Source organism: Vibrio sp. QJM3NY_39, from assembly GCF_057785895.1.
Genome location: NZ_CM173506.1, coordinates 1,384,117 through 1,441,787 on the forward strand (window position 1 = coordinate 1,384,117; position 57,671 = coordinate 1,441,787).

Below are 57,671 nucleotides of genomic sequence, written 5' to 3' on the forward strand. Positions count from 1 at the left end.
ACGGTATTTGCCCCTTGAGCTGCAGTGAAACTCTGGCTCCAATGGGTGCCATTATCTGTTGAATACTCAACGATTGCGCCAGCTTCTTGGCCGCTAATTGTTAATGCACCGTCGTTAGTGATCAAGTCGGCAGTGCTGCTTCCTGTGTCATGGGTTAAAGACAGGGTTAAAGGGGCGGCGCTCAAGTCAGCTGTGGGAGCTATTTGGCTGGTGAGTGTGGATTGATTGCCCTCTGAATCAATAATACTCGCGCTGAGGGTTGAGCCCGGCGAAACCTCAACATTAACTTGTCTTGCAACAACATCAGTGTTGCTAATCAAATGGGGCACGCCATTGATAATTAATGTATCTGCTGCATAGACATCATCGGGCAGATGAATACTGGCAGTTATGGTATTGGCAGCACCTGCAGCAACTTCAGCTGCATTATAGATATTGTCGCTGCCGGTACTTTCAAAGCTAATGGTTGGCGCTTTGGCGTGTGTATCCACAGAAAAATTATCATATTCGCCAGCATAGCCGGAAGGAGTTTGGTTACCTGACTTATCTGTTGCTTGAATATAAGCGGTGTAAGTGCGATCTGGTAAATTAGTTGCATCAACCGTGTACCCACCTTTGCCATCCAGTGTGGCGTGTAAGGTCTCAACGATAGTACTTCCACTTTTGATCACTATATCAACGCTTGTGGTATCTAAAGAAACGGTGCCACTGAATGTCGGCTGATGGGTTGTTTCTGTTTTTAAATTGACCTTCGAAATGGTTGGCGCGGTGTAATCAACTTCAATCGGTAATGTAGCGCTGTTTTGGTTACCAGCAACATCTGTGGTGGATACGGTAAGAGTATGCTTACCCTCCGCAATATCTGAGGTGGTTAGTTGATAAATTCCATTGCTATTGGTTGTTCCTGTCGCAACCACTTTGCCCGTTTCATCGGTAATGGAAATAATAGAGTTTGCTTCAGCACTACCAGTAATAATTGGAGTATGAATATTAGTGAGATCATCAGTAGAGGACGAGCCAGAGTCAGTTGATGATTTCAAATCAATAGAAGGCGCTGCGATCTGGTCATCAAGAGTGAATGTTAATGATGTCGAAGCTGAAACATTACCTGCGGCGTCAGTTTGTCTAACGCTAACGGTATTTGAACCTTGTTGTGGCGTAAAGCTTGATACCCATGTTTGTCCGTTGTCAGCTGAATACTCAACGGTTGCCCCTGCTTCTTGCCCAGTGATTGTTAGCGCACCATCACTGGTAATTAAATCAGAAGTGTTGCTTCCTGTGTCATGAGTTAATCCGATAGTCAGTGGGGCAATAGTAGTATCAACATGTACAGAAAGTAGTGACGATGTTGCAGGTAGGGCTGATGAAGGTGCCAGCGCTTTGGCCGATAGATTGTGATCGCCATTGGATAAGCTACTTACCGCAATACTATACTGGCCAGACGAATCAGATACTGCGTGGCCAATGGGTGTTGAACCATCGTAAACAGTTACTTTTGAATATGGAATATCAGTGTGCCCCGTAATCGTTGGGGTAGTGTTGTTGGTTAGATTGTCTGTGTTTGATTTTCCGCTATCACTTGAAGCCGCCAAATCTAGGGTAACCGCATTACTTGGTGGCGTGTTACTACCCGATGGAAGACTAGGTTGTGTCTTAGTAATCGAAGGATTTTGCGGCACTGTTGTGGTGATACTAGGTTGTTGCCCAGAAATAACGGTCACGCTCCCATTGGTATCAAAAGTGAGGAATCTTGATGACTCACCACCATGATTGTCTGCAACTTTAACTTCAAATACATCAGCACCATGGTAAGTGTGTGTGGCTGAGTTGTAAGTCATCCCTGCAACCGAAGAGTTCGGAGTATAAACATATGCGCCCGAGGTAGGGTCAACCAAAAGGTCGCCAAATTGCCCGGTAGAGCTTACTGCTGAGAAAGAATGCGTGTCTTTTACATCTATATCCGTTTCAGTCAGCGTACCTGTTGTTGGGGTCGTTTGTGTCACGGACAGTTGAGGGTCATCATTGGTGCCGATGACGGTGATAACAATTTGGTGTTTATCCCCTCCGCGAGAAACCACTTCATATGTAACTTGATGTTTTTCGCCTTCAGCAAGTCTATTTAAATTGTTGTTCGGAACCGAGTAAGTCCAGTCGCCGGCTCGGCCAATACTTAAATCACCGCCAAATGGGTCGCTCACCGCATGTACATTTCGGTTGGCAACAAATTCACTTTCCCCGGCGTCAGGGTCGGAAACAAGTAACACTCCCGATACTGCCACCGTATGTTGCGCATCACCTTGAACGTGGACATCTTCTTTTACTGATCCGGTATCGTCTACTGAAAATACAGCGGCATCCTTGACTGCTGCCAATGTGGTACTTGCACTTCCGTGTGCTAAACCGCCATGCCCGTCGATAACGTCATAAGAAAAATGTACCTGTCCGTTATAGTTGGGGGCGGGATGAAAGTTAAATGTCCCATCCTTTTTATCAACAATGACACCGTGATCAGCGACTAAATTGGTTATGTTTAAGTGCCCAATGTCGTTGTGATCGATGTCTGTAACGTTGGAAAGAAGATCGGACTTACTCAGTTGAATATCGGTATCTTCTGTTCCTGGGGTTAATTTGACTTGCGCGGAAACTACTGGTGCATCGTTGGTCCCCTGAACGGTCACGGTGATCAATTGACTGGCGGTACCATCTAGGGAATGGACGGTGTGGGTCTCGGTAAATGATTCACCGGCACCTAGCTTTTGTACGGTATCGATGGCGTTATCGATGGTGTAGTTCCAACTTCCAGAAGCACTTATTTTGAATTCACCATGGTGTGCGGTATTGATGGTTTCAGCTTGCAAGTATGCATCGCCGTGGTCCGGGTCGATTACTTTTAACATCCCTCCAGCGTATAAATGTGTCGAACTGGCATTCACAAAATGCTCTTCAGTGACCTGCTGCGTAGCGGGCAGAATATGTGGCATCGAAACGTCAATTCGTGCGTTATTATCTTCGCCATGGATGGTTACGGTGATGACTTTTGTTTGTCCATCACTGGTTTGTACTTGATATTGATCTGTGAGGCTTTCACCGGCTTTGAGTGATGCAACTTTGTCATTGGCATGGTGATTACGTGCCATATCAAGATCATATTCGTAATGGCCATCGGGCCAAATGGTTAAGTTCCCATAGCCTTGAGTTCCGCTATTTCCGGAGAAAGAAAACTGAGTATGATCAGTGCTATCGGGGTCCAGTAAATTGAGCGTTCCCGCGACTTTACTGCCCAATTGATAATAGGTATGCAGCGCTTGGCTTTCTGTCATATCAATGGTTGAAGATTGAAGTTGTGCTTTATCATCACTACCAACTACGGTGATAGTTGCGACCGCGGGTGCTTGCCCACCATGATTATCCTCCACCATGTATTGAATCGTGATGTCTGATTTCTCTCCTGAGCTCAAATGTTGAAATGCGGAACTATGGCTATCAATAATCAGCGAGTGCCCATCTGGCGCGATGCTAACACCAACAGGTAATGGGCCCATGTGTCCTTCAAACGTGACTTTAATATGACTGATAGTTAATGGGTCACCGTCTATATCCGTGGCTGTACCAAGCAAGTTTACCGAATGATGTGAATCTGTATCTTCCGTTACGCTGTCAGTGATAGGGGTGACAGCGGGGTTATCATTGACTGCGGCTAAGTTGGTGGTGGCACCCGTATGAGTCACACCACCATGACCATCCTTCACGTCATAAGTGAAATGCACTTGCCCGTTATAGTTTTTTTCAGGCGTAAAGCTGAAACTGCCATCGGCATTAACAGCCACTGATCCATGGTCTGGATGGAGGTTTTCAATAGTCAGTAAGCCAGCATCATTATGATCGACGTCAACGGTATTGGTGAGTAACTGCGCCACTGTAATCGTCTGGCGGGTGTCTTCAGTACCTGCATTTAGTTGTACTTCGGATGAACAATACGGGCGATCATTACTACCATGGATGGTAATAACAATATCGTGGGGAGTGTTATCTTTGGAGTGAACTGTGATGGTATCAGTTAACACTTCACCTTCACCAAGTTGGTCAATGGCACTCCCTCTCGTTGTTGGTCTTCCACCTATGTGACTGACACTGCCGGCGTCGGCGACGTAATGCCAACTGCCATCCGTATCTAGAATTAAATCGCCGTACGTACCATGATAATTATACGCATTGGTATGGGGAGCAAAGCCTTGTTCGCCCGTGTCAGGATCAACCACCGTTAATTGACCGTCGGCGTATAAAACACTGTTTCCTAGTGTGGCTATTCCAGGGTGAGCAAAGTCGGGTGACATATTATCACCGGCGGTTTTCTCCGTAACGGAACCGGTATCCACACCACTAATAATGGCGGCATCACCAGTACCAGTAATAGTAATGGTTAGGTTTTCTGTTGAGCTGCTGTTGTGCTCATCAGTGATTGTGACTGGAATCGTAAGGGTTTGAGTTTGTTTATCTGCTAGATGTTGGTAGGTACTATTCGAAGGATCAAAGCTGTAGCTACCGTCTTTATTTAGGGTCAATCCATCTACAGGATTTGCTACTGAATAAGTTAACTGGGCACCATTATCGATATCTGTGCCGACCATCTGACCTTGGAGTAATTGCCCATCTTCGGTAACCGAGTGCGATTGCGCAGCAATAGTTGGTTTATCGTTGGTACCATTAATCGTGACCTTGATGGTCGAGGATGTGCCATCAATAGACGAGACAGTGAAGGTTTCTTCGACTTTATCGCCGACATTCAATTGATTAAACGCGCTGTTGGCGGTGAAGCTCCAGTGACCATTGGCGTCAATAGTTAAGTCGCCATTGGTGCCAGTAATGGAGTCTGGCGTAAACGTATTATCGGGGTTATCAACATCGGTACTGGTCAATGTTCCTGATGTTGTTACTGCTTGGTCGGTTTCATCGATGGCAACGGTCGCACTGCTTACCGTCGCCTTATCATTGGTGCCATTAATCGTAATTTTGATGGTGGATGTTGTGCCATCGACCGAATTGACGGTGAACGTCTCTTCGACTTTATCGCCAACGTTTAATTGATTGAATGCGCTGTTGGCGGTGAATGTCCATTGACCATGGGTGTCAATAGTCAGGTCGCCGTTAGATCCAGAAATGGAGTCTGGCGTAAACGTGTTGTCTGGGTTGTCTACATCGGTACTTGTGAGGGTTCCAGAAGTTATTATAGCGCTGTTCGTTTCATCCACACTTACAGTTGCGGTACTGACTGTCGCTGCATCGTTAGTACCGTTAATCGTCACTTTTATGGTTGACGGTGTGCCATCAACAGACGACACAGTAAAGGTTTCTTCGACTTTGTCACCGACATTCAATTGGTTAAACGCGCTGTTGGCGGTGAACGTCCAATGACCATTAGAATCAATGTTTAGGTTGCCGTTGGCACCAATAATTGAATCCGGTGTGAACGCATTATCTGGATTATCCACGTCAGTACTGGTCAATGTTCCTGATGTCGTTACTGCTTTGTCGGTTTCATCGATGGCAACGGCCGCACTGCTGACAGTAGCGGCGTCGTTAGTGCCGTTAATCGTCACCTTGATGGTGGACGCTGTGCCATCAACAGACGACACCGTGAAGGTTTCTTCGACTTTATCGCCGACGTTCAATTGATTAAATGCGCTGTTGGCAGTGAATACCCAGTGGCCTGTGGCATCAATGGTGAGGTCGCCGTTAGATCCAGTAATCGAGTCGGGTGTAAACGTATTGTCTGGGTTATCGACGTCGGTACTGGTTAGTGTACCTGACGTGGTCGCCGCTTTGTCGGTTTCATCAATAGCGACGCTAGCGCTGCTAACAGTAGCTTTATCGTTGGTTCCGTTGATCGTAACTTTGATTGTTGATGGGGTACCATCGATGGAAGAGACAGTGAACGTCTCTTCGACTTTATCGCCAACGTTTAATTGATTGAACGCGCTGTTGGCGGTGAAGATCCAATGACCATGGGTGTCGATGTTTAGGTTGCCGTTCGTGCCAATGATGGAATCTGGCGTGAACGTATTGTCTGGGTTATCAACATCGGTACTGGTCAATGTTCCTGATGTTGTTACTGCTTTGTCGGTTTCATCGATAGCAACAGTTGCGCTACGGACGGTGGCTTTATCATTGGTGCCATTAATCGTTACTTTGATGGTCGAGGGTGTGCCATCAACCGAAGTTACCGTGAAGGTCTCTTCGACTTTATCGCCGACGTTCAATTGATTAAACGCACTGTTCGCAGTGAACGTCCAATGACCATTAGCATCAATAGTCAGGTCACCGTTGGTGCCAGTAATCGAATCCGGTGTGAATGCATTATCTGGATTATCGACGTCGGTACTGGTTAATGTTCCTGATGTTGTTACTGCTTTGTCAGTCTCATCCACACTGACTGTTGCGGTACTGACCGTCGCTTTATCGTTGGTGCCATTAATTGTCACCTTGATGGTCGAAGGTGTGCCATCAACAGACGACACCGTGAAGGTTTCTTCGACTTTGTCACCGACGTTTAACTGATTAAACGCACTGTTGGCGGTGAAGATCCAATGACCATGGGCGTCGATGTTTAGGTTGCCGTTCGTGCCAATGATGGAATCTGGCGTGAACGTATTGTCTGGGTTATCAACATCGGTACTGGTCAATGTTCCTGATGTTGTTACTGCTTTGTCGGTTTCGTCGATAGTTACGGTTGCGCTGCTAACAGTGGCTTTATCATTGGTACCATTGATCGTGATTTTAATGGTCGATGGTGTGCCATCGATAGAATTTACGGTGAACGTTTCTTCGACTTTATCGCCAACGTTCAGTTGATTAAATGTGCTGTTGGCGGTGAACGTCCAATGACCATTGGCATCAATGTTTAGGTTGCCGTTGGCACCAATAATTGAATTCGGTGTGAACGCATTATCTGGGTTATCTACGTCGGTGCTGATCAACGTACCTGATGTGGTTACCGCTTTGTCAGTCTCATCGATAGCGACGGTCGCACTGCTAACCGTGGCTTTATCATTGGTGCCATTAATTGTCACTTTGATCGTTGACGGTGTGCCATCAATAGACGATACCGTAAAGGTTTCTTCAACTTTGTCACCGACGTTCAACTGATTAAATGCGCTGTTAGCAGTAAACGTCCATTGACCATGGGTGTCGATGTTTAGGTTACCGTTAGTGCCTGAAATGGAATCCGGTGTGAACGTATTGTCTGGGTTGTCTACATCGGTACTGGTTAGCGTACCTGAGGTAGTCACCGCTTTGTCGGTTTCATCCACAGCAACAGTGGCAGTGCTAACCGCGGCAGCATCATTGGTGCCATTGATCGTAACTTTGATGGTTGAGAGGGTGCCATCAACAGACGATACAGTGAAGGTTTCTTCAACCTTATCGCCGACGTTCAATTGATTAAACGCGCTGTTGGCTGTAAAGGCCCAATGACCATTGGCATCAATAGTCAGGTCACCGTTGGTGCCTGAAATAGAATCCGGCGTAAACGTATTGTCTGGGTTGTCTACATCGGTATTGGTCAATGTTCCTGATGTCGTTACTGCTTTGTCAGTCTCATCGATGGCGACGGTCGCACTGCTGACAGTAGCGGCGTCGTTAGTGCCGTTAATCGTTACCTTGATGGTGGACGGTGTGCCATCAACGGAAGTGACGGTAAAGGTTTCTTCGACTTTGTCGCCGACGTTTAATTGGTTAAACGCACTGTTCGCGGTGAACGCCCAATGACCATTGGCATCAATAGTCAGGTCACCGTTGGTGCCTGAAATAGAATCCGGCGTAAACGTATTATCTGGATTATCCACGTCAGTACTGGTCAACGTTCCTGATGTCGTTACCGCTTTATCAGTTTCATCCACACTGACCGTTGCGGTACTGACCGTCGCTTTATCATTAGTGCCATTAATCGTGACCTTGATCGTCGAAGGGGTGCCATCAACAGACGACACCGTGAAGGTTTCTTCTACTTTGTCGCCGACGTTTAACTGATTAAACGCGCTGTTGGCGGTGAACACCCAGTGACCACTGGCATCAATAGTTAGGTCGCCGTTAGATCCAGTAATCGAGTCTGGCGTAAACGTGTTGTCTGGGTTGTCTACATCGGTACTAGTCAACGTTCCTGATGTCGTTACTGCTTTGTCGGTCTCATTGATGGCAACGGTCGCACTGCTGACAGTGGCGGCGTCGTTAGTGCCGTTAATCGTGACTTTAATGGTCGAGGGTGTGCCATCAACCGAAGTTACCGTGAAGGTCTCTTCGACTTTATCGCCGACGTTCAATTGATTAAACGCACTGTTCGCAGTGAATGTCCAATGACCATTAGCATCAATAGTCAGGTCGCCGTTAGACCCAACAATGGAGTCTGGCGTAAACGCATTATTTGGGTTATCAACATCGGTACTGGTCAATGTTCCTGATGTTGTTACCGCTGTATCGGTTTCATCAACTACGACTGTTGCGCTACTGACGGTGGCTTTATCATTGGTGCCATTAATCGTCACTTTGATAGTCGAGGGTGTGCCATCAACCGAAGTTACCGTGAAGGTTTCTTCGATCTTATCGCCAACGTTTAGTTGATTAAACGCGCTGTTGGCGGTGAAATTCCAGTCACCCGTGGCATCAATGGTCAGGTCGCCGTTAGTGCCTGAAATAGAATCTGGCACTAACGTATTGTCTGGGTTATCCACGTCGGTACTGATTAGGGTGCCTGAGGTGATTACTGCTTTGTCAGTCTCATCCACACTTACCGTTGCGGTACTGACGGTGGCTTTATCATTGGTGCCATTAATTGTCACTTTGATCGTTGACGGTGTGCCATCAATAGACGACACCGTGAAGGTTTCTTCTACTTTATCGCCGACGTTTAGTTGATTAAACGCGCTGTTGGCAGTGAATGTCCATTGACCATGGGCGTCGATGTTTAGGTTGCCGTTCGTGCCAATGATGGAATCCGGTGAGAACGTATTGTCTGGGTTATCGACGTCGGTACTGGTTAGCGTACCTGAGGTAGTCACCGCTTTGTCGGTTTCATCGATAGCTACGGTCGCACTGCTGACAGTAGCGGCGTCGTTAGTGCCGTTAATCGTCACCTTGACGGTGGACTGCGTGCCATCAACAGATGACACCGTGAAGGTTTCTTCAACTCTGTCGCCGACGTTTAATTGATTAAATGCGCTGTTGGCGGTGAATGTCCAATGGCCATTGGCATCAATGGTGAGATCACCATTAGATCCAACAATGGAGTCTGGTGTAAATGTGTTATCTGGATTATCAACATCGGTACTAGTCAATGTTCCTGAAGTAGTTACCGCTTTGTCGGTTTCATTGATAGCAACGGTCGCACTGCTGACAGTCGCTTTGTCATTAGTGCCATTTACTGTGATAGTCACTTGATGCGGCGTGCCGTCAGCGGAATGAACGGTGATGGTGTCGGTAGCGGTTGCTCCTTTGCCCAATGATTGAACGTTAGGATTTGTATTATCAAGATCGTACGTCCAAGAACCAGTATCGGTCAGATGAAGCGTACCAAACGAGCCTACGATATCGGTATTAGAGAAATGCGCTTCGCCAGTATCCACATCCGTTACCGCAAGTGTGCCCGAGGTCTGAAGTTGGGACTCTTCGGTTACCACACCGGTACTGGTTCCGCTTATCACGGCTTTATCATTGGTGCCGTTAACGGTAATTGCAATTTGATGAGGAGTGCCGTCGGCGGAGTGGATGGTTATGATGTCTGTTGTCGTAGAGCCTTGACCAAGAGCCTGAACTTGTGGATTTTTATTATCTAGGTCGTAGGTCCAATCGCCATTGTCTTTAAGGTGTAAAGTACCCAGTGTCCCCTTGAGGTCGGAATTAGAAAAATGCGCCTCTTTTGAGTCGATATCGGTGATGTTGAGTTGGCCCGAAACCGTTAGGTCTTTATCTTCAGTAACTTGGCTTGAGCCATTACTTTTCCCGATAGCGAAAAACGAACTTGGTGAATTTGCTGTACTACTCGTGATTACCGCATGGTCGTTGGTGCCATTAATCGTAACCGTAACTTGATGTGCTGTGCCATCGGCAGAGTGAACAGTGACGATGTCTGTCGCTGTTGATCCTTGGCCAAGTCCTTGAACTACAGGGTTATTGTTATCTAAATTGTATGTCCATGCACCGTCTTTGGTGATGCTTAGCGTACCGAAATTACTAGTCACTTGTGAGGCTTGAAAGTGGTCCTCTCCAAGATCAGAGTCCGTCACCGAAAGCTGTCCTTGGATTTGTGTCGTTAAATCTTCAGTTACCGTGCCAGCATCTACACCTGTGATAACGGCGTTGTCGTCGTTGCCGCCAATTGTCATATCGATTGCTTGAGGCGTGCCATCTTTGGTGTGAATAGTGAAGCTTTCGTGCAATGAAGTGGCTGCGGTTAACGCTTGAACATTCGAAAGAGAGTTGTCAACTTGATACTGCCAGTGTCCATCAGCATCGATAGTTAATGAACCATATTTTCCTGAGATAACTTCCGGCGTAACCGAACTTTCATTTTGGTCAGGGTCTATGACATCGATTTTGCCGTTCGCATGTAACAAACCTTGTGAATCAATATTGTGATCTTCTGTTACGACACCTGTTAGGTCTCCAGAAATATTTGGCGTGTCTTGCTTACCTGTTACCGGTATCTGAACAATGATGCTCGAGCCATTAGATAGATGTAACGCAAAATGGTCAGTACCTGGTTGGTGCTGATTTAACAGGATGTATTGAGGAGAATTTGGATTCAATATGAATGTGTATTGACCATTTGCATCAACATGAAGCTCTCCGTACGTACCTTTTATGACTTCTGGCATGAAGGTGACGGGTAAAGCGGGCGTCGTAGGCGCATTCGAATGAGTCGGCTGAGCGTTACTTCCTGAGGAGATAGTCGGCATCGATACCGAAGGAATGTAATGGACTTGCGGGTGAGAAAGCGTCGACAAATGATGAGAAGGAACCAAGTGAGAGCTCGAACCATGGGGGGCATGACTTGCACTTAAGCTCGAGTTTACATCGCTGTCACTTGTCTGAGCTTCTTGATGAGCAACCGCAGATGAGTCCGCCTTGCTATGGTCATCGGTGACATCTTTTTCGGTCACGTTATTTGCGGTTACTTGATCTGCAGCGTCGCTGGAATTGTCTATACTTTCGGCAGCAGCGTGTTTAGCCAATGATGGCAAAATCATCATGAGTGACTGAAAAAGTGGGATATTCACTTTTAGATGTGAATGCAGTCTGCGCTTCTTTCTTTGTGTTGGTTTCTTTTGTTCTAGCTCGTTACTTTTTTTATTTTTGATTTCTGTATTTTTCTTGTCTGTTTCGACGTTTTTTTTGTTAGCCATTTTTATCATCCGTGAATCGTGGTTGCACTATTTTAAGTAAAATACATAGATAGAGGTTTCGCTAGCTAATTGGATAATTTTTAAAGAAAAAACTGCAAAGTCGAAGAATTATCTCACTTTGATGAAAGAGAGGATGAATACTTTTTCAACGGTCAGATAAATATCGGCACAATGGCATTGACCTTACCCTAAGGGTAACGTTTATAGTTGCGGTGTAAATTCAAAGGTAAACTATGACAAACACATTCCGAAAAACTTGGATTATTGTTTTCAGCATCATTGCGATGTTGATGTCTAGCTATGCCTCAAGCTCCTCAGCCTTGATGACTGAAGTAATGATGATGGAAATGGGGTCGAGCAAATCGGCTTGTTACCACAGCGGTACTTCGGTTAATGATTCAATGGCAGGGTGTCATGTGATGAGTGAAAAAGTACACGCTGAAGACTCTAACATGAGTGCCCATGCTTTGATGGCTAAATGCGATATGTCTTCAATGAGCGAAGACGGCAGTTCGATGATGGGTAACCATTGTTCGAGTGCCGATTGCTGTGCCTCAATGTGTTCTGCAAGTCCCTATCCAATTCAGGCTGTTCAAGCCGTTGATCAACTTTCCTTTTCATTAGCTCGTTTTCAATCGGTCACGATTGGCCAGAAAGTCGCACGCGCTCAATCTTTGTTACGCCCGCCCACTGCATAAATCTATATCTAAAAATACAGCTCTATCAGATAGATAAATCTGATAAGCCATTCTTTTTTTATGCGCTAATTAGCGCTAGATATGGACATTCATTGTGAATATGAAACCAACAACCTCTGTGTTTGTTATGAACACGAGCTTAGTGGTTGCTGCTGCCTTGCCTATGGCCTTGTTTTCAAGTGCTACGCTCGCGGCTACCACTGCGTCAGCTTCAAATGCTCAAGATATTTCAGCACATGACCAAGCAAGCTCGACGCTGCAACTCAATACACTGATTGAGATTGCTTTAAGCGAAGATGGAAATCGCAAACAGTACTTTGCTCAGTCTCAAGCGATGCGAGAAACGGGCATTGCCAACGCGACCTTAATGGACCCGAAATTAAAAGTTGGATTTGGCGGTTTGCCTGTCGATAGTTTTCAATTCGATGAAGACCCGATGACTAATATATCGGTAGGGTTGATGCAGCAATTTGAGCGTGGCGACACGCTTAACCTCCAACAGAAAAAGGCAGGCCAACAGGCTGATGCTTTAGCTTTGCAGGTGCAAGCAAGAGAATTGACGGTTGCGAATAGCATGACGCAGCTTTGGCTTGAATTGGGTTACCAGAAAATCGCAGAAGGTGTTATGCGTGAAAACCGACGCCTTTTGGTTGAGCTAGAAAACTATGTGCAAACCAACTACTCGATTGGTAAAAGCGAAGCGCAAGATCTGCTTAATGCTCAGCTTCAAGTCAGCAAGCTTGATGAAAAGTTGCAAGCCAATCAGCAAGTTCAACGCCGTCTGATCTCTCAACTGTCTGAGTGGCTCGGTTCTGATTGGTTAGGGAACCAAGCGATTGACTCTCAGGCTCTTGATCCTCAGGGGAGGCTTCATGCGACCAATTACATTGATTGGTCGTTATTAGAGAGCAAGCTGGCGACTAACCGTGATTCAACCAAGCACTATCAACTGTTGACGGATCATCCGCTCGTTAAGATCACAGATGCGACTATCTCATCTAATCAAACTCAAGTAGAGCTAGCTGAGCAAGCGTATACGCCTCAGTTTGGCGTGGAAGTGATGTATGCCCATCGACAAGCGAACAACATGGCTGGCGAACCTGCCTCTGATCTTGTCAGTGCTTATCTTACTGTCGATATCCCTTTGTTTACGGGTAACCGACAGGATAAGAACTTGTCGGCGGCTCAGTACCAAGTTGGTGCAGCTAAATCCCAAAAAGACACCTTACTTTCCCAAATGAACGCGCAAGTGAATGCATTATTGGTTGATAAGGCGAACCTCACCCAGCGTTTAGAACGCTACCAAAGCACTTTGCTTCCTCAAACTGCCGCTCGAATTAGTGCGGTGGAAAGAGGCTATCAAAACAACACCGCACAATTTAACGATGTTATTGCAGCAACGGCGGATGAACTAGCACTCCAGCTTGAACAACAACGCCTAATCACTGATCTCAACATCGTAAATAGCAAACTGGCCTCACTGGTCCGTGGTTTTGACTACCAAGTTAAGCAACCGCAACTCAATCCCACCGTAACTCAAAACAACAGCCAATCAGTAAAGGAATAGACAATGAATACAGTAAAAGTAGCGACTATCGCTTTGTTGGTCGGTGGTGCATTGGGTTTTGGTGTGAATCACTTTGTTGTTGGGTCAGCACATAACATGTCAGTGATGGCAGGTACTGAAGGAGCTGAATCTAAAGCGAACGAAAGTAATGAGCCTCTGTACTGGGTGGCTCCGATGGACCCCAATTATCAGCGTGATAAGCCGGGTCAGTCGCCTATGGGGATGGATTTAATTCCTGTTTATGCGGGAGCAGACAAGGCGGGAACTGTGTATATCGACCCGTCGGTAGAAAATAATCTTGGTGTCAAAACAGCAAAAGTTAACTTTGAAGCGTTGTCTCCTCGTATTGAAACCGTGGGTTACGTGGCGTTCGATGAAAGTACATTGTGGCAAACCAACGTAAGAGCAGCAGGCTGGGTTGAGAAGCTTTATATCAATGCTGTCGGTGAGAAGGTGAATAAGGGCGATGTGTTGTTCACTCTTTACTCTCCAGAGCTGGTTAAGGCACAAGAAGAGTTACTTAGTGCTTATAAAACGGGTCGCAAAGGGTTGGTCAAGGGATCCACTGAACGCTTGATCACCTTGGGTGTCGATAAAGCTCAGATTCGTTCGATCACTCGCCGAGGTAAAGCCTCGCAAACCATAAAAATTAAAGCACCTGCAGATGGCGTTATCGCTAGCCTCAATATTCGTGAGGGTGGTTATCTTTCGCCTGCGCAAGCGGTAATCAGCGCAGGCCCTCTAGACGAGGTGTGGGTTGATGCTGAAGTGTTTGAGCGCCAAGCTCACTGGATCTCATCGGGCAGTAATGCAGAGATGACACTTGATGCGATCCCGGGCAAAGAGTGGCAGGGCAACGTTGATTATGTGTATCCAATTCTTGACCCGAAAACTCGAACTTTACGCGTTCGTTTGAAGTTTTCGAATCCTAATGACGAGCTAAAACCGAACATGTTCGCCAATATTGCGTTGAAGCCCATCAGTGATGAATCTGTTCTTACTATCCCAAGATCGTCGGTGATTCATTCTGGTGGCATGACACGAGTAGTGTTGTCCGAAGGTGAGGGTAAATACCGTTCAGCACGCATTGAAGTCGGGCGTGAAGCTGACGAGAAGATCGAGGTGTTGCAAGGGCTTGAACAAGGTGAACATATCGTGACTTCTGCGCACTTTATGTTGGATTCTGAATCGAGCCAATCGGCTGATCTGTCACGTATCAATGGTGTTGAGGAAGAGTCTGAAACGGTTTGGGCAAAAGGTGAAATTGCAGATGTGATGCAAGGCAGCCGTATGGTGACCATCAATCACCAACCTGTTCCTGAATGGGATTGGCCGGGCATGGTGATGAATTTCACCTTTGCGGAAGGCTTAGATATGGCTGACGTGAAGCGTGGGCAATTGGTTGATTTTGAAATGATGAAAACGGAATCAGGCCAGTATGAAGTCGTTGATTATAAGGTGAGCGAGCATCAAATGGCGGGCGAAGTGTGGGTGAAGGGAGACATCACCATGTTGATGGCAGACTTCGGAATGATCACGGTAAAACATCAGCCTGTCCCTGAGTGGAATTGGAAAGCGGGTGAAATGAATTTCCAAGCTAGTGATGAGCTTGATTTATCTGAGTTTGCCGAGGGTCAAACCATTCGGTTTCTAGTGGCGAAGCAGGGTTCTGATTATGTGCTCAAATCTCTCGAACCGACGAATAGCACGGGTGAGGGCACATTATGATCAATGCAATCATTCGTTGGTCCATCAGTAACCGATTCTTGGTTCTGGTTGCCACGGTCGCCATCGTATTTGGCGGCCTATACAGCGTTAAAAATACACCTGTCGATGCCATTCCTGATTTGTCAGATGTTCAGGTGATCATCAAAACCAGTTATCCGGGGCAAGCGCCTCAAGTAGTCGAAGATCAGGTGACCTATCCGCTCACAACGGCGATGTTAGCCGTTCCGGGTGCAGAAACGGTTCGTGGCTACTCGTTCTTTGGTGATTCCTATGTCTATATCATCTTCAACGACGATACCGATATGTACTGGGCGCGTTCACGAGTGTTGGAGTACCTAAGCCAAGTAGCTCCTAACTTGCCATCAAGTGCCAAGCCAACATTAGGGCCCGATGCCACTGGCGTGGGCTGGGTTTATAGCTATGTGCTGCAAGATAAAACCGGTCAGCACGACTTGGCTGAGCTTAGAAGCTTGCAAGATTGGTTCTTGAAATACGAGCTTCAAACTGTTGATGGTGTGTCTGAAGTCGCGACTGTCGGTGGCATGGTGAAGCAATATCAGGTTCAGATAGATCCGGCCAAGTTACGTGCATATGACCTAACGCTACAACAAGTCAATAAGGCTATCCAAGATGGTAACCAAGAAACCGGCGCGTCAGTGGTTGAAATTGCCGAAGCCGAGCATATGGTTCGCACCACGGGTTACCTTACAAGTATTGAAGACATCCAATCTCTGCCGCTAAAAGTGACCGACAAGGGTACTCCTCTGTTATTGGGCGACATTGCTGACATAAACCTTGGCCCGCAAATGCGTCGTGGTATCTCTGAACTCAATGGTGAGGGCGAAGCGGTTGGCGGCGTTATCGTGATGCGCTTTGGTGAAAATGCCAGTGAAGTGATCGACTCAGTTAAATCCAAGCTCGCGGAGCTGCAAGCGGGCTTACCTGATGGTGTCGAGATTGTCGCGACTTATGACCGTTCAACTTTGATTGATTCAGCCGTTGAAAACTTATGGAAGAAGCTAGCTGAAGAGTTCATCGTGGTCGCCGTGGTGTGTGCGCTGTTCTTGTTCCATATCCGCTCGTCGTTGGTTATCGCATTAAGTTTGCCTGTTGGTATCTTAGGCGCATTCATCGTGATGCATTGGCAGGGTATCAACGCCAACATCATGTCTCTTGGCGGGATCGCGATTGCGATTGGCGCCATGGTGGATGGGGCCATAGTGATGATCGAGAACGTTCATAAACACATTGAACGGACTCCGCTCACTGACAAAAACCGTTGGCAGGTGATTGGTAAGGCAGCAGAAGAAGTTGGCGCACCGCTGTTCTTCTCGCTGATCATCATTACCTTGAGCTTTGTGCCTGTGTTCGCGTTAGAAGGACAAGAAGGCAAGATGTTCTCGCCACTTGCGTTTACCAAGACGTATGCGATGGCCGCCGCAGCTGGTTTGGCTATCACGCTTGTGCCTGTGCTAATGGGTTACTTCATTCGCGGCAACGTGCTACCTGAACACAAAAACCCGGTGAACCGCAGCCTAGTGGCGATGTACAAGCCGCTTCTAAACCTCAGCCTAAAATATCCAAAGGTGATGATTGTTATCGCACTTGGCTTAATGGCGTCTGCCTATTACCCAACCAGCAAGCTTGGTAGTGAGTTCATTCCTCCTTTGGACGAAGGGGATTTGATGTACATGCCAACCACGTATCCGGGTATCTCAATAGGTAAGGCTCGTGAGTTGTTGCAACAAACTAACAAGCTCATCAAAACCATTCCAGAAGTCGAAACCACATGGGGCAAAATTGGTCGAGCAGAGACGGCAACCGATCCTGCACCGTTAACCATGATTGAAACCGTGATTCAGCTTAAACCGCGAGATGAGTGGCGTGACGGTGTCACTACGGAGTCGCTGCGTAAAGAGTTTGATGATCTGATTCAGTTCCCCGGTTTAACCAATGCGTGGGTGATGCCAATCAAAACCCGTATCGACATGTTAGCGACTGGTATTAAAACTCCCATTGGTATCAAAATCGCAGGTCCGGATCTGAGCGTGATTGAAGATATTGGTTCGCAACTTGAACCTATCTTGAATGGTGTCAGTGGTACGGCTTCTGTGTATGCCGAACGTGTGGCTGGTGGTCGTTATGTGACGATAGACATCAAACGTCGCTCGGCTGCGCGATATGGCTTGAGCATTAAAGAAGTGCAACAGGTTATCTCGACTGCGGTGGGTGGCATGAATGTGGGCGAAACCGTTGAGGGGCTAGAACGTTATCCAATCAATGTACGTTACCCACAAAGCTATCGTGATTCTGTCGTTAAGTTGCAGAACTTGCCATTGGTGACACCAAACGGAGCTCGTATTGCACTGTCTGATGTCGCGGATATTCGTTATGAAGATGGCCCACCGATGATCAAAACGGAGAACGCACGCCCTAACGGTTGGGTGTTCGTGGACATTGATGGGCGTGACTTAGGTTCTTACGTGGCTGAAGCGCAAAAAGTCGTTGCCGAACAAGTTGTATTACCGGCGGGTTACTCGCTCGCTTGGTCTGGTCAATACGAATACATGGAGCGTGCGAAGGAGCGTTTGAGTGTTGTTGTGCCAATCACCATCGCCATCATCATGTTGTTGCTCTACCTAAGCTTCCGCCGCGTCGGTGAAGTGATGATGATCATGGCAACACTTCCTTTGGCTATGGTGGGCGGACTGTGGTTAATGCATTTCCTAAATTACAACTTCTCGATTGCGGTGGGTGTTGGCTTTATTGCACTTGCAGGCGTTGCGGTCGAGATAGGCGTGATCATGTTGGTTTATCTCAACCAAGCGTGGCACTACAAAAAGCTCGATGCAGAGCAAAACCAACAAACACTTCAACAAGCTGATCTGACCGATGCCATTAGAGAAGGCGCAGGACTGCGTGTGCGCCCTGTGATGATGACGGTTCTTACGGTGATCATTGGTCTCATTCCAATTATGTATGGCGAGGGTACTGGTTCGGAAGTGATGCAACGAATTGCCGCGCCGATGATAGGCGGAATGGCTTCTGCGCTGTTGCTTACCCTACTGGTGTTGCCTGCAATCTTTAAGCTCTGGAAACAGCGTGAGATTACGCACAGCCAAAGCGAGACAAACAAATAAAGTCTTGATTATTAGCCCTTACTTGCCAAAACAAGAGTAGGTAAGGGTGCACCACATGAACATGTGAAACTAACAAATAAATAACTGAATTAATCTAAGGAACGATCATGAAAAAGACACTAATTGCTATAGCTCTAACACTGACTACAGCAACCGCGTTTGCTGCAATGGACCATTCAGCTGGTGACCAATCAAATATGGATCAATCAGGTATGGATCATTCGATGATGAAGAGCGGAGAAATGGATCATTCAAAAATGGATCACAGTATGATGACGAGTGGAAAGATGGACCATTCAAAGATGATGAATATGGATGGAATGATGGACATGGAAGGTATGTCAGAAGTTGGGATGCCAGCTAAAGGCGCGAAGCCCGATAAAGTGGTTCATGTGCTGTTAAGTGATGATATGAAAATCACATTTAAAAACAAGGTCGATCTAGAGCCAAATGACGTAGTGCAGTTTGTTGTGATGAATACCGGCAAGATTGATCACGAATTCTCGATTGGCTCTGCTTCAGAGCAATTGGAGCATCGTGAAATGATGAAAAATATGGGGAATCACGCCCATGATTCGGGTAGCACAGTTACAGTTGAGCCGGGTAAAGCGAAGCAATTACTGTGGCATTTTCATGGTGATAATAACGTAGAGTTCGCGTGCAATATTCCTGGTCACGCTGAAGCGGGTATGGTCAAAGCATTAACGCTATAAGGTGATACACAAGCCATATCTAGTTCAAAGGGATGAGTGCTAGGTATGGCTACCTTGTTTTAGTGCTATTTAGGTATTAGCTTTAAAAGACTATAGGAATAGGAGTTTAAGGATGAATAAGACAGTTCTAGTACTTGCAGTAACGGGTGCTTTGATAACGTGGTCGACCCACAGCATTGCTGCTAAACCTGAGTGGGCTGGTAAAGGTAAACCCGATTTAGAAGAAGTAAAAACATTCGCTGAGGCAAAAAAAGTTGAAGGCGAAATGGATGATCGTGAGAAGCAGCTTGATTCGATGATCGAAGAGAAAAAGAAGAAAGTGAAAAAAAGTAAGAACAAAAAAGATAAGCAGAAGTTAGATAAAGAGCTTGATGATTTAGAAGACGAGAAAGAAGCCCTCGAAGAGAGTAAAGAGAAGCTCAAAGATAAGAAAGAGAAGCTTAAAGATGATATGGATAAGGACGAAGAAAAGTCGGGATTAGAAAAGCAGAAAGACAAAAAAGCGGAACAAGAGCGTAAAGAAGAGGGGAAAGGTTCAGAAAAAGGCCAACAGCAGCGTGAGGAAAACAGCAAAAAATGGTGGAACTTCTGGGAGTAATGCGAGGGTCTTACATCACCAATTCATTTCAACCTATCAGTACAGCTTTGTGTAACGGGTAAGTCATTGGTTAAACGCTGTGACCAGTTAAAGATAAGTCTCAACCTGTCCAGGAATACATGAACTAACTTGTATTGGCTGAGGCTTATCTGTAGCTAGAATCACTGTAGCAAGATAGAAGTTTCAAGCAGATGATGAGCTTCGCCACTGAGGTGTGGTAGCTCTGACATGATCTTCTTAAGCTTGTCGTCGATCGATTCCACTTCATTCAAAGAACGAAACGCAAGCACGGCCTGTTCTGGTTCGCTGCTCACATAACCTTTCAACGTATTAAGCTGAATCTTGTTCGCATTTTCAACTTTTGACAGTGCGACATTGATTGCTTCGATGTTTATTGTTAACTCATTGCTTTTAAACATTTTTAATTATTTCTGATTGTTGCTAATACGCGCACATTAACACAACTGTTTTTTCGGATATTGACCAAGATTATTAAACCCCCACTTTTATGAAATTTGAGTTTAATGAGAAGCACTAGCACAACATCGTTTTGTCTATCCATGCAATTGATTCATGAGCTTGTTCCTTAGTGTTAAACATCACAAGAAATCATAATATTTATTTTTACGAGTCTATTTTTTGCGAATGTTAACTCTCTATTATTGAATCTATTTCGCTAGTTTCCTTGGAGATATGAAACATCTTTAAGGAATAATGATGCAAAAAGGAACGTTATCTCTCGCGGTTGTCATGATTTTATCTTCTGGAGCAACTTATGCAGAAGAGCAGATTAGGAATAGTCACTTTAAAGGCAATATGGACGGTTGGTGGAATGCTGGCGCCAACATAGCAACAGAAAGTAATGAAGCGTGTATTGATATAAAAAAACCAGGAAAGAATTCTTGGGATGTCATTTTAGGCCACAGTGGTATTGGTTTAGAGCAAGGTCAAAAATATCAGGTATCGTTCGATGCATATGCGAATATTGATACTGAGATGAAAGCCTTGATCCAACATGAAGGGCCTCCTTATACGCATTATTTTCTAAGTGACGTGGGTGTATCAACAGACAAGCAAAGCTATACGTTTGATTTTGTACAAGCACTTGATAGTGACGCCGATACAGAATTCCAGTTTCAATTAGGCGCACAGAAAACGGGGGTCATCTGTATTGATAACGTTTCTGTTGTAGGTAAGCCATTTGTAAAAGTAGCGACTAAGATGCCGATTCGAGCTAACCAAGTTGGCTTCTTACCTCAATCCGATAAATTTGTCTTCGTTGAAAATACGTCGACGACACCTTTGAAATGGACATTAGTATCTCATTCCGGGATCAGCCTTGATCTCGGTAAAACAGAAGTATTCGGTTTGAATAAAGCGTCGGGTGAGCACATTCACCGAGTTAACCTTTCAAAATATACAGACACGATGAAAGGTTTAACGGTCAAGGTCGACGACGATGTCAGCTATCCATTCGATATTCGAAACGATGTTTATAGTAAGTTGAAGCTCGATGCGTTGTCTTACTTCTATCAAAATCGTAGCGGCATTGAAATAAAGCCAGAGTTCGTTCAACGTGAGGATCTTGCGAGGCCCGGTGGCCACATGTCCGATACTGCAACATGCTTTGATAAAGTCGATAGTTGGGGAAATAAATGGCCTGGCTGCGACCTGACGATTGATGCGACCGGTGGTTGGTATGATGCAGGCGATCATGGTAAATATACGGTGAACAGTGGCATCTCAACATGGACACTTCTGAACTTATACGAGCGAAGCCAGTTCCTAGAAAACAAATCGCTTCCTTTTTCAGAGAGCAAAGTAAAAATCCCTGAAGCAACCAATGGCGTTAACCCGCTGTTGTCTGAAGCTCGCTGGAACATAGAGTTCATGTTAGCGATGCAAGTTGATTCTGACACGCCTATCGCCGTTCCTGTTGGTAATCAGTCTGCGAGTAAAAACCTCAAACTTACCGAAATTAACGCGAGAGGGCTGGCATTCCACAAGATCGCAGATGAGTCTTGGACTGGCATGCCATTACCACCGCACAAAGATACTCAGAAACGCTATGTTGGTTACCCTACGACAGCGGCCTCATTGAATTTGGCCGCCATTGGTGCTCAGTGCGCACGTATTTGGAAAGATATCGACAGCGACTTCTCACAGTTATGTTTGGATTCAGCGACCAAAGCATGGAACGCCGCAAATCAACATCAAGATATCTATGCTTACGACAACTTCACCGGTTCTGGGCCGTATGATGATATCGAATTGAGTGATGAGCGATACTGGGCTGCGGCCGAGCTCTTTATCACAACCAATGATGAGGTTTACAAAAAAGTATTGATTGATTCCCCGCACTATCTTGAAGTGCCGAAGGGGAACATCAATGCAGATGGTGACATGTATTGGCAGTATATAGCGCCTGCGGGCACCGTGAGTTTAGCCGTGGTACCTAATTCATTAGACAACCAAGTTATTGAACAAGCACGTAAGAACATCATTAAAACGGCAGAATCTTATACCAAGCAAGTTGCCAATGAAGGTTATAACATTCCTTATACCGTCGAAGAGTACTCGTGGGGCTCAAACTCCAACCTTGTAAACCGAAGTATCTTTTTGATTTACGCTCACGATTTTTCTAATGATGTTCGATACATCAAAGCGGCGGCTAGTGCGATGGATTATATCCTCGGAGGTAACCCGATGAATATCTCTTATGTTACTGGTTATGGAACGAAACCTGCTGAGAACCCTCATCATCGATTCTGGGCTTACGCTGCTGATGAAAGTTCACCAAAACCAGCACCGGGAGCCTTAATTGGAGGCCCAAATTCGGTAAGTTTTAGTGATCCTATTGCCGCTGTGATGAAAGGCAAGTGTGTTGGACAAACGTGTTACAGCGATAATATTGGAGCTTGGACGTTGAACGAGATAACCATCAACTGGAATGCGCCGCTTGTCTGGGTGGCGTCTGCTTTAGATGAAGGAAAGCTTGATTGAGGTAATCAATTAAATTAAGAATATTCAAAGAGTAATATCATTTGGTATTGCTCTTTTTTAATACAAAAAATCACACAATGAAGTGCGCAGTTTTAGGTTTTGAAGCTAAGAGGAGATGGTGCATTTAAGGGGGTATTGTAACTAAAGAGAATTTGAAACTAAACAGAAGTTGGAGCGTGCAGCGGGAATCGAACCCGCATCATCAGCTTGGAAGGCTGAGGTAATAGCCATTATACGATGCACGCACACTGTCTTAAGAGTAAGACTGAGGCATCAAGAAGACTGGAGCGTACAGCGGGAATCGAACCCGCATCATCAGCTTGGAAGGCTGAGGTAATAGCCATTATACGATGTACGCACATCGTCTTAACGAGTTTGATAATGCCACATCTAACTGAAAACGAAACCTTTTTCTTTCATTTTTATTCTAAGTGCTCGCATAACCACCACTCCGCTAGTTTTTCAATCATATCTGGCGTTTTAAGAGTGAATAAAATGTGACTAAACTCTCGTTAAGCTCACGATTCAAAGTAACATTTGATTTATTATTTTTGGAGAGGTGCGTCGGGTGAATTTATATACGAATACAGAGTGCTATTACCCCACAAACGTAAGCAAAATCTACGACTGTACGTGTTAATACAATCGGGATCTAAGCCGACTATCCAAGTAAATCGATAACAATAGGGATGCATAGATTTAACTTACGAACGATTCGTATTATTCAGTAAACTAATCCCAAATGAGTAGAGTTATAGAGACTTCTAAGCCTTTGCAGAAAAAAGTAACGAGTTCAGTTGATAATTCACGCAAAAGCCTCGTCATTCCGTCTGTCGTTTGGTACATTTGCCGCACATTTTGTCTCCGCTAAAATACCCATGCCTTCTCAGTTCCGAATTAACAAAATTGTTGAAATTGGTGATACTCTTCACCGCAGTGGTTGCGCTCCGTATAAGCTTGAAAAATATACACAATATTATGCTAAAAAGCATGGTGTGGATGTGATGATCCAAGCAACGCCAACCGCGATCAATTATCAGTTTCCAGACGATAACAACGCTGTGATTCTTAAGCGTCTAAAGCCTGCTTCAATTAACCTGAGTTTGTTGGCCAATACGATCATTCGTATTAACCAACCGAGCAGTGAGCCCGTACCAGAGCCTGTCGGTTATTCTAAATTTGTAACTGCACTTGCCAACATGGGTATTCCGCCTGCATATTTGATGCTAGTAGGCAGTACGTTGGAAGCGGTTGGCTTTTCTGCATTACTGGGTTTGATGGTTTGGGTATGCCAGCAAGTTCTTCATTCACGTCGCGCTATCGCGGTTGAGTTCATCTCGGCATTGTTAACGGGTATCTTCGTGGCGTTTTTGGCGAGTACAGGGTTGCCGATTCCGGTGTGGGCGTTGTGTATCGCCTCGATCGTCTTGTTTGTCCCCGGTTTATCGATAGCCAACGCTTTAGAGTGTTTGGCGTTTAATGACTTGGTTTCTGGTACCAGCTTGCTAGGGCAGAGCGCCTTAACGCTGATTAAGCTGTTTGTTGGGATTATCATGGGGCTCAATATTGGTGAAGCGATATGGGGACAAGCGGTCTCCATCGACTATACCAATGCGGTACCGATGTGGATGCACATATCTGGCTTGGTGCTGATCTCTGTATCTATCGGTGTGATGTTCAATGCGCGTCCTAAAGACATCTTACTTGGCTTGCCAGTTGCGGTTCTGGGTATGTGGGGGCCGTTCTATCTAGGTTTTGATAGTGGTTGGGTTGTTGGTACTTGGGTAACCACGGTTCTTATTACTTTGTACGGAACTTGGATTGCCAAGAAGATGGAGCTCACTGGCTCTATTTATATCGTGCAAGGCATTATCATTTTGGTTCCGGGTAGCCGAGTATTAGTGAGTGCCAGCCAGTCGGTGTTTGAACAATCGATTCTGCCTATTCCTAGTATTGGTTTGTCGGCGTTATTCATGTTCTCTGCAATCGTGGCAGGGCAAATCACCGCTTACTCGATTTACTCGCCAAAAGTAGAACGTTAATCCGTTCCGCTTCCCAAGCCTTTAAACAAACACAGCTTAACGGCTGTGTTTGTTCGTTTTAGGTGCTGTTCTTTTCTACGTTAAATTACGCTACTGAAAATTGGTTCGATTTGTGCTCGCTAAGCCTAACAAGAGTCATTAAAATGGGAACAAATTCTATTTAAATGAAGTATTAACGTATGTCTTTACCTCCTTGTCCACAATGCCAATCTGAATATGTCTACCCAGACCAAAACAACCTAATCTGCCCTGAGTGTGCCTATGAATGGAACCCAGAAGAAGAGCGTTTAGAAAGAGAAGCTGCGCGTGTAAAAGACGTGAATGGCGTTGTATTGGAAAGTGGCGATAAAGTTACCTTCATTAAAGATCTAAAAATTAAAGGCAGTTCTTCTGTACTGAAAATAGGCACGAAAGCGGTAATCAGACGCATTAATGAAGGCAAAGATCACCAACTAGACTGTAAGCTTGATGGTGGCGGTGAAATGCTTGTGACAGCTAAATACGTTAAGAAGCAATAGAGGCCAATGGTATTGGTCTATCATTGCCGTTCAATAATTCTGACTGGGACATTGTCGTAAATCTTCAATGAATTTACGTCGCTTCTTGGCATACTGGTTCGCAGTTTAAACAACATTAATTGCCTGAGAATTAAGATGATTAGAGAGTACATCCCAACTGATATTGAAGCCGTTTTAGATATTTGGTTAACCGCCTCGATAAAGGCCCATGACTTTGTGGCTCCTGAGTTTTGGGAGTCGCAAGTGGCTAATATGCGCGACCTATATATTCCTGCATCACAGAGCTATGTGTATCAAGTCAATGGTGAGGTTCGTGGCTTCTATTCACTTTACGAAGGGATACTAGCGGCGATCTTTGTCCGCCCTGAGCATCAAGGGAGTGGCATCGGGAAACAGCTCATGCAACATGCCAAGCTTGAATGCCCGACCTTGTCTTTGAGTGTTTACAAAGAGAACCAAGCGACGATTCAGTTCTACTTGTCCCAAGGCTTTTCTATTGTGAGTGAACAAGTTGATGAACATACAGGGCATCAAGAGTACACAATGCACTTAGCCTAGCGTTGGGTTTAGTCAGACGATTAGTTGGCGGGAATAGAATTTATATGGAGATATTTTGAAGTATTCGACAAGACCCGCTCAGTCATCAGATTATGAATTTCTGTTCGAGCTAAAAAAGGCCGCTGAGTTCGAACCTATCAAGGCCGTATTTGGCTGGGATGAGCAGGTTCAACGAGATATACACGCCGAAGAGTGGGCAGAAGAACGGCCTGAAATCATTGAATATCAAGGCAAAGCGATTGGCAGTGTGTTGCTGCAAGACAAAGGGGACCACTTCTACTTTTGCCGATTTTTCCTACTGCCGGAATATCATGGTAAAGGTATTGGCAGCCAAGTTTTAACGGATTGCTTAGCTCAAGCAGCCAAACTCAATAAGCCTGTGGAGTTGTGTTATTTACAAGGTAATCGAGTTGGGGAGTTGTACTTGAGGTTTGGCTTTGAAATCACCTCGCAGAACGATCAGTTTGTCTATATGTGGCGTCAGTAATTCCAAGCGTTAGTTCTTAACCTCAACGGCACAATGTGCCGTTGTGTTGTAATCGTTACTCAATAGGTAAAGACAGCACACCGCCATTGAGTTCGACTTGTTTTAGCCATTCGGTTGGAATTTCGCCATCTTCTTCGTAGAAACACGCCGCTAATACCGCGCCAATCACAATTGCACGCCCGCAGCTGTCACCGCCACATAAGATATTGTCTCGAATACCTTGTTTAAAGCTCTGGGCCCCCGCAATGATGCGAATCAGCAAGGGAAATGCGGCACTCAGTTCACAATGCAATCCGAACTTCTTCGCGGCATCTGTTATTGAAAGTTCGGGATCAGCCAAAGCCATGTCGATTTGGTCGTGTACAAACTTGCTACAGGTTTGTCGCACCATTTCTACCGACTGCAATGGCGAGTTGCCTTGAATTGCCGCTTGAACCAATAGGGTGATGGCTTGCGCCCACACCACTGCTTTGTCGTTATTGTTAGTGACTCGCACCGCACTCTCTACCATGGCTGGCAAAGTGTGAGAGGTGTAAGTACACGCCACCAATGGGATGATTTTTGAAACTGCGGGAAGTTGCGTATCGTCTGCGCCACAGGCAGTAATCGGGGCGTCCTCTAGTTCTAATTGATGGATGTTCAGCAAGCTCATGCGCGTCGCTTTATCAATGTAGCCTTGCCAACTGCCGCCAAAATCAAACCAGAAGCGGAAATGTTGAATATAGTTCGCTTCATCGTATTTTTGGTTGTCGACTAAGCTGTCGACCATCGCCAATAACTGAGCACCATATTGCGATTGCTCACCTGCGGTTTTACCTTGGTGCGCAAAGTAGCCTTTGTCTTGATAATCGAACCGATTCGGTGAGCGAAATTCAGGCTCAAAACCAGCCACGTGTAAGATCCTCTCTTGGTCATACAGCCAGTGCAGCCCCATTGAAGCTGCGTCTCCAACCAATGCGCCAACAACGGCGTAAAAAGCTCTTTCTTTATGATTGTCCATGTTGAGCAATGTCCTTGAGATGAATCAACGTAGTTCGGTACGTTAAGTATAGTGATTAGGCGAGCATTTTGCTGTGTTTCTAAGAAGAAATATGAAGGGGTAAATCCTGATTGGTCAATAACTTAAACCAATCAGGTGAAATTAATAAGGGCAATGAATAGTCGGGCGAGTCGATACTTTTGATTAATGGTATTACTGATGGTTAAGGTAGGCGCTAGAACGCTGCTCAATCACTTTGAAAAGACGTGAAAGCGCAAAACAAAATATACGAAGCCTATAATCAGCCAGATCTCAAAGATCAAACCTGAAGAGTTTGCCATCTCAGTATCAACAAACGTCATCTCTTGGATAGAAATCAAAGACACAATCGACGTGTCTTTAACCAAGGAGATTGCTTGGCCAGCCAATGGCGGTGTGATAGCCGTTAATACTTGCGGGCCAACCACAAATCGATACTTAGACAATGCAGACAAGCCAAGCGAATCGGCCGCTGAATTGGATGGTACTTTCTTCACCAAGTAAAAACGTGTTTTACGCTCTAAAATAGTCACCATAGTTCCGGTGGGTGCCGTGCTTGCCTAATACGGTGTTGATCTCCCAATCACCAAATCGCTCCTTACTGTCAACGATGCTAAGCCTATCATTGATAGAAACAGCATTTTTGATCACTGGCGCTTTCTCTTTTTTACCGCGACGATGCCTCTTGTGACCTTGCCTCAACTGGCTACCCAGCGTTTATCCTGTGCAACAAATCGTTAAATCCACTCATGACTGACAGCTGCACCGACTTTGGTTAATAAACTGGAAATCTGCTCTGGACTCCAATCCGCTTCTAAAAGGAGACGGACAAAGTCAACACGCTTCTGAGATATCCTGTATTTACGTCTGATGTGCGTTTTTTGATTGATAACACCTGAACTTCGTTTGGGCAATAATGATAGCCTTTACTGCCGCGTTTAAGCTCTCCCCCCCACACCATATGGTGCTCCATTTCAGCAGTAGCCTTCCTCTCCTACATATTTCCATGAATATCGCACTTATTAACTGAAATCGGGGATTATAATTATCATATTTTGATTCTATATCACGATTTTGTAGCCAAATCAGAATAAAAAAACCACATATGATATCATAAGATAACTTTATTAAATGCAAGTTTTTATAGATTGGACGATAATATATGAAAAGTGTAACTAACAATATCGACTTTGTAGTAAATAACACGTTGGATAACTTAAACCCTACATTTATTTCTCAATCCAACACTCACGGTTTTGGTTTGTTCGCTAGAGATAATATTATAAAGGGAGAGTCGTTAGGTATTTTGGATGGACAAATAATAAGTTTAGAGCGCTGGAATGAAATTAAGGATAATATTAAAAGTGGAATTGCTGATTATTATCTATATTTCTTTATGGAGTGTAATTTCATTGAAGATGGTATTGTTCTTGTAAGGCCAATTAGAACGAAGTACTCATATATAAATCACCACCGTTCTCCTAACTTAAAGATAATAAAAAATCCGTTGTCTATTGTATCTGTTAGAGATATAAGTTCCGGAGAAGAGTTGTTTCTGGATTATAGGTTGGAATATCTTCCAGAAAATTATATTAATGGTGTGAAGGGGGAGTACTTATAAATGGTGAATTTTACAGTGATGTGCGTTCAACCAATAGAAATACCTCTGGAGTCTTTTAAAGTAATATCTAAGGGTAAAGTTAAAGAAAGTAATCATACTGAAATGTCAACTCCTTGGATAAAATCATTTGATAAAACACACTCTAGATGTAACCACTTTAAATCAATTCTATCGGAAGGGGAAATTAATGCTGAATTACTTGTAGAAGACCTTAATTCAGAGAGGTATAGAGTATACAATGAGTTCTTTCTTTCTGAGTATGTTGATGTTAATTCAATTGGATTTGATTTAATATTTGATGAAAGGGTTTCTAGCTTAACAATTGTTTACGAGTTTTCATTTAATATTGATGAAGAAATGATTGAATCTTTGTTTAATGATGATGTTTATGACCATGAGAATCGACATAATTTTTATAATACTATTAGGAACTTGCTGGTCAAAGAGGAGGATTGTAGTGTCATTGGTCGTTGGGCTAATAAGGTTCAAGAACAATGCTTAAAGAGAATAAAAAATGTATTTGGTTTTCAAATAATGGGTCCCGAACAGCCTAGCATATTTAATAACACAGGAAATATATCGTTACTGGTAAATGGAATATCACAAGAAAATAAGTTAAATTATAGAAAGAAAATATCCCACTCTAATCAGATGGCTGAAAGAGTAGAAAATAACCAAATACACCTATTGAAAAACAGTGACATAGAATTTATTTTCCATGGTCGATTTCATACAATAATATCAAGTAATTTCGATAATTATTATAGATATTTCCCAATATTATATCATGCTCAGTTTATGTGGAACTCCGTTCACCAATTTACAACCGTTATGGATATCCTAAACAGAAAAGTATTGCTTGGAGAGTTATCCAATGGTGCCTCTGCACAAGTTATAGACGAATACATAAATAAGTTCGAACTTGTTAGGATTCATAATCAAGACATGAAAATGTATTTTGAGTCAGATAGTAAGTCTGTATTTTCTGAGATTGAAACTATATGGACAATAAAAGAGTCTCTAGATGAGGTTAACAATTATGTATCTTCTTTTAAAGAATTTATAGAGAGATCATACCAGAGGAAGATGGAAAAAATGAACCGAAGGCAGAATACTATACTATTTATAATATCTTGTATTCAAAGTCTAGGGTTAATAAGTATTTGGGTGGATTATCTCTCGCTATCTAAATTAGATAGCTTTGTTCAAACAACAGGTTTAACTCGTGGTACAGATAAAGTATTATTGCTTTTAATAAATACTTGGCTCCCATTGTTAATAATATCGTTGATATTTTTAATCGTGTACAATGCCATTTTTAGAAAATAAGATTATCTGATTTATATTTAACTAATGAGAGGTTAGGTTATATAAATTATTTTAATCTATCATGTTTATATATTAAAATATCTATAAAATAGTAAATCCCGAATTCAAATGTGAAGTGCCAAAAATCTTGTTTAAGGCACTTCCTCGTTAAAATTGTCTTTCCAACTCTATTTTGTTCGGCATTCTTTAAGCTTTATCGATTCTTAGTGGATCGCAGACTCTAGAATCTCGCGTGTTTTCTGAGGCGTGATTGCTTTGTTCTCGCCAAGCTCTAGGTAACCGTGTGATTCAAGTTGCGCGACAACACTATCAATCGCAGTTGCTTTGTTTGTTTCGTAACCGTCGAACATGGTTGGAACGTCTAGGCTGTGGTAGAACGCTTCGATTGCAGCAATAGTGCGCTCTGCTAAATCCGCACCCGCTTCTAGGCCAAATACGTTGCGACCCATTTGCTCTAGCTTGCCACGCTTCGCTTCGATTTGATTACGAAGTAGTGAAGGTTGAACAATCGCAAGAGAACGTGCGTGGTCTACGTGCCATAATGCTGTGAACTCATGGCCAATCATGTGTGTTGCCCAATCTTGAGGAACGCCAGTACCAATCAGGCCGTTAAGCGCTTGGTTTGCTGTCCACATTAGGTTTGCACGCCAAGCGTCGTTGTCACGCTCGTCGTATTGCTTACCCAGTACAAGTAGGTTCTTAAGCAGTGTTTCTGCGTAACCGTCTTGAACCATCGCGTCTGTTGGCATTGTGATGTATTGCTCACATACGTGAACCCACGCATCAACTAAGCCGTTGATCAGTTGGCGCTCTGGCAGAGACTTCATTACATCTGGATCCATAACCGCAAACTTAGGCTGTACCGCAGGGTTCATGAATGCCAGTTTCTCTTGAGTTTCTTTACGAGTGATTACCGCACCCATGTTAGATTCAGAACCTGTCGCAGGAAGTGTCAGCACCGCACCAATTGGTGTCGCTTCTGTTACTTGGTGTCTACCCGCTAGGATATCCCAACCGTCGCCGTCGTATTTAGCCGCCGCAGCAACGTACTTAGAACCGTCGATTACTGAACCACCGCCAACAGCGATAATGAACTCTACGTTTTCTTCTTTAACAAGAGCGACTGCTTTGTCTAGCGTCTCTTTCGTTGGGTTAGCTTCAACGCCAGCGAACTCAATCCAAGCGTGATCCTTTAGAGAAGCGACAACTTGGTCGTAAACACCGTTGCTTTTGATTGAACCGCCCCCGTAGATGACTAGTACTTTCTTCGAAGTATCAACCGCTTGGCTGATAGCGTTGATTTGGCCTTGGCCGAAGTGGATAACTGTAGGGTTAACATAAGTGAATTGCATTAGAGATTCCTTGTGTAAAGCTCAATTTGTTATTTTATTTGATTGCTCAATTTCTATATTTGCATATTAGTACAGTAACCTAGGGTGATGAAGAGCTGATCCTCCAAATAAATTGCCTATTTCTACAAAGTTGATATTCTTTCTCTGCTTTAACTTACTTACTCTTAGCACTTGGAATGGAAAGTCGCCACTTATGAAAACACTCGCGCAGTTGTTACAGTCTTATGTAGAACACAAAGGTTGGGATGATCTCGAAGGGATCAGAGAAACTGAAATTGGCGGTGTGTGGTTGTATAGAAGCAGTGGCGGGAATCAGCGTCAACCATTCACTTACCAGTCGGGTATTATCATGCTCGGGCAGGGAAAAAAGAATATCTACATTGGCGACAGACCCGTTACTTACGCCGCAGGTGATTACCTTGTGGTAGGTGTACCAATGCCATTGGAGTGTGAAGCCTTGCCTGTAAATGGGGAACCATTGCTTGGTTTATCGATCAGTATCGACTCTCAGCGCTTGCATAGCTTAGTCAAAAAGCTGGAAGACCAAGGCTTTCTAGAGAGTTACTGCAACAAGCACAAGCAGAATTCGAGCGGCTTAGAATCGACGCCAATGGAAGAGCAAATGCTGGAGAGCTTTACTCGATTGGTCAAAACTCTACATTGTGACATTGAAGCCAATATATTGGGAGATGCAATGGTGACGGAGATTGTCTACCGCGCATTAACAGGTTCAGAAGGGCGTGTGCTGTTTGATTTAGCTCATCATGACGGACACTATGCACGTGTCGCTAAAGCGCTGTCTAAAGTGCATGAAGAGTACGACCAAACCATCACTGTTCAATCGCTTGCCGATGAAGCCAACATGAGTGTGTCTGCGTTCCACAACGCCTTTCGTAACGTAACGTTCGAATCACCGCTGCAATACTTGAAGAAGGTCAGGCTCAACAAAGCCAAAGAATTGATTCAGCTAGAAGGCCTACGCATCAGCGATGCTGCACGCCGAGTTGGCTATTCCAGCCCATCCCAATTTAGTCGCGAATTTAAGCGCCACTTCAACACTACTCCAAGAGCTGTTTAGCCTTTACTCAATATTTATGTTCCGAAACGTGCGGTATTTCATGTTATGCAATATTGTTTGTATATTTTAGTTGCCCGAAAAACAGATATTTTATAAATATCTGTTATTAAACAACAAAACATAGTCGTCATGAGTAGGTTGTTAGGAAGGAATTTGCGTTCAAGCGTTAAACTTTTCGGACTAACGGTGATTATTCTCACGTGAGGAAATATGGACGTTCATTGTAAAATACTAGAAAGCAAAGATAGCCTTAAGTATCGCGCACTACGACTTGAGAGTTTGAAATTACATCCAGAATGCTTTGGCTCTGGTTACGAAGCCCAGTCAAAAATGCAAAAGTTATATTTTGAAGGACTAATTGAAGGTGCTTCTCAGGAAAGTGTCATGATCGGTGCATTTATCGGGGAAGAACTTGTCGGCCTATGTGGGCTAACACCTATTGATGATTCTTCTTTAGAAGTCATTCAAATGTTTGTGACTTCAAGCTCTAGAGGACGTGCTATCAGCATTAAAATGCTAAGTCTCGCTAAGCTTTTATTGGAGTCGCGCAATGAAGAAGAATTAAGACTCACAGTTTTTACTAATAATACTCACGCGATAAGCACGTACAACAAATCAGGTTTTGAGTGCTTGCAAACTTTAGGTAATGAGTCGGTAATGACTTTTAAACCTTGAACTCGAAAGCTTCACAAAAATGATTCAACACATATGGCGTTCTGAGCTTGACCGTGAGTTTATGAATTGGATGAGAAGTGAGGCTGGGTTGACTATGCGTGTTGTTTTTCAAGAATACACCAAAGTTGGAGTCTGTGATGACATTAGAAGATTTCCAGTCACAGCCGCTTAAATCATGTTGATACTCTAGGAGGTCTTTTGTTCGATTTATTGAAGAAAGTAGCATTGATTAATTTAACGGCAGCATTGGTTGTTCTGGCCTTATCTCAGTTTTTCCTTTCTTTGCCACTACAAGAATCGTCGATTTCTTGTTTTTCGTGGTTATCGTCATTTGGGTTCTAGCCAAGTTAATGTGGGAAGGTGGTGTTCATAGTAAGACCACACGTCTTGATGACCCTATAACAGATAAAGTCTACAAAATGGTCGAAGGCCATGATTTTGATACAGACCAGCAAGAACATTATCGAATGAATTATCAAACAGGCCTAGTGTTATTTATTGCAGGCTTACCTGCTTTTATTACTTGCTTAGTTCTTCAATTTCTTTGAGTCACAGCAGAAAAAATGCGTCGCAACGATACTTAATGCTTGGAATTTTTAGCTTGAAGTGTGTTTTGTGCATCCATGATATTTAAAGGTTCACCATAAGATGTTAGCTAACAAGGAAGTAATGGAAGAGTATTTGGAACTAGATATGCTCACGTTGGAGTCAATTTCTAAAGAAGCCGGGTTTCCGATCGAAAGAGATGTTTATTTGGCGTCACGTGCTGAATCAATTGAGCAGGGGTTACTTTTTGAATATCGTAGAGGCGACAAGTTAATTGGTTATACGACACTGCGTGATTTAGGCGATGGTCAGTGGTTTGTACCTATGTTTGTGGTACACCCAAACTATCGTAGTAAGGCGGCTTTCCTTTCTTTGTTTCGCTCCATTGCCGATAACCTAAAAAACAAACACTCAACTGTGTTAGTGAGTAATGTCCTACGTCTTAATGAGTTGTCGGTGCGGTTTCACAAGCATCTAGGTTTTGAGGTCACACGTGAAAACCATTTAGGCTACGAATTCTCGCTAGATTTAACGCCTGAAGTAAAAGACAAATGGTCAAGCTTCTTAGGCGCTCGTCGTTAATGTTTTGAAAATTACAGTGGCTACTTCTAGGCCGACTTATCGGATACCTTGAACGAACACAGTTGTCTTGTTGAATTAAGTGAGTAAATGTATCTAATTGTGGGCATTTTCAGTGTGTTGGTATTTGATTGTCGAGTATATTATTAACGTATTTATATAAAAATAGCTCTCTAAAATAATTAGTTAAACAGCCTAAGAGTTTATGCACGTATATAAGAGAGTAAGCTCAATAATTAGGCTAGTAAAAGAGTTATAGGACTTTTAGTGTGAACAACCTATCAAATATTATCTAAAATTTAGGAATTACTCATCGTATTCTCAGAGAGAGTATTCAGGATTATTGAATAGACTTAAAATTAAAGAGAATTTAGCAGTTGATAAAGCCTAGTGTTACGGATAATTAGTCGTTCGATGACTAATTATTCTGTAACTTGCTGATTTATAGTCAACTGAGAGTCTGATGGATATCACGTTTACCCTAAAATAATTCACTTAACATGGCGCTACTTTAATCATTCTTTCCAATACGATTGTTAAATATAAATACGTATGCCTATTTTATTAAAAGGATAATACCGATGAGTAGCGATATCATTAAGATTTCAAGAAATACTGAAAATGCACCAATTAATTCTGTATCTACACAAACGGTCGCTTTTTCTCATTATAATAACTTTTCTGCTCAATTACCTGTTGATCCTAAAGCAGGTCAAATAGTAACTGGTGATATTAAAGACCAAGCAACGCAATGCTTAAATAATATTAAAGCGATTGTTGAAAGCATCGACCATGTTATGGATGATGTCGTGAAGATTAATGTTTTCGTTAAGAATATTTCTGATATCGATGCTATTGATGAAGTTTACAAAAGCTTCTTCCACAACAGCCTTCCTACACGAACAGTCGTGGGTGTCGCTGCGCTACCGAACAGTGACGCTTTAGTTCAAATGGATGCTCTTATTTCAAACGGCGAAGGCACTAAACCACAAGCACCTTGCGCACTAGTTAAGGTATCAAGAAATACGGATAATGCGCCTCAAAGTGCTGTGTCCACGCAGACTGCGGCTTTTTCTCACTACAACAATCTTTCAGCTCAGTTACCGATAGATGTAACCACAGGTGAGTTGGTTGATGGTGGTATCGAAGCGCAAACGGCCCAATGTCTATCAAACATTAAAGCTATTTTAGAAAGCATCGGACATGTCATGAATGATGTGGTTAAAACGACTATCTACGTAAAAAATATCGCAGATGCGGAAGTGGTAAATGAAGTATGTGCTAAATTCTTCCCAAGCTATGTTCCTGCTCGTACCGTTGTTAATGCCGCTGAATTACCAATGGGTGCTTTAATTCAAATTGATACATCCGTTTCACATGGCGACGGTACACCGCCGCAATTACCAGAAGACACTCGCTTGCTCGTTATTGAAACCAATAATACTGCTGCTGCACCATTCGTGCCTTATTCGCATACTGTTGCTTTCTCTCACTACAATCATATTTCAGGCCAATTACCTTTAGACCCGAAAACAAATGAAATTGTTGCTGGTGGGGTAAAAGAACAAGCTGAGCAATGTTTAAAAAATATTAAGGCGATAATTGAAAGTGTTGACCATAGCATGGACGATACGGTGAAAATTAATATTCAACTTAAGGATATTTCAGATATTGATGCGGTAAACGAAATCTACACCGCATTCTTTAATGCTGATTTGCCGGCAAGAACCGTAGTAGGGGTTTCAGAAATCCCAATGAATGCTTTAGTACAAATTGATGCTGTTGTTTCTAACTGTGAAGGCACGCCTCCACAAGACGGTGTTGCTTAGAACCATTGAACCCCTTCGATAAAAGCAATTAAATTAAGGCTCTAGTTCCTAACAAGGAACCAGAGCCAATTCTCTGATTCGCGAACTCCATCCCAAGACGTAACCCCATCATTAAGCCTTGCTATACAGTTCATTCTAAACAAGCTTCTGCCCGACATATGGTGTTTATTGATGTGAAGTGTTTTAATATGAAAAACAGACGCTTAACGTAAGAATACCAGTTTATGCAATTTCGAGTTATTTTAATGCTGTGCCTAGCCCTGATGGGTTGTTCATCCAAACCTGAGCTAGCTCCTGACCCAAAAACTATCACTCTTTTTTATGGTGACACTTCGATTTCTTCGGGTGTTTTAGAAGATAAAACATTTAGTTCAGTGCTCGCGGATAGGGTTGAAAGCGTGACTTTTTCAGGGGCAATACGTAAGCAATATTCTGGCTACTTCGTCGATATACTCGTGATTCGAGAAAAGAAAGAGCCGCGTTCAACACGACAACTAAACGCTTCGCTTGTTATGAAGCAGGGCGAATTAGTGGATGTTGGCGGTGTGAATAACGATGTCTTCAGAGTCATTATTGAGTAGCAAGACAAACATACCGATTAATTTGAATTTTCACTTTACCTCAACCTAACTTCAAGTCTTAAGCTTCTTTTACTCATTGAAAAGGAGCTTATTATGCAAAATAACTATGTAAAAGAACTTGCTGTCAAAACTTACCAAGAAGAACTTCAGAAACAGTACGTAAAATCTAAAGCTCGCCCATTTCATGCCCCAAGTTTTATCGGAGGCATACTGTTGTCAGTCGTGTTGGTTGGGTTGTTTTAGCAAACAGATTCGTGGAATGTTTGATCCACCGTCAACTCTCTCTACTCCAACTTGCTTGTGCTTAAATGGCTACGGCACAATCGTTTATGTTGAATTGTTACGCTAATGTCGAGAGGAAGTATGGCAAGTCCAAGAGTGTTAAAGGTACAGATTACTGACATTACCTGTGGCAAGAATGTCACTATCATCGAGCCATCTAATGTGTATGGTTGTGAGCTTCAAGATGATGTGTTCGTTGGCCCTTTTGTCGAGATTCAAAAGAACTCCGTGATAGGCGAGAGGAGTAAGATTCAATCTCACACCTTTATTTGCGAGTATGTGACTATCGGAAGTGACTGCTTTGTTGGGCGCGGGGTGATGTTTGCCAATGACTTGTTCAAAGATGGCAAACCAGATCCAAACCCAGACAGTTGGGGACGGACCGTTATCGCAAATAACGTTACCATCGGTTCTAATGCGACAATGTTGTCTGTCAGTGTTTGTGAAGGAGTGGTAATCGGTGCGGGCAGTGTGGTGACAAAAGACATCACCGAGAAAGGTATCTATGCTGGCAACCCTGCTAAGAAGTTAAGAGAGTTACCTTAGATTCATAAGACAAGCTGAGCTGTATGGATCATAAGGTGCGGCTTTTTTAGATAAGCGACAGGGTATTTATTATGGATGTATTTTTACACGTACTTCATCCAAGCGATGCCAGTGCTTTATTGGAGTTTGAAGTTGAAAATAGAGAGTGGTTTGAGCAATTTGTCCCAGCTCGGGAAGACCGTTTCTATTCTAATACGGGTGTTGTCGAGCAAGTCACTAGCTTTCTAACAGAGTATGACAATGGCGAGATGATTCCTATGTTGATCAAAGACGCTAATGGCACTATTTGTGGGCGAATCAATGTTCGTGATATCGACCAGAACGCTGGAAGTGGGGAGCTAGGTTATCGAGTAGGTCGACCCTTTGCTTCAAAAGGCATTGCGTCTAACGCGGTGAGGAAGTTACTTATCTACTTGGCCGAGCACTCATCCCTTAAATATGTTGATGCCTATGCGTTAGTGGGTAATGTTGGTTCAAACAAAATCTTATCCAATACAGGCTTTGATTTAGTTGAGCGCGTTGAAAGTTACGCCGTGTTCAAAGGGAAGGATCAAGATGCTCATTATTATTGCAAAGCGTTATCTACTTAAGTAAAGAAGTAACTGTTTGATATTTATTATTTGTTCTATGATCAATAAGATAATAGATTTTGACAAGATGAGCTCACATCAGTTGTGGTGCGAAACAATACAGAGATCAGTTTATGAACATCGTGACAGTCTATAGTGGTAATCAACAGGTATACGCGAATCTATATCAGGGTTATGCCGCCGAGTTTTCAAAGATCATCGGAGATAAACCAGACGAGTATGGCTTGTTTGAGATTTATCCGACGCTTGGTGATACCGTAACAGGTTACTTACTCTACATTGATGGTGTCCCTGCGGCGTTAACAGCCATTGAAACTAAAGCCCCAAACGAGTTTGAGATCTGCGATTTCTATGTCGTACCTTATTTTCGGAAAAACAAAGTAGGGAAACGGTTTATCTGTGAATTGTTTGAACATCTAAAAGGCAGTTGGGAAATCAAGCAAGTACTGGGCGCAGAGCACGCTGTTAAGTTCTGGAGAGAGGTTGTTAACGACTACACCTCAGGTAATTACGTGGAAGATCAATACCAGGACGAAAAATGGGGCTTGGTAACGAGACAATGCTTCAATCACGATACTAGTGCAGAGTACAACTTTATACATTAGAAGCTGGCAGCGTCCTTCTAGCCAGCTTCGAGTCTTTTTATTTCAAGGTTTAAGGTTACTTCTAGTTACGGCCACTTATAGATTTACGGTTACTTCTGAGGTTTGTTACGTTCGATTACGCTAATAGCGATCGCCAAAAACAGGATGTCTTTCACTAGGAAGAAGTTAGTGACTAAGATGCCATCCGATACTTTCCAAGCATTTGGCGTTGTAATCAGGAAGCTAAGTGTCACAACAAAGATAGCCGCTGCTGCAATGCCTGAATAGAATGCGACTGTCGGCTTCTTAAATCCAACGATCAATCCAATCGCGACAATGATCTCCGCGCCACCCACCATGTTAGACACGGCTTGTACTGAGAACAGATTGTAAAGCCAGTTCATTGCAGGATGATTTGCGATTAGCGGTTCAATGAGCATCGCTTCGGTTGGCGTAAACTTATAAATTCCAATCCAAGCGAGCACCAATGCTACGCCAATCACTCCAAGGTTATATCCCACATTACTCTGTTTTAAATCATAGGTTTGAACATGCATAAAAGTACTCCATTTAATAAAATCCCTGAATATGACCGCACTAGTGCAAAATTAATTTCGCTGTGAGAGTATTAGTTTATAAAATGAATCATAAACCTTGGTACTTTTGACATTCCTTATGCTAATGATTTATGTAAAGAAAATGAAACTAGAGCTTTGAATGAGAGCTTTAGATGACAGAATAAGGAGATAGGTAATCAAAGCGTTTATATATGATGTATTTGGTGGGGAGTCGGCGAAAGGTAACCCTTGTGGGGTCGTAGAACTTGGCCAATGGTTAGCTGACTCGGAATTACTAGAAGTAACGCATCAACTGGCATTGCCAATCACTGCTTTCATCGTGAAATCAGAAAATGATTTCGATATTCGTTGGTTCGCCTTAGATGGTGAGATAAACCTTTGTGGTCATGGTAGTTTGGCTGCAGGCACTAGTTTGATCGAAAAGTATAAGCTCAATGAGGTTACCCTAAATAGTGATTATGGACAGGTCGTGATCTCTAGAAAAGAAGGCTTATCTCAAATAGAACTGCCAAGCTGGAAGGGTAAATCTTACTCGCAGGTAATCGATGTTCCTATTGATTTAGCGGCTTTAAATCAACCTGTTATCGAAGCTTTTTCTACGAGAGATTTAGTGCTGATTTTGGATTCAGAGGAAGCCGTAAAGAATTTTTCGCCTGACTTTGAACTGTATAAAAAAATTAAAGATCTGCATGCAGTGATGGTGACAGCCAAAAGCTCAGATGACAGTTATGTTCTGCGCTATTTTGCGCCAAAAATCGGTATTTCGGAGGATTTAGCGACAGGTTCGGCACAATGTTCACTGGCTCCATATTGGTTTGATAAGTTAGGGAAAGATAAACTTTCAGTTCGTCAGCTTTCAAGCTCTGGCGGTTGTTTTGAAGTTGAGAGAAAGACAGACTCTTCAATTGCGGTGTTGGCACGAGTTGAGCGCCGTCCATAACAGAATGGTGATCTCACTGGAGAGATGGAGCTTTCTAATTTTTGTTTTCAATATTCACGATTTGGATTAGATTACGCTGATGTTCACCCTAATTACAAGAAGAGTATAACCAGTGAAAATTCATAGAATCAACCCGACCAAGCGTTGGTCTGATGTGACTGTTTTTAACGGTATCGCAAGCTTTGTGGAAGTGGCTGAGACGGATACAACGGCAGGAATTAAGAGTCAGGTACAGCAAATATTCGAACAAGCGGAAGAAATGATGAGTTTGGTAGACAGTGATAAATCTCGCGTATTGTCAGTGACTATTTACCTAACAGATTTTGCCAATTTTGACGCACTAAATGAAGTTTGGGAAGCGTGGTTCCCTGAAGGCTGCGCGCCAAGCCGTGCATGCGTGAAAGCTGAACTTGCTAATCCTGAGCTACTGGTTGAGATGTCATTCATGGTTGCTGCAGGTGAAAAGTTTCAATAAGCCGAAATATTGGTAGATACAATCGCTAGACATCAGTACTGATAAAGTCGACAGCGAACAGATAAAACAGAGCCACTCAGGTGAATTACTTGAGTGGCTTTTTAGTATCCTACGTTATCCGAAACTAAATCGGATTAGGCATTAAACGAGACCTTGATCTCTGGCCATCTGTTTCGCGATCTTCGGTGCGTGCCATAAACACGGTAACAAGATGAACGATACAGGAACGGCTGTTATCACAATGAACGACTGTAGGGCAGAGATGCCGCCTGCGCCCATTGAGATAAGTGCAATGGCTACTGCACCCATGATGATACCCCAGAAGGTACGTACGGCTGCATTAGGCTCTGTAGTGCCTGTCATTACCACACTGATGGTGTAAGTCATCGAGTCACCTGTTGTCACGATGAACGTGGTCGTCAGGATCAGGAACAGAATCGCAATCAAAGTAGGGAACGGCAGTTGAGCAGTAATTGCCAGTAGCACAGCAGGAAGGTTAAAGCCTTCGAACGCGCTAGAAATTACGCCTGGGTTCTCTAATTCAAACGCTAAACCACTACCACCAACGATGCTGAACCAAAAACATGTTACTAGCGGTGCAACGATGCTGATAGAAACGATCATTTGGCGAATGGTACGGCCACGTGAAATACGAGCAATAAAGATTGCCATCATCGGACCATAGCCTAAGAACCAACCCCAGAAGAATACCGTCCAACCACCTAGCCACGCTGTATCTTGGCGATACAGTGCCATTGGGATGAAGTTATCCACCATTTCGCCCATGCCTTGTAGGTAGCCATCAATGATGAAGCTCGTTGGGCCTACTAGCAGAATGTAGCCGATTAGGCACACTGATAAGATGATGTTGTAACGGCTAACAAGTTGGATGCCCTTGTTCACGCCACTTAATGCAGACAGCGTGTACATTGCAATAGCAAATACGATAACAACACTTTGAGTCGCAAAGCTGTCGGAAATACCAAACAGTTCGCTCAACGCGTAGCTGATCTGCAGTCCAAGGAAACCGATAGGGCCAATAGTACCTGCGGCTACAGCGACGATGCTGCACGCGTCTACTACGTTACCAACCCAGCTGTTGATTGCTTTGTCGCCAAGTACTGGGTAAAGCAGCGTGCGTGGCTTAAGAGGAAGACCTTTGTCGTAATGCAGGTGCATTAACACGATGGAAGACAAACCACCTAAGATTGCCCATGCAAGGAAGCCCCAGTGCATGAAAGATTGTGATAGGGCGTTGAACGCCATCGCTTGAGGATCAGCGTTGCCATAAAGTGGTGGAGCTGAAACAAAGTGAGCAATAGGCTCTGCGGCTGCCCAGAACACACCACCGCCAGCTAGCAGCGTACATAGGACGATAGACATCCATTTAAAGGTGGTCATTTCAGGGAGAGCAAGCGTTCCTAAACGAACGTGGCCTGTGCGTCCTAGTGCAAGCACTAAGCCGATAATGAAATTGAGTAGTAGTAGGACTTGCCAGAAAGCACCGAACCACTTAGTTGAGTAACTAAAGCCGATGTTTACAAGTTCGGACAACACGGAGGTGTTGGTGAAAGCAAGGACGACAAAGAGGGTTAAAAAACTCCCACTAAGCCAAAATACTGGGTTTCCGAGTTCCAGTTTTTCACCCAAAGATTGAGCTTTATTGAAATCGATAGAAGTAGCTTCTGCGTTGATGTTTTCGTTGGCGACTTGCGTCAAGTTGGACATTATTTCTTCGCTATATTTGGCTCTTTCAAGCCTATGTATTTCTCCCACACTTGCATAGAAGTGTGAGGTTCGTCAAAAAAGCCGCAGATACTAACACATTTGTTATCAAAAGGTGGGCGAATTCCAAAAAGAAAGCCAAATCGACTGCAAATCTCTACTTTTTGGTTAGTTTTGATACGAATTTTTTCCCAACGCTGAGTCACATTTCTGATTTTTGAGACATTATTTTTTAGCTTTCCGAAATAAATTAATATTAGTTGTTGGTGCAAAATAAGTGTCGACTCATTGCATGCTATAAACAAATTAATGCGAGTCATTTTATAAATAGAGAATATTTTAGGTGTTAAATTTGCGTTGTTACCTACAGTTGTTTTGCGAAGAGATTTAAGTGGTGAGTAAAGTCTCATTTAAATTAAACATCTTGAAACAACAACTTAAGGGATAGCTAACATGCACCTAAACCAAGGAAGAGTGGCCAAGAAGGTTTTTACACTCAGTACTCTCACTGCGTCATGCTTGATGGCGTTCAACAGTTATGCGGCTGTTGATTGCTCAACGTTAGAAACGTGGGACTCTGCCACTGTTTATACCGGTGGTGATCAGGTTTCACATGACGGCAGCGCGTACTCAGCAAACTACTGGAATCAAAATAACAACCCAAGCCAATTTGAAGGCGATTACGCGCAATGGAAGAAAGTCGATGTGTGTAGTGGTAATGGCGGTGGTGGTACACCAAACGAAGCACCAACGGCTTCATTAACAACGCCTACAGCATCAGATGTGATTGTTGAAGGCGACAATGTCGTATTAAGCGCAACAGCACTGGACGCTGATGGTAGTGTTGCTTCCGTAGAATTCTTTGTTGATGGTTTTTCGGTCGCGGTTGTGACAGCGGCACCATTTGAAGCAACGTGGGCTGCAACGTCGGGTAACCATCAGGTTTCTGTTGTCGCGACAGACAACGAAGGTGCGGCAAGCCTTGCTAGTGAAGTTTCAGTGGTTGTTGATTCAGCTCTGCCAGGAAATGAAGCACCGACAGTTTCGGTTGCGCTTTCAGCAGCTTCGGTCGATGTTGGTGGTGTCGTAACGCTTACCGCAACAGCAGCAGACAGCGATGGCACGATTGATAAAGTAGATTTCTATGTGGCAGGCGCTCTTATTGGTACAGCTGCAACTAACCCTTACACGCTTGATTACACAACCACTCAAGCGGGTTCTTTAGCGGTTTACGCAAAAGCGACTGACAATCAAGGCGCAACGACAGATTCAGCGCTGGCTTCTTTGACGGTGAATGGCACACCAACGGTGAGCACTTGTCGACCTGATGGCTTATATCAAACTCAAGGTGTCGATGTTCCTTACTGTACTATTTACGATGATGAAGGCCGTGAGAAAATGGGCGCGGATCACCCACGTCGTGTCATTGGTTACTTCACCAGCTGGCGTGCAGGGGACGACCCACAAGCTGCTTACCTAGTAAATGACATCCCTTGGGAACAACTCACACACATTAACTACGCTTTCGTGAGCATTGGCTCAGATGGCAAAGTAAACGTGGGTGATGTGAACGATCCGAACAACGCAGCGGTTGGTAAAGAGTGGCCGGGCGTTGAAGTTGATCCGACCTTAGGCTTCAAAGGTCACTTCGGTGCATTAGCGACCGCTAAGAAAAAACACGATGTTAAGACTTTAATCTCAATCGGTGGTTGGGCGGAAACGGGTGGTCACTTCGCCACTGACGGTAGCCGAGTGGCTGATGGTGGTTTCTACACAATGACGACCAACGCCGACGGTTCTATTAACCATCAAGGTATCGAAACATTCGCCACTTCTGCGGTTGAAATGCTTCGTAAATACCAATTCGATGGCTTAGATATCGATTACGAATACCCAACTTCTATGGCGGGTGCTGGTAATCCATACGACAAAGACTTTATGGAACCACGTCGTCAATACCTATGGGCTTCTTACCAAGTGTTGATGAAAGTGTTGCGTGAGAAGCTTGATGCGGCCTCTGCGCAAGATGGCAATCACTACATGTTAACGATCGCGGCGCCTTCTTCTGGTTACCTACTGCGCGGTATGGAAACATTTGATGTAACCAAATACCTCGATTACGTAAACATCATGTCTTATGACCTTCACGGTGCGTGGAACGATCACGTTGGTCATAACGCTGCATTATTTGATACAGGTAAAGATTCTGAGTTAGCACAGTGGAACGTATACGGTACTGCGGCTTACGGTGGTATCGGTTACCTGAACACGGATTGGGCTTACCATTACTTCCGTGGTTCTATGCCAGCAGGCCGTATTAACATCGGTGTGCCTTACTACACTCGTGGTTGGCAAGGTGTAACCGGAGGCGAAAATGGTCTTTGGGGCCGAGCAGCACTGCCAAACCAATCTGAATGTTCAGCGGGTACCGGTGAAGGCGAGAAAAACAACTGTGGCCATGGCGCAGTTGGTATCGACAATATGTGGCACGATACCGATCCAAAAGGCAACGAAATGGGCGCGGGTTCTAACCCTATGTGGCACGCGAAGAACCTAGAGAAAGGCATTTGGGGTTCTTATGCAGAGGCTTACAAGCTTGATCCTGTGAACGATCCATCGGATGTTTTAGCTGGCACTTACACGCGTAACTATGACAGCGTGGCGGTTGCTCCTTGGTTGTGGAATGCAGAGAAGGGCGTATTCCTTTCAACGGAAGATAAACAGTCTATTGATGTGAAAGCAGACTACGTTATCGACAAAGAGATCGGCGGTATCATGTTCTGGGAACTAGCAGGGGATTATAACTGTTATGTACTCGATGCGAGTGGCAACCGAACTTCAATCGATACGACCGAACAGGCGTGTAACAGCGGTAACGGTGAGTTCCACATGGGTAACACAATGACGAAAGCTATCTACGATAAGTTTAAGTCTGCGACTCCATATGGAAACAAGGTAGCGACGGGTGCTATCCCGACAGAAGCGTTAGATATTACGGTATCAGTTGGTGGTTTCAAAGTCGGTGACCAAAACTACCCAATCAATCCTAAGATCACGTTTACAAACAACACCGGTCAAGCACTTCCGGGTGGTACCGAGTTCCAATTCGATATCCCAGTGTCAGCGCCTGACAATGCAAAAGATCAATCGGGTGGTGGTTTAACGGTGATTGCTTCGGGTCATACTCGTGCGGATAACATTGGTGGATTAGATGGAACCATGCACCGAGTGGCGTTTACTTTGCCTACATGGGAAGAGCTTCCAGCTGGTGGTGTGTATGAGCTAGATATGGTGTATTACTTGCCAATCTCAGGCCCTGCTAACTATGCAGTAAGCGTGAACGGTATCGATTATGCCTTTAGCTTTGAGCAACCAGACCTACCATTAGGTGATATCAGTTCAGGTGGCGGTAACCCTGGCGATGGTGGCACAAACCCAGGTACATGTGATACAGCCGGTTTAGCGGTTTACCCAGACTTACCTCAGAAAGATTGGGCGGGTAACCCAAGCCATGCAAACACAGGTGACCAAGTGGTTCATAACGGTAGTATTTACCAAGCGAACTGGTGGACAAGTTCTGAACCGGGTAGCGATGGTAGCTGGACTCAGGTTTGTTCTTAATTTAATGCTAACTAATCCATTTATAGACAATAGGTTGCGTTGATAGTCAGTAAATACGAATGCTTTTAAGTCTATTTATCAAGGTTTTAGTGTAATTTAAGTAATCAACTTCAACGTAAAATTAAAACGCCGAACTGAATCCAGTTCGGCGTTTTTGCTTTAAGTCACAGATTGCGTATAGAAACCCTTAAAAATATCGACACTCGTTCAGTAAAAAATAAAACCATGATATAAAACAGTCTGTATATAAGAGAAGTCACAGCGTTACCTAAAATTATAAATCTATGGGGTAATCTTGAAAGTCAGACGTAAATACATTCTTAGTTTTTCCATTGCGCTCGCCATTGTGTCGATGATTCTTTCGGCCTTTCAATTTAACCTCACTGAAAGGTCACTGTTGGAATCCAACCAGCTATTTTTTCGAACGATTGTGAATGCGAGTTACGATATTGTCGACACAACAGTTAATGAGGCGATAAAGACATATCTAAAAGGAATTACCGACACCGTTGCGTCCCATGTATGGCATGCCACACCGGAACAAGAAATTGAACAAGTAAGCCAGATCGCCAGTGAACTGCACATTGGACAATCAGGTTATATCTATTTGATGTCACAGCAAGGCGTTCACCTCTACCACCCTTTCTTGCAAGGAAAGAAGCGCGGGCATCTTACTCATATCCAAAAACAGCTCAGTATCGACTCTGGTATGATCGAATACTTTCACGCTAATCCGCATGAGATAAGTCGGCGTGCAAAAGTTGCCTATTCGATGAGGCTACCGAGTGGCAATACTTTGGTCGCGACGACCTATAAAGAAGAATTGATGTATTTGGTCGATCTTGAAGGCTTAAAAGATAAGCTGAGAAAGTACGCGTTCGGTGATAGCGGATATGTGTACATTATTGATCTTCAGGGTAACTTAGTGCTTCATCCTGATTATGAACACAAGTCATTGAAAGCCTTGATAGGCTACTCGTCCGAACTGCTAATTGATCGAATCGCAACCCAGCCAGAAGGTCAATTTAGCTACACGGTTTCCAGTGATAATGGCACGACCAACAAAAACGTCTTCTATAAGTTTTACCCCTATCTGAATTGGGTTATTTCCGCAGGTATCTTAGAGCAAGAGCTCAATCGAAATCACAGCCTACTATTCATTAGTTTGATGGCTTTGGTTGTGAGTTTGCTGAGTATTATTGTCGTGTTGGTGCTTTACCTGCGGCATCGTCATCTTAAAATCTTAGATGTTGCGAGCCTCGATTACCTTACTGGTCTTCCTAGTCGGCGGAGTTTTATCGAGCACTTAAAACTGAACGTTGCTCAAAGGTCGCCTTACCCGCTAACAAATGTCGGTGTCATTTTGCTTGATATTGACCATTTCAAACGGGTGAACGATCAATATGGTCATGCTCAAGGCGATAGGGTTATCTGTGAGGTCGCAAAATCGCTAAAGAGATTTGTTAATCGTCGTCGCTTGATTGCGCGCTATGGCGGTGAAGAGTTTATTTTGGTGACATTTGATTGTGATGAGCGTGAGTTATTCGAATTGTCTGAGGAACTAAGACGAAGTGTAGAGCAACTGCAAGGTTTGGTGTCACCTGTCACAATCAGTGCTGGCTGTTGTCACGATCGAGCGCTCACTGATATTGAAACAGCGATCGATAAAGCTGATAAAGCGCTTTATCAAGCAAAAGAGAGGGGATGTAACAACACTCAGACGTATCAAAAGAACGAATATCGCGTTGCTTATATGTGATCAGTTGAAAGAATCGATGTCTTCAAAGGCTGGAAAATTGGAAATCATGCTCTTGAGAGCGACAGACACAAAAAAGCCCAAATAGATCGCTCTACTTGGGCTTTTTCAGAAATATTTGAAATGCTAATCGCTAATTTAAGCTTTCGCTGCTTTCATCGCTTCCGTTTTTTTTTCCTTTTGCATTTTTGCAAGGAAGTAGATGTTTACACAAGCGATGAAACCGTTGGTCGCGACCACTGGCCATGCGTCAATCATAACGCCGTATGCTGTAAAGAGAGTACAGCCAATAAAGTTAAGGACACGCAGACGAACGATATCTTTCATTGTTAATGAAATTGCGACCATAATAGATGCCGCGTAACCTAAAATTTCAACCATATTGAATTCCATTGTTTGACCCTCTTAAATTTGCCGATACTTTGTCGGTACCAATTCTTCTCTTCATGAGATGATTGAGGAAGCTCCGTGCCTCGAATGGTCTGGTTATGTTTAACGAGGTAGACTATACCAACTCTGTTTTTGTGATTAAACCCCCAAAACGGGCAGAAGTGAAGGTTAGCGATTACGCAAACGTTTAATGACCTTTCTATTAACATAATTACTATTTATGTTGGGAGGTTAATTGATATTTATTCTTATATAGGTAAGGAAGCCGCGAATGATAAAACGATCCATTTGTGCAACAAAAAGCATAAAAAAAGCAGTGTTATTGGCTTTGATAGCGATTGGAATGACAGCATGTACCACACAAGAAATGCCGCCAACACACAATTATGGTGTGGTCACCAGTGGTGATTTTGAGTTCATGAAACACGGAGTAACGACGTACTCGTGGCACCCTGAATCAGAGCAGGTTTACCTTTCTCAAAAATACGATGAGACCGTAGTAACCGATCTGGTGCGTGATGCGATTGAAGATCAACTCGCTACGAAAGGTTATCAACTGAATCAAAATGGTGCAGTTGGTGATGTTGTTGTCGGTTTTGGATTGGCCGAAGAATCAGAGTTAAATGATGACTCGATTTTCGATGCGATTAAGCTTTCAACAGGGGTGCCATTTTATGATGGTGACGGAAAAGTCGCCGAGAAAGGATCTCTGTACATTGCTTTTTTCGTACCTAACTCTCAGGTCGTACAATGGCAAGCATTAGCACAGTCTGGCATTCAACCTGATTTAGAGCCAAGCGAGAGCAAACAGCGCATTACTGGCTTTGTTGAAATGTTATTTAGACGCATGCCTGAGCGATAGAATAAGGCGTTGGATGCATTCGTTGAGTCAATATTGGTTGTTGAAAATATGGTCAGATCGCAGATTATACTTTTTTATTTGTAACGAATGGTACAAATACGTAAAGCAACGTAAAGTTCGCGCTTCTTTTGCTAGCATTTGTCTATACTGCTCAAAACGTTAACTTAGGTTTGATTCAATGAAACTGTTTTCCAAATACTCTCTCCCTCTATTAAGTATATTCATTGTAAGTAACGCAGCGATGGTAAGTAATGCAGCTATCGCAGCACCTTCTATAGTACCAAGCCCACCTAGCCTAGGCGCAAAAGGGTATGTGTTAATTGATTTTAATTCTGGTGATGTGCTAGTAGAAAAAAACGCACACACTAAGTTAAACCCAGCGAGTTTGACTAAACTAATGACCAGCTATGTGGCTGGGCAAGAGATGAAGCGAGGCAACATCTCTGCTGACGATCAGGTACGAATCAGCGAGAACGCGTGGGCGAAGAACTTCCCTGACTCTTCAAAAATGTTCATCGAAGTGAACACCGATGTAGCAATGATGGACCTTTACCGCGGCTTGATTATTCAATCAGGTAACGATGCGAGTGTTGCGATTGCGGAACACGTTGCGGGCTCACAAGACGCATTTGTGGATCTTATGAACTCTTGGGCTTCGTCTCTGAAACTAGAAAACACCCATTTTGCGAACGCGCATGGTTTAGACGCTGACGATCTTTATTCGACTCCTTACGATATTGCATTGCTAGGTCGTGCGATTATTCGTGACTTACCGGATGTTTATGGCTTATACAGCGAACGTTCGTTCAGTTATAACGGCATCACACAACACAACCGTAATGGCTTACTGCGTGATAGAAGCTTGACGGTTGATGGAATGAAAACGGGCTATACCTCTGGTGCTGGCTACAGTTTAGCGAGTTCGGCGACACAAGGTGAGATGAGACTTATCGCGGTTGTTATGGGCGCATCAAGCGTTAAGAGCCGTGAGTCAGACAGTAAACAGTTGTTGAGCTATGGCTTCCGCTTCTTCGATACGCTAAACCCACATCAAGGTGGAGATGAAGTCGCTGAAGAGAAGGTATGGTTTGGTGCCAAAGATACATTGAAGCTGGGTGTTGCAGAAGATACGTTTATCACACTGCCTAAGTCAGACAGTAAAAAGCTAACGGCATCGATTGAGCTTGATTCTGAGTTGAAGGCACCGATTGCAGAAGGTCAAACACTAGGTGTGGTTCATTACACAGTCGATGGTGAAGATGTGCAAACTCAGCCATTGATTGCGCTAGAGGCTGTTGAACAAGGTGGAATATTCAAACGTCTGATGGATTACGTCAAGTTGTTTTTCGCGAGCCTATTCTAAATAGAGTCTTTACCGAGCTAAAAAATAAATTAATGGGTGTTGTGAGTGAATCATAGCGCCCATTGTTATTTCTACATCAATGAAAACACCATCATCTACTTTCTTTATTAGCCGTAGCGGACGGTTTCGATTACTATACGCAAAATTTAGCAGTGTAGTCACTTATGACCATAGAGATAAAGAACGTAACCGAACCTGAAGTAACTTGTGCCAATTGTCAGGCATGCTGTTGTCGTTTAGAGGTTATGATCATCACAGATACCGGCGTTCCTGAAGAGCATATTGCTTATGACGAGTGGGGCGGCGAGACCATGCTGAGATTAGACGATGGCTGGTGTTCGGCAGTTGATCGAGAAACACTGATGTGTACTATTTACGAAAACCGACCTTGGATCTGCCGTGAGTTCGAAATGGGCTCTTTTGAATGCGTTGAGCAACGTACAGATGTGATGGGCTAATCGTTCGTAGAGCTTAGATGCTCCGCAAGAAAATCGATAAAAACTCGAATTCGTTGGGGCAAATAGTCACTCGCATGATACACCGCGTACATGGGTAAGTAGCTGTTGCTCCATTGTTCTAATAACGGCGTTAATTCCCCATTCTCTACAAATTCTTTGCCCATCCAACCCGGTAAAGCAACCACCCCTAAACCTTGTCTAGCCATTTTAAGTAACATTTCTGGACTGTCTGACGTGAAAATTTGGTTTACTTTCATACTGGTGCACTGGCGATCTTTGTCTGTGAAACGCCATTCGTTTGCAGGGTTCATCAGAGAATAAGTTAAGCACTTATGCTGGCTAAGATCTTGCGGATGTTTAGGTTTTCCGTGATTTTTTAAGTAATCGGGCGATGCAAAGTAGTGAACTCTATTGTTGAAAAGAAAGCGAGCTTTTAACCCTGAGTCTTCAAGTTGTGATGCTCGAATGGCGACATCTATATTGTGTTCATTGAGGTTAACAATACGGTCGTCGACACTCAGGTTAATGCGGATACCTGGGTGCTGTTCAATGAAAGCTTGAAGCGGCTCACTGAGTAACATCGATGAAAAGGCACTTGGCGCAGATATCTTGAGCTCGCCTTCTACGGATTCTGTCTCACGCTTGAGCTTGCTTTCTATGGCAGACATCTCTTCGAGCAAACGGGAGCAATATTCTAGGTAGTCTTTCCCTGCATGAGTGAGGGATATCTTGCGGCTGTTTCGTTGAAACAGAGTCATCCCCAAGTCACTTTCCAACCATGCGATCTTCTTACTAACCGCACCCTGTGTCATGTTGAACTTATTGGCGGTTGCGGTGAAGCTATTCAGTTGCGCGGTTTCCACAAAGATACGAATACACTCAATCTTATCCATCTTACTCACCTTGTGTTTATCTATTCCAATTTGGAATCTTTACTATCATGAAACTAGCATTTATCACCTTAATTATGAATGATTAAATAACATCGTTGAAATTAATGATTCTTATAGAGGTAGACGGAATGAGTACAGTAATAAGTATTTTGATGGTGATGTTCTTTGTGTTGGCGAGCTCAATCAAGACGCTTGGTTGGCAAAAGAAGGTCTTTGAAATTCAGCTTGGTTTCTTTAAAAGCTATGGCTTGAATAGAAAGATCATGTTTCTCGTGGGGTTAGTCGAATTGACCGGAGCGGCTCTTTTGATTTTAACCCTATGTGACATCTCACCAGCACAGACTCAATTGATGGGTAGTGCAATATTGGGGGCGACTTCGATAGGGGCGCTTTATTTCCACTTACGCTTTGATACTTGGAAGGACGGTATTCCCGCGATGGTTACTCTGTTGGGCTCTGGCTTCTTGGTCATTGCAGCGTACTAAGTTTATTCGTATGTAGCGATAGAGGTGAGAGGCAAAGAAAATAAGAGTAGGGCACGAAGCCCTACCAAATAGAAATCATTTAAAACTCAGAAGGCACTTCAAATTCCATCCATTCACCGGTTGTTGGGTGAATCAACTTTAGGTAACCCGCGTGTAGGTGCAAGCGTTCGCGTTTGTATCCGTATAAGTCGTCACCACGAATCGGTACACCAAGGCCTAATGGATGAGCACAATGCACACGCAACTGATGGGTGCGGCCTGTTTTCGGATACAGATGAACCTTGGTTTTACCATTGCTGGTACCAATCGCTTCCCAATGAGTTTCAGCGTTACGTCCATGTTCATGGCAAACCAGTTGTCTTGGTCTGTCTGTGATGTCACCGCGCAAAGGCAAGCTGATATCGCCAGATTTACCGTCGATTTCACCATCTAACAGAGCTGTGTATCGTTTCTCGACGGTTCTATCAATGAATTGCTTCTGAATGTGCTTGTTTGACTCCGCCGTCAGCGCCAAGATCAACAAACCTGACGTCGACATGTCTAATCTATGGATGATCAAAGGCCCTGTTGCATTCGGGTAACGCGCTTTAATGCGTGTATAAACCGAGTCTTCGATAAACTTGCCGGGAACTGAGAGAAACTCCTCAGGCTTATTCACCACCACGATCTCGTCGTCTTCATAGACAATATCAAACGACTTACCAACCGCAGGGTTCACGATAAGCGGATTATCTTCTAATTCAATATGAGTTAGCTGGTGGTCGAGGACCTCAAAGCTTTTACTCTGACAAACCGGGTAGAGGTTTGCGTGTTGTCGAATGATATCTGTAGGCGGTAATCCCCACCAAAACTCAGACAAAGCTAATGGCTTAAACCCGTGTTCAAAAGCAAAGTTAAGCAGCTTGGGCAGGCAACAGTCGCCAGAGCCTTCAAGAGCGTCTTTGCCATCTAACAATTCAAGTAGGCTCTTTGATTCGAGAGCTTGATCGATAAAGCGATAGTGAGAGAGACGTTGAGTTTCTAACTGTTCTGAAATGGCTTGGTGATCTTGCTTACGGTTTTTCAGTTCGCTTTCGATCAAATCAACTTGTGATTGGCGTTCTGCGATCTTTTGCTTCCATTCGATACGAAGCGCTTTTAGGTCGCGTTTCTCTTGGCTACTTTGATTGCCCAGTTGTTTGAGCAAATTCGCCGCTGACTCTAGATTCCCCAATGCCTTTTCTTGATTGGCTTGCTCTCTGAGTTCGTTACGTTGAGCTTTATTCGCGGTCATCGCCAACTGAAGGGGTTCGATAGCTTGTGCTGATTCGACTGTTAACTCTTCAAGCTCAGCTACTAATGTGTCTAGGTTATGCGATTGTCGTAGCTTTTTAATGTCATCCGCTAGTTGTGATTGGCGAGCGAGGCTTGCACTATTGTGAGATTGAAACTGTTGGCCATCAAAAGCAGAAGGCACAAAGGCGATGCTTGTTAGCTGAGAGGCTAGTGAAGAATCTAACTGCAAACCTGAAAACGCAGACACATAGCCTAATTCTTGTGTGGTTGGATTCTGAACAAGAAGAACAGCGTAGAGATTACCTTGTGAGGTTTCGTTTACACCACAGTCGATGAGTGACTGTTGAAGCTGCAGCATAGCTAATTCACACGTAGGGTGCGGGGTATAGTAATACGGAAACGTAAACCGAGTCGGTATCGACAAGTCTTGAGTCGCGGTTTGGTTTAAGGGAAGCAGTGGTGTGTATTGAGCAAGGTTTGCTGACATGAAGATCAAACTCTATGGCTATTCAGTTAGAGTTCGGTATTGTTGTCGAAATGAAGACAAATGAGAAGCCAAAGCGAAAGATAAATCGGCTTTGGCTTCATTTAGTTGCTCGTACTTATTCTAAGAACGCACGCGCTTGAGTGAAACTCGATCAGTTAGAGTGTTCTAGCTCTACTTGCTCTGCTTTTTGGTAAGCAGGGTGGTCAGTCAAAAGCTTACCGTATTTAGCAATGTTAGGGTAAAGCGCAGTTGCACCAAAGTTACCAACGATTTCTACGATGAACGACATCATAAAGTCGGCACCTGTTAGTGTGTCTGCAACTAAGTAGGTTTTACCTTCAAGTGCATTATTCACGTAAGTTAAGATCTTTTGGTTTTCATCGTCAGCGTAGCCGCCAAGGAAATTAGTCTCGCAACCGTCTTTCATCACAAAGATTTTAAGCAGCATCGGGAGAATACCTGAACTCTCAGCAAAATGTAGCCACTGTGAATATTCTACGTAGTCAGCTGTGCCGCGTGTTGGTGCGAACTTACCCTGACCGTATTTGTCGATTAGGTATTCCGTGATAGCGCCTGATTCAGTGATCACGATGCCATCGTCTTCAATGACAGGAGATTTACCCAATGGGTGAACGGACTTAAGCTCTGGTGGCGCAAGAAAAGTGACACTGTCTCGTTGGTATGGTTTGATCTGGTAATCTACCCCAAGCTCTTCCAACAGCCAGATGATGCGCTTTGAGCGTGATTTATTCAGGTGATGCAAAGTAATCATGATTCTACCTAGTTAACTAACGGGTTCAGTTTTGAATTTATTTAGCTTCGTTTGTTTTGATAACAAGCTTACCGAAGTTTTGGCCTTCTAATAGCCCCATGAATGCTTGTGGCGCCTCGTCTAGACCTTCAATTAGGTGCTCACGATAGTGCATCTTGCCTTGAGACAACCATTCGGTCATTTGAACAGCAAACTCGTTATAACGGTGCGCGTAGTCATCAAAGATAATGAAGCCTTGCATCTTAATACGCTTGACCAGCAGCGTACCCATAAGGCTAGACATGCGATCCGGGCCTTCAGGCAGTGATGTCGCATTGTATTGAGAGATAAGGCCACATACAGGAATACGAGCACCGGTGTTAAGCAATGGCATTACGGCATCGAAAACCTTGCCGCCAACGTTTTCAAAATAAACGTCGATGCCGTTGTCACATGCTTTAGCCAGTTGCTCCGCGAAGTCATCAGCTTTGTGGTCGATACATTCGTCAAAGCCAAGCACGTCTTTCGCGTACTGACACTTCTCTTGACCACCAGCAACGCCGATAACACGACAGCCTTTTAGTTTGCCGATTTGTCCAACGGTTGCGCCTACTGCACCTGTTGCCGCCGCAACGACTAGAGTGTCGCCTTGTTTAGGTTGGCCGATATCAAGCAAACCCATGTAAGCCGTAAAGCCAGGCATACCCATAATGCCAAGTGCATAAGAAGGGTGCGTTGGTTCTTTGCCTAGTTTGATGAGGCCTTCACCGTTAGACACACCAAGATCTTGCCAACCAGTGTAAGCCAGTACCCACTCGCCAATTTCGTAATCAGTGTGGTTTGACTCTTCAACCTGACATACAGTTGCACCAACCATCACTTCATCAATCGCAACTGGGTCTGCGTAAGATTTAGCATCGCTCATACGACCACGCATGTATGGGTCTAGAGAAAGATAAACTGAGCGAAGTAACATTTCACCATCTTGAATCGCTGGTGCGGCTACTGTCTCTAAACGGAAGTTGTCTTGAGTCGGTGCGCCAACTGGGCGAGAAGCCAATACGATGCGGCGATTGTCTTGTTGAGTCATTGGATATCCTTAATTTATATTATACATTTAGAATTAGACCAGTCGTCTAGTCTTGTTGTCTAAAAATCCCGCCGTCATCAAATTGATAAGAGGGCGGGTTATCTGTCGTTAATAAAGACTAAACACAGTACGTGGTTAGTTTTTACCTTTTAAAATCTGTTGGGTTAGGTTTAAAGCTGATTCTAAGCTGCTTGAGCTCTGGCTTAGTTTGCTCAACAAACTTGCGCCCAACCACATAGAATATAGATTTTGAGCGGTTTCTTGGCTGTCTTCAACTTTAATGGAGCCATCTTCAATACCACCAGCAACACAGTGTTGTATCGTAGAGGTCACTTTTTCAGCCCCTTTTAGTAAGGCTTGACGCATAGGATCAGAAAGATCAGAAACTTCAGCGCTGAGCTTAACGACTAAGCATTTATGAGCGTTACAGGTACCGTTTTCAATCTGTGACCATCGAGTGAAATAACTGATGATTCTCTGGTAATGGTTTCCTTCGCCATGAACCAAAATAGTTTCAACTCTGCTGATGTAGGTCTCAAAATAGTGTTGGATCAGAGCCTCGCCAAATTGCTCTTTCGATTTAAAGTAGTGGTAAAACGACCCTTTCGGCACGTCCGCTTCTTTAAGCAATTGCGATAAGCCAACGCCGTTAAAGCCGTTGTTCACTATTAATTGGTAGCCAACATCTAAAACATGCAGGCGTGTGTCATTCGTTTTTTCGTTCATGGGCAGTACTATAATTCAAATTAGACCAGTCGTCTAGTGGTCGATTTTTGAGGGTATATTTGGTCGTTGTTAAAGTAGCTAAATAGCCAAAGTGCCAAAGTGCTTTCAAATGTTCACATATAAAAAAGCCCCAACATAGCTTGTATGTTGGGGCTTATATCAGTCACTTCGGTTATTTGATAGAGATTAACTCAACATCAAAAATCAGAGTTGATGACGGTGGGATAGGGCCTGAACCGCCCTTACCGTAAGCCAATTGGCTCGGAATAAACAGGCGAACTTTTTGGCCTTCAACCATGTAAGTCAAACCTTCTTGCCAGCCTTTGATTACTTGCTTAAGAGCAAATGAGATTGGCTCGCCGCGCTCAACAGAGCTGTCGAAAACAGTGCCGTCGATAAGTGTACCGTGGTAGTGAACCGTTACTTTACTGTTCTTAGTTGGGTGCTCTGTGCCTGTACCTTCTTCAAGTACAAGGTATTGAAGACCGCTTTCAGTCGTAACAACCCCTTCTTTAGCACCGTTTTCGACAAGAAACTGTTGGCCTTGCTCGATATTTTCTTCGCCAGATTTATGATTCATCCAAGTGCGGTAGATCATGAAGCCAGCCAAAATAAAGACAATGACCGGGATGATAAATTTAGACATAGTAAAACCTATTTATAGTTAATGCTGTATTTCATAGTTAATGCATAATTTGACAGTTAATGCAGAATTTCGCAGTTAATACAGAGTGTGTTAAT

44 protein-coding genes, 2 tRNA genes and 2 pseudogenes (1 of these 48 running past the window's edge) are annotated in these 57,671 nt (G+C 43.9%); 31 read left to right on the forward strand and 17 right to left on the reverse strand.

What is annotated here, in order from left to right; all coding sequences use genetic code 11:
• On the reverse strand, positions 1-11,393 hold the 5' portion of the coding sequence (locus AC3CHU_RS22005; RefSeq protein ID WP_488525684.1) for a VCBS domain-containing protein. 2,428 nt of this gene lie to the left of the window's left edge; only the first 11,393 of its 13,821 coding nucleotides appear in the window; the start codon lies at positions 11,391-11,393; the stop codon falls past the left edge of the window.
• A gap of 233 nt (positions 11,394-11,626) precedes the next feature.
• Here AC3CHU_RS22005 and AC3CHU_RS22010 point away from each other — a divergent pair, with 233 nt between their 5' ends.
• The 6 genes from AC3CHU_RS22010 (at position 11,627) to AC3CHU_RS22035 (ending at position 19,837) form a co-directional block, all read left to right on the forward strand.
• The gene (locus AC3CHU_RS22010) at positions 11,627-12,091 is read left to right on the forward strand and encodes a hypothetical protein (RefSeq protein WP_488525685.1); all 465 of its coding nucleotides are present in this window, start codon (positions 11,627-11,629) and stop codon (positions 12,089-12,091) included.
• A 100-nt stretch (positions 12,092-12,191) separates the two neighbouring features.
• Entirely contained in the window at positions 12,192-13,658 is a 1,467-nt protein-coding gene (locus tag AC3CHU_RS22015; RefSeq protein WP_488526326.1) for a TolC family protein, read from the forward strand.
• 3 nt (positions 13,659-13,661) lie between these two features.
• Positions 13,662-15,386, forward strand: a complete 1,725-nt coding sequence (locus tag AC3CHU_RS22020; RefSeq protein WP_488525686.1) for an efflux RND transporter periplasmic adaptor subunit — start codon at positions 13,662-13,664, stop codon at positions 15,384-15,386.
• Entirely contained in the window at positions 15,383-18,526 is a 3,144-nt protein-coding gene (locus AC3CHU_RS22025; RefSeq protein ID WP_488525687.1) for an efflux RND transporter permease subunit, read from the forward strand. Before AC3CHU_RS22020 ends, AC3CHU_RS22025 begins: the two co-directional genes overlap by 4 nt.
• Before the next feature lie 107 nt (positions 18,527-18,633).
• A complete protein-coding gene (gene copI, locus AC3CHU_RS22030; RefSeq protein WP_488525688.1) occupies positions 18,634-19,239 on the forward strand; it encodes a copper-resistant cuproprotein CopI in 606 nt (201 codons plus the stop codon).
• 112 nt (positions 19,240-19,351) lie between these two features.
• The gene (locus AC3CHU_RS22035) at positions 19,352-19,837 is read left to right on the forward strand and encodes a hypothetical protein (RefSeq protein WP_016797362.1); all 486 of its coding nucleotides are present in this window, start codon (positions 19,352-19,354) and stop codon (positions 19,835-19,837) included.
• 161 nt (positions 19,838-19,998) lie between these two features.
• Here the strand turns inward: AC3CHU_RS22035 and AC3CHU_RS22040 are convergent, their stop codons facing one another.
• Positions 19,999-20,256 carry a hypothetical protein gene (locus tag AC3CHU_RS22040; protein WP_016788617.1) on the reverse strand — a complete coding sequence of 86 codons (258 nt, stop codon included), beginning with the start codon at positions 20,254-20,256 and terminating at the stop codon, positions 19,999-20,001.
• A gap of 298 nt (positions 20,257-20,554) precedes the next feature.
• On the opposite strand from AC3CHU_RS22040, the gene AC3CHU_RS22045 reads away from it, so the two are divergent.
• On the forward strand, positions 20,555-22,840 hold the full coding sequence (locus AC3CHU_RS22045; RefSeq protein ID WP_488525689.1) for a glycoside hydrolase family 9 protein: 2,286 nt from the start codon (positions 20,555-20,557) through the stop codon (positions 22,838-22,840).
• Positions 22,841-23,010: 170 nt separating this feature from the next.
• Here the strand turns inward: AC3CHU_RS22045 and AC3CHU_RS22050 are convergent.
• Both AC3CHU_RS22050 and AC3CHU_RS22055 read right to left on the reverse strand, forming a co-directional pair.
• A tRNA-Gly gene (locus AC3CHU_RS22050) sits at positions 23,011-23,085 on the reverse strand.
• A gap of 38 nt (positions 23,086-23,123) precedes the next feature.
• Positions 23,124-23,198, reverse strand: a tRNA-Gly gene (locus tag AC3CHU_RS22055).
• Positions 23,199-23,718: 520 nt separating this feature from the next.
• Between AC3CHU_RS22055 and AC3CHU_RS22060 the strand changes: the two genes are divergently transcribed.
• The 4 genes from AC3CHU_RS22060 to AC3CHU_RS22075 all read left to right on the forward strand — a co-directional run bounded on the left by AC3CHU_RS22060 (position 23,719) and on the right by AC3CHU_RS22075 (position 26,445).
• The gene (locus tag AC3CHU_RS22060) at positions 23,719-24,882 is read left to right on the forward strand and encodes a threonine/serine exporter family protein (RefSeq protein WP_017058966.1); all 1,164 of its coding nucleotides are present in this window, start codon (positions 23,719-23,721) and stop codon (positions 24,880-24,882) included.
• A 179-nt stretch (positions 24,883-25,061) separates the two neighbouring features.
• Positions 25,062-25,400 (forward strand): zinc ribbon domain-containing protein YjdM, encoded by a 339-nt coding sequence (locus AC3CHU_RS22065; protein ID WP_004731484.1) that lies wholly within the window; start codon positions 25,062-25,064, stop codon positions 25,398-25,400.
• Between the two features lie 135 nt (positions 25,401-25,535).
• On the forward strand, positions 25,536-25,958 hold the full coding sequence (locus AC3CHU_RS22070; protein ID WP_488525690.1) for an N-acetyltransferase: 423 nt from the start codon (positions 25,536-25,538) through the stop codon (positions 25,956-25,958).
• Between the two features lie 55 nt (positions 25,959-26,013).
• Positions 26,014-26,445 (forward strand): GNAT family N-acetyltransferase, encoded by a 432-nt coding sequence (locus AC3CHU_RS22075; protein ID WP_488525691.1) that lies wholly within the window; start codon positions 26,014-26,016, stop codon positions 26,443-26,445.
• A 55-nt stretch (positions 26,446-26,500) separates the two neighbouring features.
• Here AC3CHU_RS22075 and AC3CHU_RS22080 read toward each other — a convergent pair whose 3' ends face one another.
• Positions 26,501-27,445: an ADP-ribosylglycohydrolase family protein gene (locus tag AC3CHU_RS22080; RefSeq protein ID WP_488525692.1), complete on the reverse strand. Its 945-nt coding sequence runs from the start codon at positions 27,443-27,445 to the stop codon at positions 26,501-26,503.
• Positions 27,446-27,637: 192 nt separating this feature from the next.
• Positions 27,638-28,326 (reverse strand): annotated as a pseudogene (locus tag AC3CHU_RS22085) (IS30 family transposase); the annotation flags it as partial.
• Between the two features lie 299 nt (positions 28,327-28,625).
• Between AC3CHU_RS22085 and AC3CHU_RS22090 the strand changes: the two are divergent.
• Positions 28,626-29,084 (forward strand): SET domain-containing protein-lysine N-methyltransferase, encoded by a 459-nt coding sequence (locus AC3CHU_RS22090; protein ID WP_488525693.1) that lies wholly within the window; start codon positions 28,626-28,628, stop codon positions 29,082-29,084.
• The gene (locus AC3CHU_RS22095) at positions 29,085-30,413 is read left to right on the forward strand and encodes a hypothetical protein (protein WP_488525694.1); all 1,329 of its coding nucleotides are present in this window, start codon (positions 29,085-29,087) and stop codon (positions 30,411-30,413) included.
• Positions 30,414-30,616: 203 nt separating this feature from the next.
• On the opposite strand, the gene AC3CHU_RS22100 is transcribed toward AC3CHU_RS22095, so the two are convergent.
• Positions 30,617-31,765 (reverse strand): iron-containing alcohol dehydrogenase, encoded by a 1,149-nt coding sequence (locus tag AC3CHU_RS22100; RefSeq protein WP_488525695.1) that lies wholly within the window; start codon positions 31,763-31,765, stop codon positions 30,617-30,619.
• Positions 31,766-31,958: 193 nt separating this feature from the next.
• Between AC3CHU_RS22100 and AC3CHU_RS22105 the strand changes: the two genes are divergently transcribed.
• From AC3CHU_RS22105 to AC3CHU_RS22150, 10 genes and pseudogenes are all read left to right on the forward strand, one after another.
• On the forward strand, positions 31,959-32,843 hold the full coding sequence (locus tag AC3CHU_RS22105) for an AraC family transcriptional regulator (protein ID WP_017081508.1): 885 nt from the start codon (positions 31,959-31,961) through the stop codon (positions 32,841-32,843).
• A gap of 210 nt (positions 32,844-33,053) precedes the next feature.
• Positions 33,054-33,518 (forward strand): GNAT family N-acetyltransferase, encoded by a 465-nt coding sequence (locus tag AC3CHU_RS22110; protein ID WP_488525696.1) that lies wholly within the window; start codon positions 33,054-33,056, stop codon positions 33,516-33,518.
• Between the two features lie 198 nt (positions 33,519-33,716).
• Positions 33,717-34,066 (forward strand): annotated as a pseudogene (locus AC3CHU_RS22115) (hypothetical protein).
• Between the two features lie 100 nt (positions 34,067-34,166).
• Entirely contained in the window at positions 34,167-34,646 is a 480-nt protein-coding gene (locus AC3CHU_RS22120; protein ID WP_244212246.1) for a GNAT family N-acetyltransferase, read from the forward strand.
• Positions 34,647-35,224: 578 nt separating this feature from the next.
• Positions 35,225-36,472, forward strand: coding sequence for a RidA family protein (locus AC3CHU_RS22125; protein WP_488525697.1), 1,248 nt, complete (start codon positions 35,225-35,227; stop codon positions 36,470-36,472).
• 224 nt (positions 36,473-36,696) lie between these two features.
• Complete coding sequence (locus AC3CHU_RS22130) at positions 36,697-37,053, forward strand: hypothetical protein (RefSeq protein ID WP_488525698.1); 357 nt, start codon at positions 36,697-36,699, stop codon at positions 37,051-37,053.
• Between the two features lie 93 nt (positions 37,054-37,146).
• On the forward strand, positions 37,147-37,296 hold the full coding sequence (locus AC3CHU_RS22135; RefSeq protein WP_488525699.1) for a hypothetical protein: 150 nt from the start codon (positions 37,147-37,149) through the stop codon (positions 37,294-37,296).
• A gap of 120 nt (positions 37,297-37,416) precedes the next feature.
• The gene (locus AC3CHU_RS22140; protein WP_488525700.1) at positions 37,417-37,881 is read left to right on the forward strand and encodes an acyltransferase; all 465 of its coding nucleotides are present in this window, start codon (positions 37,417-37,419) and stop codon (positions 37,879-37,881) included.
• A 71-nt stretch (positions 37,882-37,952) separates the two neighbouring features.
• Positions 37,953-38,471 carry a GNAT family N-acetyltransferase gene (locus tag AC3CHU_RS22145; RefSeq protein WP_488525701.1) on the forward strand — a complete coding sequence of 173 codons (519 nt, stop codon included), beginning with the start codon at positions 37,953-37,955 and terminating at the stop codon, positions 38,469-38,471.
• Positions 38,472-38,584: 113 nt separating this feature from the next.
• Positions 38,585-39,076: a GNAT family N-acetyltransferase gene (locus tag AC3CHU_RS22150; RefSeq protein WP_488525702.1), complete on the forward strand. Its 492-nt coding sequence runs from the start codon at positions 38,585-38,587 to the stop codon at positions 39,074-39,076.
• Positions 39,077-39,165: 89 nt separating this feature from the next.
• Here AC3CHU_RS22150 and AC3CHU_RS22155 read toward each other — a convergent pair whose 3' ends face one another.
• The gene (locus AC3CHU_RS22155; RefSeq protein WP_017108085.1) at positions 39,166-39,612 is read right to left on the reverse strand and encodes a DUF417 family protein; all 447 of its coding nucleotides are present in this window, start codon (positions 39,610-39,612) and stop codon (positions 39,166-39,168) included.
• A gap of 196 nt (positions 39,613-39,808) precedes the next feature.
• Here AC3CHU_RS22155 and AC3CHU_RS22160 point away from each other — a divergent pair, with 196 nt between their 5' ends.
• Both AC3CHU_RS22160 and AC3CHU_RS22165 read left to right on the forward strand, forming a co-directional pair.
• On the forward strand, positions 39,809-40,573 hold the full coding sequence (locus tag AC3CHU_RS22160) for a PhzF family phenazine biosynthesis isomerase (RefSeq protein ID WP_171316808.1): 765 nt from the start codon (positions 39,809-39,811) through the stop codon (positions 40,571-40,573).
• 112 nt (positions 40,574-40,685) lie between these two features.
• Entirely contained in the window at positions 40,686-41,048 is a 363-nt protein-coding gene (locus AC3CHU_RS22165) for a RidA family protein (RefSeq protein WP_017062654.1), read from the forward strand.
• 141 nt (positions 41,049-41,189) lie between these two features.
• Here AC3CHU_RS22165 and AC3CHU_RS22170 read toward each other — a convergent pair whose 3' ends face one another.
• Together AC3CHU_RS22170 and AC3CHU_RS22175 are read right to left on the reverse strand one after the other, a co-directional pair.
• Positions 41,190-42,776 (reverse strand): BCCT family transporter, encoded by a 1,587-nt coding sequence (locus AC3CHU_RS22170; RefSeq protein ID WP_146457738.1) that lies wholly within the window; start codon positions 42,774-42,776, stop codon positions 41,190-41,192.
• Positions 42,776-43,183 (reverse strand): hypothetical protein, encoded by a 408-nt coding sequence (locus tag AC3CHU_RS22175; protein WP_146457740.1) that lies wholly within the window; start codon positions 43,181-43,183, stop codon positions 42,776-42,778. The genes AC3CHU_RS22170 and AC3CHU_RS22175 overlap by 1 nt, the downstream gene beginning before the upstream one ends.
• Positions 43,184-43,226: 43 nt before the next feature.
• Here AC3CHU_RS22175 and AC3CHU_RS22180 point away from each other — a divergent pair, with 43 nt between their 5' ends.
• A complete protein-coding gene (locus AC3CHU_RS22180; RefSeq protein ID WP_488525703.1) occupies positions 43,227-46,394 on the forward strand; it encodes a chitinase C-terminal domain-containing protein in 3,168 nt (1,055 codons plus the stop codon).
• Positions 46,395-46,689: 295 nt separating this feature from the next.
• Entirely contained in the window at positions 46,690-48,153 is a 1,464-nt protein-coding gene (locus AC3CHU_RS22185) for a sensor domain-containing diguanylate cyclase (RefSeq protein ID WP_488525704.1), read from the forward strand.
• Between the two features lie 135 nt (positions 48,154-48,288).
• On the opposite strand, the gene AC3CHU_RS22190 is transcribed toward AC3CHU_RS22185, so the two are convergent.
• Entirely contained in the window at positions 48,289-48,543 is a 255-nt protein-coding gene (locus tag AC3CHU_RS22190; protein WP_010430226.1) for a YgjV family protein, read from the reverse strand.
• Between the two features lie 268 nt (positions 48,544-48,811).
• Here AC3CHU_RS22190 and AC3CHU_RS22195 point away from each other — a divergent pair, with 268 nt between their 5' ends.
• The 3 genes from AC3CHU_RS22195 to AC3CHU_RS22205 all read left to right on the forward strand — a co-directional run bounded on the left by AC3CHU_RS22195 (position 48,812) and on the right by AC3CHU_RS22205 (position 51,223).
• Complete coding sequence (locus AC3CHU_RS22195; RefSeq protein WP_102462795.1) at positions 48,812-49,402, forward strand: DUF4136 domain-containing protein; 591 nt, start codon at positions 48,812-48,814, stop codon at positions 49,400-49,402.
• A 178-nt stretch (positions 49,403-49,580) separates the two neighbouring features.
• Positions 49,581-50,765 carry a D-alanyl-D-alanine carboxypeptidase family protein gene (locus AC3CHU_RS22200; RefSeq protein ID WP_017085601.1) on the forward strand — a complete coding sequence of 395 codons (1,185 nt, stop codon included), beginning with the start codon at positions 49,581-49,583 and terminating at the stop codon, positions 50,763-50,765.
• Positions 50,766-50,929: 164 nt separating this feature from the next.
• On the forward strand, positions 50,930-51,223 hold the full coding sequence (locus AC3CHU_RS22205) for a YkgJ family cysteine cluster protein (protein WP_017085602.1): 294 nt from the start codon (positions 50,930-50,932) through the stop codon (positions 51,221-51,223).
• On the opposite strand, the gene AC3CHU_RS22210 is transcribed toward AC3CHU_RS22205, so the two are convergent.
• Positions 51,220-52,116: a LysR family transcriptional regulator gene (locus AC3CHU_RS22210; protein WP_488525705.1), complete on the reverse strand. Its 897-nt coding sequence runs from the start codon at positions 52,114-52,116 to the stop codon at positions 51,220-51,222. The genes AC3CHU_RS22205 and AC3CHU_RS22210 overlap by 4 nt on opposite strands.
• A gap of 104 nt (positions 52,117-52,220) precedes the next feature.
• Here AC3CHU_RS22210 and AC3CHU_RS22215 point away from each other — a divergent pair, with 104 nt between their 5' ends.
• The gene (locus AC3CHU_RS22215; RefSeq protein WP_488525706.1) at positions 52,221-52,601 is read left to right on the forward strand and encodes a DoxX family protein; all 381 of its coding nucleotides are present in this window, start codon (positions 52,221-52,223) and stop codon (positions 52,599-52,601) included.
• 79 nt (positions 52,602-52,680) lie between these two features.
• On the opposite strand, the gene AC3CHU_RS22220 is transcribed toward AC3CHU_RS22215, so the two are convergent.
• The 5 genes from AC3CHU_RS22220 to bamJ form a co-directional block, all read right to left on the reverse strand.
• Positions 52,681-54,363 (reverse strand): RluA family pseudouridine synthase, encoded by a 1,683-nt coding sequence (locus tag AC3CHU_RS22220; protein WP_488525707.1) that lies wholly within the window; start codon positions 54,361-54,363, stop codon positions 52,681-52,683.
• 151 nt (positions 54,364-54,514) lie between these two features.
• Entirely contained in the window at positions 54,515-55,135 is a 621-nt protein-coding gene (locus AC3CHU_RS22225) for a glutathione S-transferase family protein (protein WP_488525708.1), read from the reverse strand.
• 37 nt (positions 55,136-55,172) lie between these two features.
• Positions 55,173-56,204 carry an NADP-dependent oxidoreductase gene (locus tag AC3CHU_RS22230; RefSeq protein WP_488525709.1) on the reverse strand — a complete coding sequence of 344 codons (1,032 nt, stop codon included), beginning with the start codon at positions 56,202-56,204 and terminating at the stop codon, positions 55,173-55,175.
• 135 nt (positions 56,205-56,339) lie between these two features.
• Entirely contained in the window at positions 56,340-56,930 is a 591-nt protein-coding gene (locus tag AC3CHU_RS22235) for a TetR/AcrR family transcriptional regulator (RefSeq protein ID WP_029222534.1), read from the reverse strand.
• A gap of 172 nt (positions 56,931-57,102) precedes the next feature.
• Positions 57,103-57,576 carry a BamJ family beta-barrel-assembly machinery protein gene (gene bamJ, locus AC3CHU_RS22240; RefSeq protein ID WP_004731366.1) on the reverse strand — a complete coding sequence of 158 codons (474 nt, stop codon included), beginning with the start codon at positions 57,574-57,576 and terminating at the stop codon, positions 57,103-57,105.
• Positions 57,577-57,671: the final 95 nt, after the last annotated feature.

Excerpts from the sequence above, each read along its gene's own strand:
- AC3CHU_RS22010 (WP_488525685.1), top strand. The coding sequence starts at position 11,627 with ATGACAAACACATTCCGAAAAACTTGGATTATTGTTTTCAGCATCATT.
- AC3CHU_RS22015 (WP_488526326.1), top strand. The coding sequence starts at position 12,192 with ATGAAACCAACAACCTCTGTGTTTGTTATGAACACGAGCTTAGTGGTT.
- AC3CHU_RS22020 (WP_488525686.1), top strand. The coding sequence starts at position 13,662 with ATGAATACAGTAAAAGTAGCGACTATCGCTTTGTTGGTCGGTGGTGCA.
- AC3CHU_RS22025 (WP_488525687.1), top strand. The coding sequence starts at position 15,383 with ATGATCAATGCAATCATTCGTTGGTCCATCAGTAACCGATTCTTGGTT.
- copI (WP_488525688.1), top strand. The coding sequence starts at position 18,634 with ATGAAAAAGACACTAATTGCTATAGCTCTAACACTGACTACAGCAACC.
- AC3CHU_RS22035 (WP_016797362.1), top strand. The coding sequence starts at position 19,352 with ATGAATAAGACAGTTCTAGTACTTGCAGTAACGGGTGCTTTGATAACG.
- AC3CHU_RS22040 (WP_016788617.1), bottom strand. The coding sequence starts at position 20,256 with ATGTTTAAAAGCAATGAGTTAACAATAAACATCGAAGCAATCAATGTC.
- AC3CHU_RS22045 (WP_488525689.1), top strand. The coding sequence starts at position 20,555 with ATGCAAAAAGGAACGTTATCTCTCGCGGTTGTCATGATTTTATCTTCT.
- AC3CHU_RS22060 (WP_017058966.1), top strand. The coding sequence starts at position 23,719 with ATGCCTTCTCAGTTCCGAATTAACAAAATTGTTGAAATTGGTGATACT.
- AC3CHU_RS22065 (WP_004731484.1), top strand. The coding sequence starts at position 25,062 with ATGTCTTTACCTCCTTGTCCACAATGCCAATCTGAATATGTCTACCCA.
- AC3CHU_RS22070 (WP_488525690.1), top strand. The coding sequence starts at position 25,536 with ATGATTAGAGAGTACATCCCAACTGATATTGAAGCCGTTTTAGATATT.
- AC3CHU_RS22080 (WP_488525692.1), bottom strand. The coding sequence starts at position 27,445 with ATGGACAATCATAAAGAAAGAGCTTTTTACGCCGTTGTTGGCGCATTG.
- AC3CHU_RS22090 (WP_488525693.1), top strand. The coding sequence starts at position 28,626 with ATGAAAAGTGTAACTAACAATATCGACTTTGTAGTAAATAACACGTTG.
- AC3CHU_RS22095 (WP_488525694.1), top strand. The coding sequence starts at position 29,085 with ATGGTGAATTTTACAGTGATGTGCGTTCAACCAATAGAAATACCTCTG.
- AC3CHU_RS22100 (WP_488525695.1), bottom strand. The coding sequence starts at position 31,765 with ATGCAATTCACTTATGTTAACCCTACAGTTATCCACTTCGGCCAAGGC.
- AC3CHU_RS22105 (WP_017081508.1), top strand. The coding sequence starts at position 31,959 with ATGAAAACACTCGCGCAGTTGTTACAGTCTTATGTAGAACACAAAGGT.
- AC3CHU_RS22110 (WP_488525696.1), top strand. The coding sequence starts at position 33,054 with ATGGACGTTCATTGTAAAATACTAGAAAGCAAAGATAGCCTTAAGTAT.
- AC3CHU_RS22120 (WP_244212246.1), top strand. The coding sequence starts at position 34,167 with ATGTTAGCTAACAAGGAAGTAATGGAAGAGTATTTGGAACTAGATATG.
- AC3CHU_RS22125 (WP_488525697.1), top strand. The coding sequence starts at position 35,225 with ATGAGTAGCGATATCATTAAGATTTCAAGAAATACTGAAAATGCACCA.
- AC3CHU_RS22130 (WP_488525698.1), top strand. The coding sequence starts at position 36,697 with ATGCAATTTCGAGTTATTTTAATGCTGTGCCTAGCCCTGATGGGTTGT.
- AC3CHU_RS22135 (WP_488525699.1), top strand. The coding sequence starts at position 37,147 with ATGCAAAATAACTATGTAAAAGAACTTGCTGTCAAAACTTACCAAGAA.
- AC3CHU_RS22140 (WP_488525700.1), top strand. The coding sequence starts at position 37,417 with ATGGCAAGTCCAAGAGTGTTAAAGGTACAGATTACTGACATTACCTGT.
- AC3CHU_RS22145 (WP_488525701.1), top strand. The coding sequence starts at position 37,953 with ATGGATGTATTTTTACACGTACTTCATCCAAGCGATGCCAGTGCTTTA.
- AC3CHU_RS22150 (WP_488525702.1), top strand. The coding sequence starts at position 38,585 with ATGAACATCGTGACAGTCTATAGTGGTAATCAACAGGTATACGCGAAT.
- AC3CHU_RS22155 (WP_017108085.1), bottom strand. The coding sequence starts at position 39,612 with ATGCATGTTCAAACCTATGATTTAAAACAGAGTAATGTGGGATATAAC.
- AC3CHU_RS22170 (WP_146457738.1), bottom strand. The coding sequence starts at position 42,776 with ATGTCCAACTTGACGCAAGTCGCCAACGAAAACATCAACGCAGAAGCT.
- AC3CHU_RS22175 (WP_146457740.1), bottom strand. The coding sequence starts at position 43,183 with ATGAGACTTTACTCACCACTTAAATCTCTTCGCAAAACAACTGTAGGT.
- AC3CHU_RS22180 (WP_488525703.1), top strand. The coding sequence starts at position 43,227 with ATGCACCTAAACCAAGGAAGAGTGGCCAAGAAGGTTTTTACACTCAGT.
- AC3CHU_RS22190 (WP_010430226.1), bottom strand. The coding sequence starts at position 48,543 with ATGGAATTCAATATGGTTGAAATTTTAGGTTACGCGGCATCTATTATG.
- AC3CHU_RS22195 (WP_102462795.1), top strand. The coding sequence starts at position 48,812 with ATGATAAAACGATCCATTTGTGCAACAAAAAGCATAAAAAAAGCAGTG.
- AC3CHU_RS22200 (WP_017085601.1), top strand. The coding sequence starts at position 49,581 with ATGAAACTGTTTTCCAAATACTCTCTCCCTCTATTAAGTATATTCATT.
- AC3CHU_RS22205 (WP_017085602.1), top strand. The coding sequence starts at position 50,930 with ATGACCATAGAGATAAAGAACGTAACCGAACCTGAAGTAACTTGTGCC.
- AC3CHU_RS22210 (WP_488525705.1), bottom strand. The coding sequence starts at position 52,116 with ATGGATAAGATTGAGTGTATTCGTATCTTTGTGGAAACCGCGCAACTG.
- AC3CHU_RS22215 (WP_488525706.1), top strand. The coding sequence starts at position 52,221 with ATGATTCTTATAGAGGTAGACGGAATGAGTACAGTAATAAGTATTTTG.
- AC3CHU_RS22220 (WP_488525707.1), bottom strand. The coding sequence starts at position 54,363 with ATGTCAGCAAACCTTGCTCAATACACACCACTGCTTCCCTTAAACCAA.
- AC3CHU_RS22225 (WP_488525708.1), bottom strand. The coding sequence starts at position 55,135 with ATGATTACTTTGCATCACCTGAATAAATCACGCTCAAAGCGCATCATC.
- AC3CHU_RS22230 (WP_488525709.1), bottom strand. The coding sequence starts at position 56,204 with ATGACTCAACAAGACAATCGCCGCATCGTATTGGCTTCTCGCCCAGTT.
- AC3CHU_RS22235 (WP_029222534.1), bottom strand. The coding sequence starts at position 56,930 with ATGAACGAAAAAACGAATGACACACGCCTGCATGTTTTAGATGTTGGC.
- bamJ (WP_004731366.1), bottom strand. The coding sequence starts at position 57,576 with ATGTCTAAATTTATCATCCCGGTCATTGTCTTTATTTTGGCTGGCTTC.